Source organism: Streptomyces crystallinus (assembly GCF_039521265.1).
Taxonomy (GTDB): domain Bacteria; phylum Actinomycetota; class Actinomycetes; order Streptomycetales; family Streptomycetaceae; genus Streptomyces; species Streptomyces crystallinus.
The window spans coordinates 254,798-306,975 of sequence record NZ_BAAACA010000001.1; the positions used below are offsets into that span (position 1 = coordinate 254,798).

Genomic DNA, 52,178 nt, shown 5'->3' on the forward strand with positions numbered 1-52,178 from the left:
GTAGCCGAGGTCGGTCTCCGGCATCGACGGGAAGATCTTGTAGTCGAGCACGGTGTCCCGGCCGATCCGGGTGTCCACGTCGAAGATCTTGTTGTACGAGTAGGCCCGGCCGTCCGCCTTGTGCGTACCGGCGTAACGCAGGGCCCTCTTTCCGGTGAATCCGGCGTTGGCCTTGGCGGTGGGGGAGCCGCCGGGCCCGCGGTCCGCCAGCGTCCGCATGTCCGGCGGTACGGGGGTGCTGGTGTCCCCGTTCGAGAACTGCACATCGGCCAGCTGGGTGATGTCGGCTCCGCCGTTGCGGGTGATCTCCAGCCGGTAGTGCGCGTACGCGGTGGTGCCCGCGAAGTCGTACGTCTTCGTCTGGAAGCGCGAGGCGAACGTCTGGTCCGCGCGGCTGTCCAGCGTCGTCCAGGTGCTGCCGTCCGCCGAGCCCTTCAGCGTCCAGTCGCTGGGGTCGCGGGGAGCGGCGTCATTCGCCGAGGTCAGGGCGTAGGTGACCACCTTGACCGGGCTGTCCAGGTCGAACTCCAGCCAGGCCGTCGGCTGGAAGGCCAGCCACTTGGTGCTCGGCTGGCCGTCGACGAGGTTCTCCTTCACCTCGCCCGAGCCGTCGTTCTCGGCGCTCGCCCGTACGGCCGTCACCCGGTCGGTGACACCGCCCGGTATGCCGCTGGTGAAGCCGCCGTCGACGCCGGACGCGCGCTTGGCGCCGTCGGGGCCGGTGTCCACGGTGTCGCGCCAGTCGGGCTGCGGCTGACCGGTCTCGAAGGAGGTACGGAACTCCTGGCCGCCCGGGGCGGGTTCGGCCGAGGCCGGCGGGGCCGAGGCGGCCCACTGGGCCGTCACCATGAGCAGGAAGGAGGCCGCCGCGAGGGCGGCCGCGGGCCCTTGTCGGAGCCGGGATCTGGGCAGCATACGGGGCCTTTCCATTGGCGGGCGCATGACATAGCGGCGCCCGGGGTGTCCGGGTGTGCGCCGGTCATACGATCTGGACAACGTTGTCAGAGAGAAAATGCAGGATCCAGTAGGAAGGCAAGTCGCTGGTGGTGTCAAGGGTGTTGGGGGCGAATGGCGCGGGCGTTTCGGGACGCCGTGAGAGGGTCGCGGGGGTCCGGCCCACCGCGCTCCGCCATCAGATATCCAGGAGGTCTCAACTCGGGAAAGGATGCCGTCCAACCGTGCTTTCGATCTTGCTCAGTTGACGGAAAGTGGACTATACCTGTCGGCGTCCGCTCCGCCGGGAAACCGGCGGGCTCGGGGGACGGGGGACGTCGGGGAAGCAACGGCACGTCATCCTCCGCAATGTCCGACGTATCCGCTGCGTACCCTGCACTACCCAAGCTTCAGCACAACTGACCGCGGTGGCGGGGCCCTTCGCCTGCAGGCGATTCGGTACGGGCGACCGGTACACCGCCTGAGTCCTGGAGAAGGCGAGGACTTGAGCATGGGATCCACCTCCGCCCACGAGAGCAATGAGGGCCTGGGCCGCCGCGATCTGATCAAGCGGTCCGCGGCGCTCGGTCTGATCACCGTTCCGGCGATGGGCTTCCTGTCCGCCTGCGCGAGCGGTGACAGCGGCGGCGACAAGAAGGTCGACAAGGGCACCAAGTCCGACAAGAACCCGCTCGCGGTGAATGAGTCGGCCCCTCTCGACGTCGTGATCTTCGACGGCGGTTTCGGTACGAAGTACGCCACCGACGCCAATGCCGTCTACCAGAAGGCGTTCCCGAAGGCGAAGATCAGTTTCCACAAGACCCAGAAGATCCAGTCGGAGCTCCAGCCGAAGTTCAACGGCGGCACCCCGCCGGACCTGATCGACAACTCCGGCGCCGAGCAGATGGACATGGGCGTTCTGGTCGGAAAGAGCCAGCTCACCGATCTGACGCCGCTCCTGGACGCGCCCTCCATCGACGATCCCAGCAAGAAGGTCCGCGACACACTGCGGCCCGGCATCGTCGAGATGGGCCAGTTCGACGGCGAGCAGTGCTGGATCTTCTACTACGCGTACACCGTCTACGGCGTCTGGTACTCGCAGACCGCGCTCGACAAGCTCGACGCGAAGTACCCGGAGACCTGGGACGAGATGCTCGCCCTGTGCGAGAAGGCCAAGAAGCAGGGCATCGCGGGCTGGACCTACCCGGGCAAGTACCCGTACTACCTGCCGTTCTCGCTCTACCCCTTCATCGCCAAGATCGGCGGCCGCGAGGTCCTGGACGCCATCGACAACCTGGAGCCCAAGGCCTGGGAGCACCCGGCCGTCAAGGCCGCGTTCGAGGCGTACTACGAGCTCTTCAAGAAGGGCTACATCCTCCAGGGCACCCCGGGCATGACCCACATCCAGTCGCAGACCGCCTGGACCAAGGGGCAGGCGCTGTTCATCCCGAACGGCTCCTGGGTGGAGAACGAGGCCGCTCCCACCACGCCCAAGGCCTTCAAGATGATGGTGGGCGCGCCCTCCAGCCTGGACGGCAACGACAAGATGCCGTTCGGCACCATCTGGGCGTCCGGCGGCGAGCCCTTCATCGTCCCGGCCAAGGCGAAGAACCCGGTCGGCGGTATGGAGCAGCTGCGCATCATGCTCAGCGAGGCCTCCTCGAAGAACTTCACCACCCAGGTGAAGTCGCTCTCCGCCTTCAACGGCGGCACCGACGGCCTGGCCCTGTCGACCGCCCTGCAGTCCGGTGTCGACGCGCTGAAGAAGGCCGGCACGAATGTCGTCAACCCGCGCCTTCAGGACTGGTATGTGAAGCTCCAGAAGGAGCAGATCGGTGTCGCCGGTCTCGGTGAGATGATGGCGGGCCGCGCCACCCCGGCCGAGACCATCAAGAAGATCCAGGGGTACGCCGACAAGGCCGCCCAGGACCAGAACATCAAGCACTACAAGCACAAGAAGTAGCGGCAGTGGTCAGGCGTCACCAGCGGCGGCACCCGCTAGAAGATCGGGGTCGGTAACCATGCAACACGGCAAGTACCGGTTCATCGTGGGATTTCTGGTACTCCCACTGGCGTTGTACTCACTCTTCGTCATCTGGCCGTTCATCCAGTCCATCTACTACTCGTTCACGGACTGGACCGGTCTGAGCCCGGACTTCAAGATGGTCGGCTTCGACAACTACAAGCGGATGTTCGACGACGACATCTTCTGGAAGTCGTTGCAGCACAGTCTGCTCTTCGTCCTGCTGCTGCCGCTGGTGACGCTGGGTCTCGCGCTCTTCTTCGCCTTCATGCTCAATGTCGGCGGGCGGCGCCGAAAGGGCGCCGCCATCACCGGAGTGCGCGGCTCCGGCTTCTACAAAATCGCCTACTTCTTTCCTCAGGTGCTCTCGATCGCCATCGTCGCCCTGCTGTTCCAGTTCGCGTACAACCCCAACAACGGCGTCATCAACTCCGCGCTCAAGGGGGTCGGCCTGGGCAGCGTCCAGCCGAACTGGCTGGGCGACCCGGATCTGGCGCTGTACTGCGTGATGGCCGTGCTCGTCTGGTCCACGGTCGGATTCTTCGTCGTGCTGTTCTCGGCCGGAATGGCGTCGATCCCCAAGGACTTCTACGAGGCGGCGCTGCTCGACGGCGCCAGCCGCTTCACCACGTTCTTCCGGATCACCCTGCCGCTGCTCTGGGACACCGTGCAGTCCGGCTGGGTCTATATGGGCATCCTCGCCCTCGGCGCCGAGGCCTTCGCCTCCGTGCAGATCATGACGGTGGGCCCGGGCGGCCCCGACTACTCGACCACGGTCCTGCCGCTCTACGTCTATCAGTCGGCGTTCCGCGACGGTCAGGCCGGATACGCGACCACGATCGGTGTCGCGCTGCTCGTCGTCACGCTGCTGTTCGCGGCGGTCGTGATGCGACTGGGCCGGCGCGAGCGGCTGGAGTTCTCATGACCACTGACACCTCGACCGCCGACCTCGCCGAGGAGCGCCCGCCCGTGGCCAAGCAGGCGGCGCCCGCCGAGAAGGAGAAGAAGGGCGAGGGCGTCGTCCTCAACGTCTTCTCCCACGGCGTGCTCATCCTGTGGGCGTTCATGGTCGTCATCCCGCTGCTCTGGGCGGTCATGGCGTCCTTCAAGGACGACAACTCGATCCTGTCGACCCCCTGGGCGCTCCCGGACAAGCTGCACTTCGACAACTGGTCGCGGGCCTGGACCCAGGCCCATATGAGCGACTACTTCGTCAACACCATCCTGGTGGTGGGCGGCTCGCTCATCGGCACGCTGCTGCTGGGCTCGATGGCCGCGTATGTGCTGGCGCGCTTCGAGTTCCCGGGGAACCGGTTCATCTACTACCTGTTCATCGGCGGGATGAGCTTCCCGATCATGCTGGCGCTGGTGCCGCTGTTCTATGTGATGAACAACCTGAGCCTGCTGAACACCACCCACGGCCTGATCCTGGTGTACATCGCCTACTCGCTGCCGTTCACGGTCTTCTTCCTCACCTCGTTCTTCCGGACGCTGCCCACCTCGGTCGCCGAGGCGGCGATGATCGACGGCGCCTCCCACACCCGTACCTTCTTCCAGGTGATGCTGCCGATGGCCCGTCCGGGTCTGATCAGCGTGGGCATCTTCAACTTCCTGGGGCAGTGGAACCAGTACATGCTGCCGACGGTCCTCAACACGGACCCGGACAAGCGGGTGCTCTCCCAGGGCCTGGTCGAGCTCGCGACCAGCCAGGGGTACAAGGGCGACTGGTCCGGTCTGATGGCGGGGCTGGTGATGGCGATGCTGCCGGTGCTCGCCGCGTACATCGTCTTCCAGCGCCAGGTCGTCGCGGGCCTGACCGCGGGAGCGCTGAAATAGCGGGTACGTCACGCTCCGTATCCACCACGGGACCGCCCGTCGGCGACACGCCGACGGGCGGTCCCGTGCTATGTCCCACTGCTCAGGTCTTGACGGGAGACAACCCGAAAGGCTCAGCTTAGAGTTCACATGTTGGAGATAGGGCGAGGCCTCAAAGCTGCGGCCTCGTGCGAGGGCGGCCGTCGTGCCGCCCGCCTACGGCGGGAGTGGATGAGTCGATGGAGACTCCGGGGTCGCAGACGTCATTGCACCGGGCCAATCTGGAGCGGGTCGTACGCGCGGTGCGCATGGCGGGCTCGCTCACCCAGGCCGAGATCGCCAGGACCACGGGCCTGTCCGCGGCCACGGTCTCCAATATCGTTCGTGAACTGAAGGACGGCGGAACCGTCGAGGTCACCCCCACCTCGGCGGGCGGCCGGCGGGCCCGCAGCGTCTCGCTCAGCGGCTCCGCGGGCATCGTCATCGGCGTCGACTTCGGCCACACCCATCTGCGCGTGGCGGTCGGCAACCTGGCCCACCAGGTGCTCGCCGAGGAGTCCGAGCCGCTGGACGTCGACGCCTCCTCGGCGCAGGGCTTCGGCCGGGCGGAAGAGCTGGTCACCCGGCTGATCGCGGCCACCGGCATCGGCCAGGACAAGGTCATCGGAGTGGGCCTGGGCGTGCCCGGGCCCATCGACGTCGTGTCGGGCACGCTGGGCTCCACGGCCATCCTGCCGGGCTGGACCGGCATCAACCCCAGCGAGGAGCTCTCGGGCCGCCTGGGCGTGCCGGTGTACGTGGACAACGACGCCAACCTCGGCGCGCTGGGCGAGCTGGTGTGGGGCAGCGGGCGCGGGGTCAGGGACCTGGCGTACATCAAGGTGGCCAGCGGCGTCGGCGCCGGTCTGGTGATCGACGGGCAGATCTACCGGGGCCCGGGCGGCACGGCCGGCGAGATCGGGCACATCACCCTGGACGAGTCGGGGCCGGTCTGCCGCTGCGGCAACCGCGGCTGCCTGGAGACCTTCACCGCGGCGCGGTACGTGCTGCCGCTGCTCCAGTCCAGCCACGGGGCCGATCTGACCATGGAGCGCGTGGTCCAGCTGGCCCGCGAGGGCGACCCGGGGTGCCGCCGGGTGGTCGCCGACGTGGGCCGCCACATCGGCAGCGGTGTCGCCAACCTCTGCAATCTGCTCAACCCCAGCCGGGTGGTGCTCGGCGGCGATCTGGCGGAGGCCGGGGAACTGGTCCTGGGGCCCATCAGGGACTCCGTGTCGCGGTACGCCATCCCCAGTGCGGCGCGGCAGCTTTCGGTCCTTCCGGGTGCCCTGGGCGGGCGCGCCGAGGTGCTCGGCGCGCTGGCTCTGGTACTGAGTGAAATGGGCGATTCGACCCTGCTTGAGAGTGCCGTTCCGGCCGGGACTCCTGCCTTCACTTAGATAACGGATGGCACCGTTGTCATCTCGTTAAGGATTTACTCCTTGACGGTGGCCCTGCAGCCGAGTTGACTTCCAGCCACCTCGGCCGCAACGTCGCGGCCTCGTCAGGGAGGTTTCAGAATGAACACGCGTATGCGTCGTGCCGCCGTGGCCGTGGCCGCCACCGCGATGGCCGTCTCTCTCGCCGCCTGCGGAAGCGCCAAGGAGTCGGGCGACAAGACGAAGGAGTCGACCGGCTCCAAGAAGGGCGACGCGATCAAGATCGGTCTGCTCCTGCCGGAGAACCAGACCGCGCGTTACGAGAAGTTCGACAAGCCGCTCATCGAGAAGAAGGTCAGCGAGCTGACCAACGGCAAGGGCCAGGTCGTCTACGCCAACGCCAAGCAGGACGCGACGACGCAGACGCAGCAGGTCGACACGATGATCACCAACAAGGTCGACGCGTTGATCGTGGACGCGGTGGACTCGAAGGCGATCGCGGGTGCGGTGAAGAAGGCCAAGGACCGGGGTATCCCGGTCGTCGCCTTCGACCGGCTGGCCGAGGGTCCGATCGACGCGTACACCTCGTTCGACAACGAGCAGGTCGGCCATGTGCAGGGCAAGGCGCTGGTCGACGCGCTGGGCGCGAAGGCCAAGGACGGCCAGATCGTGATGATGAACGGCGCGATCACCGACCCCAACGCCGCGCTGTTCAAGAAGGGCGCGCACGCCGAGCTCGACGGCAAGGTGAACATCGGCAAGGAGTACGACACCAAGGAGTGGAAGCCGGAGAACGCCAACGCCAACATGGAGGGCGCGATCTCGGCCCTGGGCAAGGACAAGATCATCGGTGTCTACTCCGCCAACGACGGCATGGCGGGCGGCATCATCACGGCCCTCAAGGCCGCGGGCCTGCCCAAGCTCCCCCCGGTCACCGGCCAGGACGCCGAACTCGCCGGCGTGCAGCGCATCGTCGCGGGCGAGCAGTTCATGAGCGTCTACAAGCCGTACGTCCAGGAAGGCCCGATCGCGGCCGAGATGGCCGTCGCGCTGGCCAAGGGTGAGAAGCTGGACTCGATCGCGAAGTCCAAGGTCGACAGCCCGACCACCAAGGGCGTCCCGTCGGTGATCCTCCCGGTCGTGTCGCTGACCAAGGACAACATCAAGGACACCGTCATCAAGGACGGCATCTACAAGGTCGACGAGATCTGCACCTCGAACTACAAGGCCGCCTGCGACGCGCTCGGCCTGAAGTAGTCCTCCCGCCGGGACCGGCCGGGTACGAGGATCTCCTCCACGTACACCCGGCCGCCCGGCCCCCGAAGCCCCTCCGGCGCCCCGCCCTCCTTCTCAGCCCCCGCTATCGGGCGGGGCGCCGGACGGAACGCTTCTCCGCCCTCCTCAGTTGTTCTCTTCTGCTCAAACCTCCGCGCCCCCCTCCTCGGGCGCGGCATCCCCGCCGGTCAGGCGGCGAAGGAGATGGTTCACGTGTCCGCTACGCCCGTGCTGGCGTTGCGCGGGGTCTCCAAGCGGTTCGGTGCCGTTCAGGCGCTCACCGACGTAGAGCTTGAGGTCCACGCCGGTGAGGTGGTCGCCCTGGTGGGCGACAACGGTGCCGGAAAGTCCACGCTGGTCAAGACGATCGCCGGCGTCCACCCCATCGATGACGGCGTCATCGAGTGGGAGGGGAAGTCCGTCACGATCAACAAGCCGCACGACGCCCAGAGCCTGGGCATCGCGACCGTCTACCAGGACCTCGCGCTCTGCGACAACATCGACGTCGTCGGCAACCTCTACCTCGGCCGGGAGCTGCGCAAGCGCGGTGTCCTCGACGAGGTCGAGATGGAGCGCCGCTCGCGCGAGCTGCTCACCACGCTGTCGATCCGCATCCCCAGCGTCCGCATCCCGATCGCGTCGCTCTCCGGCGGCCAGCGCCAGACCGTCGCCATCGCGCGTTCGATGCTCGGCGAGCCCAAGCTCGTCATCCTCGACGAGCCGACCGCGGCCCTCGGCGTCGAGCAGACCGCGCAGGTCCTCGACCTGGTCGAGCGGCTGCGCGAGCGCGGTCACGCGGTCATCCTCATCAGCCACAACATGGCCGATGTGAAGGCCGTCGCGGACAAGGTCGCCGTGCTGCGCCTGGGCCGCAACAACGGCGTCTTCGAGGTCAAGACCACCTCGCAGGAAGAGATCATCTCCGCCATCACCGGCGCCACGGACAACGCCGTGACCCGCCGTGCGGCGCGTAACGCGGAGGTTCAGAAGTGAGCACCGACAAGACCTCCCCCGTGGACAGCGCGGCGGCCGACCCGACCGCGCCCATCCACCTCGACAAGCCGCACGAGGCCCCCGTGGACGCGCCGCCGGCCGCCGGCGAGGCGGTCACCGCCGTCGACCCGCGCCTGCTCGTGCGCGAGCAGGGCTTCGCGGGCTACCTGTCCGAGTTCAAGCGCAAGATGAAGGCGGGCGACCTCGGGTCGCTGCCGGTCGTCGTCGGTCTGATCGTCATCATGGCGATCTTCCAGAGCCTGAACTCGAACTTCCTGACCGCCGGCAACCTCTCCGACATCTCCGTCGCGATGGTCGGTACGGGCATGATCGCCACCGGCATCGTCTTCGTGCTGCTGCTCGGCGAGATCGACCTGTCGGTCGGCTCGGTCAGTGGTGTCGCGGGCGCCACCTTCGCGGTGCTCAACGTCACCCACGGCATGGCCGAGTGGCTGGCCCTGGTCCTGGCGATCCTCACCGGCACCGTCGCCGGCGCCATCCACGGCTTCGTCTTCGCCAAGATCGGCGTCCCCGCGTTCGCCGTGACCCTGGCCGGTCTGCTGTTCTGGAACGGCTTCATGCTCCAGATCCTCGGCAGCAACGGCACGATCAACCTGGACTCCGAGGGCCTGGTCGCCAAGCTGACCAGCTACTACTTCAGCGATGTGGCGGCCGCCTACGGCCTGGCCGTGATCGCGGTGGCGGCGTTCTTCCTCTCCTCGCTCATGGACAGCCGGCGCCGCGAGGCGGCCGGGGTGCCGTCCCGCCCGTTCAGCGAGATCGTGCTGCGCACGGTGCTCCTGGCGATCCCGGCGTTCGGCGTCGCCGCCGTCTACAACCAGTACAAGGGCCTCCCGCTCGCGGTGGTGCTCTTCCTGGCGGTCCTGGTCATCACCGACTTCGTGCTGCGCCGCACCGCGTACGGCCGCAAGGTCTTCGCGCTCGGCGGCTCCATCGAGGCCTCCCGCCGGGCCGGCATCAACGTGGTGATGATCCGCACCTCGATCTACGCGATCTCCGGCACCTTCGCCGCCATCGGCGGCCTCTTCCTCGCCTCGAAGATCACCGCGGCCAACCAGGGCGCCGGCAGCGGCGAGCTCCTGATGAACGCCATCGCGGCGGCCGTCATCGGCGGCACCAGCCTCTTCGGCGGCCGCGGCCGCACCTGGAACGCGCTGCTCGGTGTGCTGGTGATCACCTCGATCCAGTACGGCCTGGCCCTGCAGGGCATCGCCTCGCCGATCCAGTACATGATCACGGGTGGCGTACTGCTCGCGACCGTCGTGATCGACGCGGTCACCCGCAAGACCCAGAAGTCCGCAGGTCGCGCCTGACCCGCGGCCTCTGTCCCCCTCGCTCCCCTACGGGGCGAGGGGGACCCCCACGGATGGAGCACGAACGTGCCCGGTGCCCTTCGCGGCGCCGGGCACGTCCGTGCGTGGGCGCGGATGTCAGCCATTTGCGTGACCCGGAACGTACCGCCCGATGACCGCCGTCGCGGGCGGAACATTAGACTCGGCCAAATCGGCATGCTCGACCAGCACGGATGCAAGGAGGCACGGGTGCCGCTGCTTACCCGTATCAGGGGACCGCGCGATCTCGACCGGCTCAGCCCGGAGCAGCTGGACCAGCTGGCCGCTGAGATCCGGACCTTTCTCGTGGACGCGGTCTCCAAGACCGGCGGGCACCTCGGCCCCAACCTGGGTGTCGTGGAGCTCACCATCGCGCTGCACCGCGTCTTCGAGTCGCCCCGGGACAAGGTCCTGTGGGACACCGGCCACCAGAGCTATGTGCACAAGCTCCTCACTGGCCGTCAGGACTTCTCCAAGCTGAAGATGAAGGGCGGCCTCTCCGGCTACCCCTCGCAGGCCGAGTCCGACCACGACGTCATCGAGAACAGCCACGCCTCCACCGTGCTGGGCTGGGCCGACGGACTGGCCAAGGCCAACGAGGTGCTGAAGAAGGACGACCACGTCGTCGCGGTGATCGGCGACGGCGCGCTCACCGGCGGCATGGCCTGGGAGGCGCTGAACAACATCGCCGCCGCCAAGGACCGCCCGCTGGTCATCGTCGTCAACGACAACGAGCGCTCCTACGCGCCGACCATCGGCGGCCTCGCCAACCACCTGGCCACCCTGCGCACCACCGACGGCTACGAGCGCTTCCTGGCCAAGGGCAAGGACCTCCTGGAGCGCACCCCGGTCGTCGGCAAGCCGCTCTACGAGACGCTGCACGGCGCCAAGAAGGGCCTCAAGGACTTCATCGCCCCGCAGGGCATGTTCGAGGACCTGGGCCTGAAGTACGTCGGCCCCATCGACGGCCACGACATCGAGGCGCTGGAGTCCGCGCTGACCCGCGCCAAGCGCTTCGGCGGCCCGGTCATCGTGCACTGCCTCACCGAGAAGGGCCGCGGCTACCAGCCCGCCCTGGCGGACGAGGCCGACCGCTTCCACGCCGTCGGCAAGATCCACCCGGACACCGGTCTGCCGGTGTCGACCTCGGGCCTCGACTGGACCTCGGTCTTCGGCGAGGAGATGGTCAAGCTCGGCAAGGAGCGCGAGGACATCGTCGCGATCACCGCGGCCATGCTCCAGCCGGTCGGCCTCGACAAGTTCGCCAAGGCCTTCCCCGAGCGGGTCTACGACGTGGGCATCGCCGAGCAGCACGCCGCGGTCTCCGCGGCGGGCCTCGCCACCGGTGGGCTGCACCCCGTCTTCGCCGTCTACGCCACCTTCCTCAATCGTGCCTTCGACCAGGTCCTGATGGATGTCGCCCTCCACAAGTGCGGTGTGACGTTCGTACTGGACCGGGCCGGGGTCACCGGCACCGACGGTGCCTCGCACAACGGCATGTGGGACATGTCGATCCTCCAGGTCGTCCCCGACCTGCGGATCGCGGCCCCGCGCGACGCCGACCAGGTGCGCGCGCAGCTGCGCGAGGCGGTCGCGGTCGAGGACGCCCCGACCGTGGTGCGCTTCTCCAAGGGCGCGGTCGGCCCGGCGGTCCAGGCGGTCGGCCGGATCGGCGGCATGGACGTGCTGCGCGCGTCCGACGCGGACCGCCCGGACGTGCTCCTCGTCTCCGTCGGCGCGCTCGCCCCGATGTGCCTGGAGATCGCCGACCTGCTGGACGCCCAGGGCATCTCGACCACCGTGGTCGACCCGCGCTGGGTCAAGCCGGTCGACGAGGCGCTGGCGCCGCTCGCCGAGACCCACCGGGTCGTCGTCACCGTCGAGGACAACAGCCGCGTCGGCGGGGTCGGCTCGGCCGTCGCCCAGGCGCTGCGCGACGCGGGCGTGGACGTGCCGCTGCGCGACTTCGGCATCCCGCCGCGCTTCCTCGACCACGCCTCCCGCAAGGAGGTCATGGCCGAGATCGGGCTGACCGCGCCGGACATCGCGCGCCAGGTCACCGGCCTGGTCGCCAAGCTCGGCGGCCTGGAGAGCGCGAGCGCCGTGGAGCCCGCGCGCGACTGACACCTTTGACGCGCGGCCCCGGCGGGCTTGCGCACCGGTCAACGGGCCGGTTCGATCGCCCTGTACGGGTGGTTGGACCGGCCCGTTCGCGTGAATTCCGGCCGCCGCCCGCTACCCGTGACGCCACTCGTCCCGATCATGACGGGGACATGAGCTAGCGGAGGTGCACAAGGTGGCTGGTACCGGTCTGTTTCGGACCAAATCAATTGAGAAGTCCATCGCGGACACGGAGGAACCGGAGCACGCACTCAAGAAGTCGCTGTCGGTCCTCGATCTGACGGTCTTCGGGGTCGGTGTCATCATCGGCACCGGCATCTTCGTCCTCACCGGCAAGGTCGCCAAGGAGAACGCCGGACCCGCGGTCTCGCTGGCGTTCGTGGCGGCCGGCGTGGTCTGCGCCCTGGCGGCGCTCTGCTACGCCGAGTTCGCCTCCACGGTCCCGGTGGCCGGGTCCGCCTACACGTTCTCGTACGCCTCGCTCGGCGAGCTCCCCGCCTGGACCATCGGATGGGACCTGGTCCTGGAGTTCGCCCTGGGCACCGCGGTGGTCGCGGTCGGCTGGTCGGGCTATGTGCGCTCGCTGATGGACAACGCGGGCTGGCACCTGCCGGACTCGCTGTCCGGGCGCGAGGGCGCCGACGGCTTCGGCTTCGACATCCTGGCCGCCGCCCTCGTCCTGGTGCTGACCGCCATCCTGGTCTTCGGCATGAAGCTTTCCGCACGCGTCACCTCGGTCGTCGTGGCCATCAAGGTCACCGTCGTGCTGATCGTGATCGTCGCGGGCGCCTTCTTCATCAAGTCCGACAACTACAAGCCGTTCATCCCCAAGGCCCAGCCGCAGGAGGCGGGCGGCAACCTCCAGGCGCCGCTGATCGAGCTGATGTCGGGGTACGCGCCCACCAACTTCGGTGTGATGGGCATCTTCACCGCCGCCTCGGTCGTCTTCTTCGCCTTCATCGGCTTCGACATCGTGGCCACCGCCGCCGAGGAGACCAGGAACCCGCAGCGGGACATGCCGCGCGGCATCCTCGGCTCGCTCTTCATCTGCACCGCGCTCTATGTGGCCGTCTCGATCGTCGTCACCGGGATGCAGCACTACTCCCAGCTCTCCATCGACGCCCCGCTCGCCGACGCCTTCAAGGCCACCGGGCACCCGTTCTTCGCGGGTGTCATCAGCTTCGGCGCCGCCGTCGGCCTCACCACGGTCTGCATGATCCTGCTGCTCGGCCAGACCCGGGTGTTCTTCGCGATGAGCCGGGACGGCCTGCTGCCCCGCTTCTTCTCCCGGGTCCACCCCCGCTTCCGCACCCCGCACCGCCCGACCATCCTGCTCGGCGTGATCATCGCGATCCTCGCGGGCTTCACCAGCCTCAGCGAACTGGCCGAGCTGGTGAACATCGGCACCCTCTTCGCCTTCGTCGTCGTCGCGATCAGCGTGATCATCCTGCGGCGCACCCGGCCCGATCTGCACCGCGCCTTCCGCACCCCGCTGGTGCCCTGGGTGCCGATCCTGTCGGTGGCCGCCTCGCTGTGGCTGATGCTCAACCTGCCCGCCGAGACCTGGCTGCGGTTCGCGATCTGGATGGTGATCGGGTTCGTCGTGTACTTCCTGTACGGCCGCTCCCACAGCCGCATCGACGTGGAGTGACCACTCCCGGTTCCCGGAGTTGATCGCACGGCCCCGTATGTCCCGCTTCGGTGGGAACTGCGGGGCCGGATAGCGTGCACCCCGTGCACCGTACGCCCACCGGTTCCCTCGCCCCGTCACTCTCCGTACGTACGTCACGGGTGCCGCGGCCGCGTGCGGAGCCGGTGCCCGGGCGCGGCGCCGGATACTGGACGCGGCTGCTGCCGGCGCTCGCGGCCCTCGCCGTACTGACCCGGCTGCCCTCCTTCCGGCACTCCCTGTGGAACCCCGACGAGGGCTATCTCGCCGTCCAGGCCCGCCAGCTCGCCGCCGGGGGAGCGCTGTACGACACCGTGGTCGACCGCAAGCCGCCGCTGCTGCCCTGGCTGTACGAGGCCGCCTTCGCGGTGTTCGGCGACACCTCGCTCGGCCCGCTGCGCGTCGCGGCACTGGGGGCGCAGCTGCTCACCGCCGTGCTCCTCGCCTCCACCGCCCGCCGCCGCTGGGGCGACCGGGCCGGCCGGGTCGCGGGCGTGCTGCACCTGCTCGTCTCCATCGGCCTCAACCCCGAGGACACCCAGGCGGCGACCTTCGAGGTGTTCATGCTGCCGTTCACGGTGGCGGCCGTGCGCTGCGCCGACCGGGGCCAGTGGGCCCGCGCCGGGCTCGCCGTCGCCGGGGCCGTGCTCACCAAGCAGACCGGCGGCGCCGCCCTCGTCCCGGTGCTCTGGCTGCTGTGGCGCACGGCGGCGCCGCGCCGCGCCGCCCTGCTGCGCGCCGGCGCGGGCCTGTGCGGCCCGGTGCTGCTCGGGGCGCTGCTCACCGGCCCGGCCGGGTTCCTGTTCTGGACCGTCACCGGCTCCGGCGCCTACGCCTCCTTCACCGGCTCCGAACTCCACGTCCTGGCCCGGGGGTTGGCCAACACCGCGCTCCTCGCGCTCGCCTGCGCGGGGCTGGTCCCGCCGGTGGTGCGGGTGCTGCGGATCGCCAGGACCGGCGCCGCCGACGTGTGGCTGTGGCTCGCCTCATCGGCCGGAGCCGTCCTCACCGGCTTCCACTTCTTCGGCCACTACTACCTCCAGCTGGTCCCGCCGCTGGTGCTGCTCGCCGCCGCCGCGCTCCAGATCCTGCCGCCGCAGCGGCTCACCGCCGCGCTGCTCGCCTCCGCCTGCGCCTGCGCGCTCTTCCTCACTTGGGGCCTGCTCGCCCCGCGCCCCGAACTGGCCCACGCCGAGCGGCTGGCCGCGGCCGTACGGGAGCGCTCCGCGCCGCACGAGCCGGTCCTGGTGTGGGGGATACACCCCGAGACGTACTGGCTCTCCCACCGCGCCCCCGCCACCCGCTATCTGACCGCCGGGCTCCTCACCAACTACAGCGGCGGCCGCGACGGCCCCCAGGTGGGCGAGAAGTACGGCGTGGCGGGCTCCTGGCCGGTCTTCCGCACGGAGCTGGCCGAGCGCCCGCCGGCGCTGATCGTCGACGACTCCCGGGGCGAGCCGTACGGCCCCGAACGCCTCCCCAGCCTGCGCCGGCTGCTGGCCGCCCACTACGAGCCGCTGGCCGGGACCGTCGACGGGGCCGTGCTGTACGTACGCACTCAGTCCGCGTCCGCCGCCTCCCCGGCCGGATGACGCACCGCCCGCGGCCCCACGCACCGCGCCCCGTGGGCCTCCACCCGGCGGCGCAGCTCCCGGTCGGCCGTCACCACCAGGCACGTACTGCCCGGGGCGCGGGCGGCGGCCAGCTCCACGATCGTGTCGTCGCCGCTGCCGGGCGCCGACTCCACCCGTACGCCCGCCACCGGCTCCACGCCGCGGGCCGCGCCCTCGACCACCAGGACCAGGTCGACGGGGCCCGGACAGCCGGGCAGACCGGTCTCGGCGTACCCCGCCAGACGGTCGCGCAGCCGCTCCGCCGCGCCGCGCCGGTCCCGCCACCAGCCGTCCGGGACCGAGCCCACCACATTGGCCGCGTCCACGATCACCAGCGCGCTCGTCACCATCCCGGCAGCGTGTCACGGGAGGGGGGAAAATCGCACGTCGGGCCGGGGAAATCCCGCGAAATCCGGGCCCCGGGGCGAGTGTTATTGTCGCTGGGTCTCATGGTGTGTCGCATCCGGCCGCTCATCGCGGATCTGGTAGGGAAAGGTGGTCGGTGAGCCATGGCGTTCAAGCCTGCGCGTACCTCGAAGGGGCAGGCGGGCCAGGAGCCCGGGACCCCCACCGCCGCACCCGCCGCCGTCTTCGGCCCCGTCCCGGCCCCCGCGCTGCCCGACGGCTCCCCGGCGGTCACCGACTGGCTCCTGCGCGGCAAGGACGGCCGGCTGACCGCGTACGCGCCGACCGCCGGCGGGGTGCTCCGCTGGACCGAGACGCACCCCGGCGGCCCCGAGTGGACCGGCCCCGAGCTGGTCGCCCCGGCCCCCGGCCTGGACCCGCGCCTCACCCTCGCCCAGGGCGCCGACGGCTATGTGCACCTGGTCGCCCTGCGCCGCACCACGACGCCCGCCGGTGAGGCCAGGACCGACGTCGTCCACGCCATCCAGTACCAGCCGGGCCGCCCGGTCAAGGACTGGTACCCGCTCGGCACCCCCTACCGCGACCAGGAGAAGGCCGCCAAGGTCGGCCACCCGGCCGCCGTCGTGGACTCCGCCGACAACGTGTGGGTCTTCCTCCGCAACGCCGGGGGCGGGCTCTGCGCCCGCGGCCAGCTGTCCTCCGGCAAGTGGGGCAACTGGAAGGACCTCACGGGCTCCGGCTCGTACGGCGCGATCTGCGCGAGCACGGCCGAGGAGGGCCGCATCGACGTGCTGGCCCCGGCCAAGCGCGGGGTGATGCGCTGGACCAAGGCCGTGGGCGCCGACGAGTTCGCGCAGCTGCCCGACCTCAAGCTCCAGGTGGCCAACGGCTCGGTGAGCGCCCAGCACACCGGCGAGGGCCGGATCACCTTCTTCTGGCGCGAGGGCGAGAACGGCGATGTGCGGGCCTTCCGCGCGGACGACCCGGCCGTGTCGCTCGGCGGCGCCTCAAACGGCCCGGTCGCCGTGCTGCGTACGCCGGTGGACGGCCACGACTGCACCCTGCTGGCCCAGCGCGGCCCCGACGGCCGCCCGGCGCTCGCCGCCTACCCCACGGAGGCCGAGGAGGCGGGCGCGGTGTGGGCCTCCACGGGCGAGGTGTGCGCCGGTGTGCCGGCGCTGGCCACCGACGCCCGGGGGCGGGTCGTGCTGGCCGCCTTCGGCACCGACGGACGGCTGCGCGTCACCCGTCAGAAGACCACCGAGCCGGGCCTGGCCCTGGAGCCCTGGACGACCGTCTGACGGCCCGTCGGCCACTCGCCCGCCCCGAAATACGCCAGGAGGCCCCCCGCGTCGCGGGGGGCCTCCTGTGTGCTGTGCGGGGGCGTTACGCCGGGACGCTCGCCACGCCCTGCGCCAGGAACTTCTTCCCGTTCACCCGCTCCGAGACGCCCTCACGGTCCAGGTACGGCGTGATGCCGCCCAGGTGGAAGGGCCAGCCCGCGCCGGTGATGAGGCAGAGGTCGATGTCCTGGGCCTCGGCCACGACACCCTCCTGGAGCATCAGACCGATCTCCTGCGCCACCGCGTCCAGGACGCGGTCGCGGGTCTGCTCCTCGGTGAGGACCGAGTCGCCCTGCTTGAGCAGCGCCACGACCTCGGGGTCCAGCTCCGGCTTGCCGGAATCGTAGACGTAGAAGCCGCGCTTGCCCGCCTTGACGACCGCCGCGAGGTTCGGGGAGACCGTGAAGCGCTCCGGGAAGGAGCGGTTCAGCGTCTCCGAGACGTGCAGACCGATGGCCGGGCCGACCAGCTCCAGGAGCACCAGCGGCGACATCGGCAGACCCAGCGGCTCGACCGCCTTCTCGGCGACCTCGACCGGGGTGCCCTCGTCGATGACGTTCTGGATCTCGCCCATGAAGCGGGTCAGGATGCGGTTGACGACGAACGCCGGGGCGTCCTTCACCAGCACCGCGGTCTTCTTCAGCTTCTTGGCGACGCCGAACGCCGTGGCCAGCGCCGCGTCGTCGGTCTGCTCGCCGCGCACGATCTCCAGGAGCGGCAGGATCGCGACCGGGTTGAAGAAGTGGAAGCCGACGACCCGCTCGGGGTGCTTCAGCTTCGACGCCATCTCGGAGACCGACAGCGAGGAGGTGTTGGTGGCGAGGATCGCGTGCGCCGGGGCGACCGCCTCGACCTCCGCGAACACCTGCTGCTTGACGCCGATCTCCTCGAAGACCGCCTCGATGATGAAGTCGGCGTCCGAGAAGCCCTCGGCCTTGTCCAGCACACCGGAGACCAGGCCCTTGAGGCGGTTGGCCTTGTCCTGGTTGATACGGGACTTGGCGAGCAGCTTGTCGATCTCGGCGTGGACGTAGCCCACACCCTTGTCGACGCGCTCCTGGTCGATGTCGGTCAGCACGACCGGCACCTCCAGGCGGCGCAGGAACAGCAGCGCGAGCTGCGAGGCCATCAGGCCCGCGCCCACCACGCCGACCTTGGTGACCGGACGCGCCAGCGACTTGTCGGGCGCACCCGCCGGACGCTTGGCGCGCTTCTGCACCAGGTTGAAGGCGTAGATGCCGGAGCGGAGCTCGCCGCCCATGATCAGGTCGGCGAGCGCCTTGTCCTCGGCGTCGTAACCGGCCTGGAGGTCGCCGTCCTTGGCGGCCTCGATGATGTCGAGCGCGCGGTAGGCGGCCGGGGCCGCGCCGTGCACCTTGGAGTCGGCGATGAACCGGCCCTTGGCGACGGCCTGGTCCCAGGCCTCGCCGCGGTCGATCTCGGGGCGCTCGACCTTGATGTCGCCCTTGAGGACGTTCGCGGTCCAGATCAGCGACTGCTCCAGGAAGTCGGCGCCCTCGAAGATCGCGTCCGCGATGCCGAGGTCGAAGACCTGCTTGCCCTTGAGCTGGCGGTTCTGGTTGAGCGAGTTCTCGATGATCACCGTGACGGCGTTCTCGGCGCCGATCAGGTTGGGGAGCAGCGTGCAGCCGCCCCAGCCCGGGACCAGACCGAGGAAGACCTCGGGCAGCGAGAAGGCCGGCAGCGCCTTGGAGACGGTGCGGTAGGTGCAGTGCAGACCGACCTCGACACCGCCGCCCATGGCTGCGCCGTTGTAGTACGCGAAGGTCGGCACGGCCAGCGCGGCGAGGCGCTTGAAGACCTCGTGGCCGCCCTTGCCGATGGCCAGCGCGTCCTCGTGCTTCTTCAGCAGCTCGACGCCCTTGAGGTCGGCGCCGACCGCGAAGATGAAGGGCTTGCCGGTGACACCGGCGCCGACGATGGTGCCCTCGGCGGCCTCCTTCTCCACCTGGTCGATGGCGGCGTTGAGGTTCGCCAGCGAGCCGGGGCCGAAGGTGGTCGGCTTGGTGTGGTCGAAGCCGTTGTCCAGCGTGATCAGCGCGAACCGGCCCGCGCCGAACGGCAGGTCGAGGTGGCGCACGTGCGCCGAGGTGACGACCTCGTCCGGGAACAGCTCGGCCGCACCCTTCAAAAGCTCAGCGGTGGTGCTCACTTGCTGCCTCCGGCGTCCTTGTGGTGCGGGTTCTCCCAGATGACCGTGGCGCCCATGCCGAAGCCGACGCACATGGTGGTGAGGCCGTAGCGGACCTCCGGCTGCTCCTCGAACTGCCGCGCCAGCTGCGTCATCAGGCGTACGCCGGACGAGGCGAGCGGGTGGCCGAACGCGATGGCGCCGCCGTACTGGTTGACGCGGGCGTCGTCGTCGGCGATGCCGTAGTGGTCCAGGAACGCGAGGACCTGGACGGCGAATGCCTCGTTGACCTCGAAGAGGTTGATGTCCTCGATCGAGAGACCGGCCTTGGCCAGCGCCTTCTCGGTGGCCGGGATCGGGCCGTAGCCCATGACCTCCGGCTCGACGCCCGCGAAGGCGTACGAGACCAGGCGCATCTTGACCGGCAGGTTGTTCTCGCGCGCGAACTCCTCGGACGCGATGATCGACGCGGTGGCGCCGTCGTTGAGGCCGGCCGCGTTGCCCGCGGTGACGTTGCCGTGGACGCGGAACGGCGTCTTCAGGTTCGCCAGGCTCTCCAGCGTGGTGCCCGGGCGCATCGGCTCGTCGGCGGTGACCAGGCCCCAGCCGGTCTCGCCCACCTCGGCGTTGGTGTTGCGCACTGAGATCGGGACCAGGTCCTGCTGGATCTTCCCGTTCGCGTACGCCTTCGCCGCCTTCTCCTGCGAGCGCACGGCGTACTCGTCGGCGCGCTGCTTGGTGATGTGCGGGTAGCGGTCGTGCAGGTTCTCCGCGGTCATGCCCATGAACAGGGCCGACTCGTCGACGAGCTTCTCGCTCACGAACCGCGGGTTGGGGTCGACGCCCTCGCCCATCGGGTGGCGGCCCATGTGCTCGACGCCACCGGCGATCACCGCGTCGTACGCGCCGAACGCGATGGAACCGGCGACCGAGGTGACGGCGGTCAGCGCGCCGGCGCACATACGGTCGATGGAGTAGCCCGGCACGGACTGCGGCAGACCCGCGAGGATGCCGGCGGTACGGCCCAGGGTCAGGCCCTGGTCACCGATCTGCGTGGTCGCCGCGATGGCGACCTCGTCGATCTTCTTGGGGTCCAGGCCCGGGTTGCGGCGCAGCAGCTCCCGGATCGCCTTGACGACGAGATCGTCGGCCCGGGTCTCGTGGTAGATGCCCTTCGGGCCCGCCTTGCCGAACGGGGTGCGGACGCCGTCGACGAAGACGACGTCCCTGACGGTACGAGGCACGATGGCTCTCCTCCAGGGTGCGGGATGGCACTGCTGCGCGTGTCGCGTACGCCTGAGCGCGCGCTCACCCCGCCATGCTACTTGCGGGTAACCAAACTGCCCAGTCCCGGCGGCAGGAGCGGCGAAGGTCACACCGGCGCCGGGCCCCCGACATGGCCGTACCCCCTGACGACGGTGGTCGTCAGGGGGTACGCGGATGCCGTGCGGGTCAGCCGTTGGCGGCCAGCGCCGCCGCGAGCAGCGGTGTGACCTGCTCGATCTGCCAGCGCCGGGCGCCGTACGCCTCCAGCGCCTGGGCGATCGCCGCCTCGGAGCGGTCGCCCGGCGGCTCCCAGCACACCCGGCGGACCGTGTCCGGGGTGATCAGGTTCTCCTGCGGCATGTTCAGCCGCTCGGCCAGCTCCGACACCGCCGCGCGAGCGGCCGACAGCCGGGCCGCGGCGGCCGGGTCCTTGTCCGCCCAGGAGCGCGGCGGCGGCGGGCCCGCGACCGCCTGCCCGGGCTGCGGAAGCCCGGAGTCCGGCAGCGCCCGGGCCCGGTCGACGGCCGCCTGCCACTGCTCCAGCTGGCGCCGTCCCATCCGGTGGCCGTAGCCGGGCAGCGCCATCAGCGCCTGGACGTTCAGCGGCAGCGCCAGCGAGGCCTCGATGATCGCGGAGTCGCTGAGCACCTTGCCCGGCGAGACGTCACGCCGCTGGGCGACCTTGTCCCGGGCCGTCCACAGCTCGCGCACGGCGGCCATCTGGCGGCGCCGGCGGACCTTGTGCATCCCGGAGGTGCGCCGCCAGGGCTCCTTGCGCGGCGGCGCGGGCGGCGCCGAGGCGATCGCGTCGAACTCCTGGCGGGCCCAGTCCAGCTTGCCCTGCCGGTCGAGCTCCTTCTCCAGGGCGTCCCGCAGGTCGACGAGCAGCTCCACGTCCAGCGCCGCGTACCGCAGCCAGGGCTCGGGCAGCGGGCGGGTCGACCAGTCCACCGCGGAGTGGCCCTTTTCCAGGGCGTACCCGAGGACGCTCTCGACCATCGCGCCCAGGCCCACCCGCGGGAAGCCCGCGAGCCGCCCGGCGAGCTCGGTGTCGAACAGGCTGGAGGGGACCATGCCTATTTCCCGCAGGCACGGCAGGTCCTGGGTGGCGGCGTGCAGGATCCACTCGGTGTCGGCGAGGGCGTCGCCGAGCGAGGAGAGGTCGGGGCAGCCCACCGGGTCGACGAGCGCGGTGCCCGCGCCCTCCCGGCGGAGCTGGACGAGGTAGGCACGCTGGCCGTACCGGTAGCCGGAGGCGCGCTCGGCGTCCACGGCCACCGGGCCGGTGCCGGCCGCGAACGCGGCGACGACTTCGGCGAGCTCCTCGTCGGTGGCTACGACGGGCGGAATGCCGTCACGCGGCTCCAGCAGGGGAGTCGGCTGCCCATCGACCGGGACGTCGTCGTCCGGGGGGGCGCCCCCGGTGGTTCGCAGTGCTGTCTCTGCTGCGGTCTTTTGGGCGTCGGTCACCTGTCAAGGGTACTTGTGTATATGCCGCGCCCGTCGACGGAACGTTCCGTCGACGGGCGCGCGAGGGGCGCACGGCGCCTTGTGGGGGGAGCATGCCCCTCGGGACCTCTGGGTCAGTGGATGATTCCGGTACGCAGGGCGACGGCCACCATGCCGGCCCGGTCGCCCGTGCCGAGCTTGCGCGCGATCCGGGCGAGGTGGCTCTTCACGGTCAGCGCGGAGAGTCCCATGGACACCCCGATGGCCTTGTTGGACTGGCCCTCGGCCACGAGTCTCAGCACCTCGACCTCGCGCCCGGAGAGCTCGCGGTAGCCGCCCGGGTGGCTCGGGGCACCCGGGGGGCGGCGGTGCATACGGGCGGCCGCGGCGCCGATGGGGGCGGCGCCGGGGCGGCTGGGGTGGCCGATGTTGGTGCGGGTGCCGGTGACGACATAGCCCTTCACACCGCCCGCGAGGGCGTTGCGCACGGCGCCGATGTCGTCGGCGGCCGACAGGGCGAGACCGTTGGGCCAGCCCGCCGCTCGGGTCTCGGACAGCAGGGTGAGCCCGGAACCGTCGGGCAGATGGACGTCGGCAACGCAGATGTCGCGCGGGTTGCCGACGCGGGGACGTGCCTCCGCGATGGACGACGCCTCGATGACGTCCCGTACTCCGAGGGCCCACAGGTGGCGCGTGACGGTGGAGCGGACTCGGGGGTCGGCGACGACGACCATGGCCGTCGGCTTGTTCGGGCGGTAGGCGACCAGGCTTGCGGGCTGCTCAAGGAGAACGGACACCAGGCCTCCTGGGGGGAAGGTGCGGGACGGAGCCGGCTCGGGGATGAAGCCGGGGCGAACCGTGCAGATAGGGTCACAGACCTCTTCGGCAGCCTGCCCGTCCGCCTTTAGGGAATGATCACGATTTGGTGAGAAACATTTAGGGCAATTAGGACAGGTGGTCGACGGGGGAGTCACTGCCCGGTCTTTGTCCGCGGGTGTGTGGGTGGCTGGTCGCGCAGTTCCCCGCGCCCCTCAGGGGGTTCCCGGCAGCCGGAGAGTGCAGCTCAGCCACGGGCCTTCAGGGGCGCGGGGAACTGCGCGAGAAGAGGCCACGGCCCGCAGACGAACGAGGGTGTTCAGGGCCACGCACAACCGCCCGAACGGCCCGGACTACCTAGGGGCGCGGGGAACTGCGCGAGCAACCCACCACACACCCGCAGGCAAAAGCCGGACCCGCGCAGCGGTTAGCGAGGATCCCGTCGCTGCGGCAGCGAGACAACCCCCGCGTCCGGCCCCGCGACCGGCGGCAACCCGGCGACCTGGCACAACAGATCGCACCACGCCGCCAGATGCGCCCCCCCGTCCGGCACCCCGTCCCGCCCCTCCCGGGGCGTCCAGGACGCCCGGATCTCGATCTGCGTGGCGGGCAGCCGCTGCGAGAGCCCCCCGAAGTAGTACGAGCCCGCCCGCGTCACCGTCCCGCTGGCCTCCCCGTACGAGAGCCCCCGCGCCTCCAGCGCCCCCGTCAGCCAGGACCAGCAGACCTCCGGCAGCAGCGGGTCCGCCGCCATCTCCGGCTCCAGCTCCGCCCGTACGAGCGTGACCAGGCGGAACGTCCCCTGCCAGGCGTCGTGCCCGGCCGGGTCGTGCAGCAGCACGAGACGACCGTCCGCGAGGTCCTGGTCGTTCTCGACGACCGCCGCCTCCAGCGCGTACGCGTGCGGCGCCAGCCGCTGCGGCGGCCGGGTCGGGTCGACCTCGATCTCGGGGCGCAGCCGCGCGCCCCGCAGCCCGTCGACCGCCTGGCGGAAGACGAGCGGAACGGTCCTGCCGTCCGCACTGTCCGTGCCGCCGGCGCCATCCGAAGTTCGTCCCTGAGCGGCAGCCATGCGGGGAAGACTAGGCGGAACGGGCGCCCGGCGCCGGTAGGGACACCCGGGGCCCGCCGACGGCTTCGCGGCACGTGCGAAGATTCTGGGCGTGAACGCCAACGCACGCCCTTCGGGCCCGCCGACACAGACGTATGACTCCGCCTTCCTCAAGGCGTGCCGCCGTGAGCCGGTGCCGCACACGCCGGTCTGGTTCATGCGGCAGGCGGGGCGCTCGCTGCCCGAGTACCTGAAGGTCCGCGAGGGCATCCCCATGCTGGAGTCGTGCATGCGGCCCGAGCTGGTCACCGAGATCACGCTCCAGCCGGTGCGCCGCCACAAGGTGGACGCGGCCATCTACTTCAGCGACATCGTGGTGCCGCTCAAGGCCATCGGCGTCGACCTCGACATCAAGCCCGGCGTCGGCCCGGTCGTCGCCGAGCCGATCCGGACCCGCGCGGACCTCGACCGGCTGCGCGACCTCACCCCCGAGGACGTCCACTACGTCACCGAGGCCATCGGCATGCTGACCGCCGAGCTCGGCGAGACGCCGCTGATCGGCTTCGCGGGCGCGCCCTTCACCCTGGCGAGCTACCTCGTGGAGGGCGGCCCGTCGCGCAACCACGAGCACACCAAGGCGCTCATGTACGGCGACCCGCAGCTGTGGGCCGACCTGCTCGACCGCCTCGCCGAGATCACCGGCGCCTTCCTGAAGGTGCAGATCGAGGCGGGCGCCTCGGCCGTCCAGCTCTTCGACTCCTGGGTGGGCGCGCTGGCCCCCGCCGACTACCGCCGCTCGGTGATGCCCGCCTCCGCGAAGGTGTTCCGCGAGGTCGAGAAGTACGGCGTGCCGCGCATCCACTTCGGCGTCGGCACCGGCGAGCTGCTCGGCCTGATGGGCGAGGCCGGGGCGGACGTCGTCGGCGTCGACTGGCGCGTCCCGCTCGACGAGGCCGCCCGCCGCGTCGGCCCCGGCAAGGCGCTCCAGGGCAACCTGGACCCCGCGGTCCTCTTCTCCACGCCCGAGGCGGTCGAGGAGAAGACCCGCGAGGTCCTGGACGCGGCGGCGGGCCTGGAGGGCCACGTCTTCAACCTGGGCCACGGCGTGCTGCCGACGACGGACCCGGACGCGCTCACCCGCCTGGTGGACCACGTCCACACGCGGACCGCGCGCTGAACCGGAGCCGGCGGTCCGGTTCCCAGGCCTAGCTCCCCGCCGCCCGCACCGCCGACACGGCCTTGCGGGCGGCGACCAGGACCGGGTCCCAGACCGGTGAGAACGGCGGGGCGTAGCCCAGGTCCAGGGTGACCACCTGCTCCACGGTCATCCCCGCCGTCAGCGCGACCGCCGCGATGTCGACGCGCTTGGCGGCGCCCTCACGGCCGACGATCTGCACCCCGAGCAGCCGTCCCGTACGCCGCTCGGCGAGCATCTTCACCGCCATCACGGCCGCCCCGGGGTAGTACCCGGCGCTGTTGGTGGACTCGATGGTCGCGGTCACGAACTGGAGCCCCGCCTCGCGCGCCTCGTGCTCGCGCAGCCCCGTACGGGCGATCTCCAGGTCGCAGACCTTGCTCACCGCCGTACCGACGACGCCCGGGAAGGTCGCGTAGCCGCCGCCCACGCCCGAGCCGATGATCTGGCCGTGCTTGTTGGCGTGCGTGCCGAGCGCGATGTGCCGCTCGCGGCCCGAGACCAGGTCCAGGACCTCCACACAGTCGCCGCCCGCCCAGATGTCCTGGTGGCCGCGCACCCGCATCGCGCGGTCGGTGAGCAATCCGCCGTGCTCGCCCAGCGGCAGCCCGGCCGCCCGGGCGAGCTCCGTGCGCGGCTCGACGCCGATGCCGAGGACCACCACGTCCGCCGGGTACTCGGCGTCCGCCGTCGCCACCGCCCGCACCCGCCCGTCCTCACCGGTGAGGATCTTGGTGACCTCGGCGCCGGTGACCGTGGTGATGCCCATGGCGTCCATCGCCTCGTGGACGAGCCGGCCCATGTCCGGGTCGAGCGTGGACATCGGCTCCTCGCCCCGGGTCACCACCGTCACCTCGTAGTCGCGGCGCAGCAGCGCCTCGGCCATCTCCACGCCGATGTAACCCGCGCCGACGATCACCGCCCGGCGCCCGGACGTCGACGTCAAGGTGTCCAGGAGCGCCTGGCCGTCGTCGAGGGTCTGCACCCCGTGGACGCCCGGCGCGTCGATGCCCGGCAGCTCCGGCCGCACCGGCCGGGCCCCGGTGGCGACGACGAGCTTGTCGTACGCCGTCCAGGACTCCTCGCCGGACTCCAGGTCGCGGGCGCGCACCCGCCGCCCGTCCGTGTCGATCTCCAGCGCCTCCGTGCGCATCCGCAGGTCGATGTCGCGCTCGCGGTGCTCCTCGGGCGTGCGCGCGATCAGCTTGTCCCGCTCCGCCACCTCGCCGCCCACCCAGTAGGGGATGCCGCAGGCGGAGTACGAGGTGAAGTGGCCGCGCTCGAACACCACGATCTCCAGGTCGTCCGGCCCCCTCATCCTGCGGGCCTGCGACGCGGCGGACATCCCCGCCGCGTCGCCCCCGATGACCACCAGTCGCTCCGCCGCCATGGCGCACCCTCTCGCTCGGTCCGTCCTGCTCTCCCAGGGAAGATACGTGCGGGAGCGCCCGGGAATTCCCCTGGCGCGGCACTCGGCGCGGGGCTGTCGGCGGGGTCTGAGAGAGTGGGCGCATGGACAATTCGGCCGTCAGCGCACCGCACATCGTCGTCGTCGGAGGCGGTATCTCCGGGCTCGCCGCCGCGCACCGCCTGCTGGGGTCGGGCGCGCGGGTCACCGTCCTGGAGGCCACCGCCCGCCTCGGCGGCAAGCTGTACGCGGGCGAGATCGCGGGTGCGCGCGTGGACCTCGGCGCCGAGTCGATGCTGGCGCGCCGCCCCGAGGGCGTCGGCCTCGCGCGCGAGGTGGGCCTGGCGGACCGGCTGCGGCCGCCCGCCGCGACGGCGGCGATCTGGACCCGGGGCGCGCTGCGGCCGATGCCCAAGGGCCATCTGATGGGCGTCCCCGCCGACCCCGCCTCCCTCGCCGGGATCGTCTCCCCCGAGGGCCTGGCCCGGATCGCCCAGGACCGCGAACTGCCGCCGACCGAGGTCGGGGAGGACATCGGCGTCGGCGAGTTCGTCGCCGGCCGCCTCGGCCGCGAGGTCGTCGACCGGCTGGTGGAACCGCTCCTGGGCGGGGTGTACGCGGGCGACGCCTACCGGATCTCGATGCGCGCCGCCGTGCCCCAGCTCTACACCGCCGCGCGCGAGAACGCCTCGCTGCTCGACGGCGTGGCCCGGGCCCAGGCGAAGGCCGCCGCCGCGCCGCAACAGGACGGCCCGGTCTTCATGGGCCTGGACGGCGGCATGGGCACCCTGCCGCTCGCGGTCGCGGACGCCGTGCGGGCCGCGGGCGGCCGCATCCTCACGCAGGCGCCGGTGCTCGCCCTGACCCGTACGGCCAAGGGCTGGCTGGTGCGTACGGACGCGCCCGAGGCGCCCGCGATCGAGGCGGACGGCGTGGTCCTCGCCTCGCCCGCCCGGTCGGCGTCCGCGCTGCTCGCCGCCGAGTCGCCGTCCGCCGCCGCCGAGTTGGCCGGCGTCGAGTACGCGTCGATGGCCCTGGTCACCATGGCCTTCCGGCGCACCGACCTGGAGCGCCTGGAGCGCAGCTCGGGCTTCCTTGTGCCGTCGGTCGACGGCCGCGCGATCAAGGCGTCCACCTTCTCCTCGTACAAGTGGCAGTGGGTCACCGACCGGGCCCCCGACCTCTTCGTGCTCCGCACCTCGATCGGGCGGTACGGCGAGGAGCAGCACCTGGAGCGCGACGACGCCGACCTGGTGGACATGTCGCTGGGCGACCTCGGGGCGGCGGTGGGTCTCGCCGCGAAGCCCGTCGCCACCGAGGTGACGCGCTGGACCGGCGGGCTGCCGCAGTACCCGGTCGGCCACCTCGCGCGCGTGGCGCGGGTCCGCGCCGCCGTGGCGAAGCTGCCCGGACTGCGGGTCTGCGGCGCCGCGTACGACGGGGTGGGCATCCCCGCGTGCGTCGCCGGGGCCCGGCGCGCGGCGGACGAGATCATCGCCACGTCGACCCTGGCGCAGAACACTCAGCGTGACGCGGGACAATAGCCTCATGAGTGCACCGGAAAAGATCCCGAACGCAGGGAAGAAGGCGAAGGACCTCAACGAGGTCATCCGCTACACGCTGTGGTCCGTCTTCAAGCTGCGCGACGTGCTGCCCGAGGACCGCACCGGGTTCGCGGACGAGGTCCAGGAGCTGTTCGACCAGCTCGCCGCCAAGGACATCACCGTCCGCGGCACCTACGACCTGTCCGGGCTGCGGGCCGACGCCGACCTCATGATCTGGTGGCACGCGGAGACGGCGGACGAGCTCCAGACCGCCTACAACCTCTTCCGCCGCACCAAGCTGGGCCGCGCCCTTGAGCCGGTCTGGTCGAACATGGCGCTGCACCGCCCCGCCGAGTTCAACAAGTCGCACATCCCGGCGTTCCTCGCCGACGAGAACCCGCGCGACTACGTCTCGGTGTACCCCTTCGTGCGCAGCTACGACTGGTATCTGCTGCCCGACGAGGACCGCCGCCGGATGCTCGCCGACCACGGCAAGATGGCCCGCGGCTACCCCGACGTGCGCGCCAACACGGTCGCCTCGTTCTCGCTCGGCGACTACGAGTGGCTGCTGGCCTTCGAGGCCGACGAGCTGCACCGCATCGTCGACCTCATGCGTCATCTGCGCGCCTCCGAGGCCCGGATGCACGTCCGCGAGGAGGTCCCGTTCTACACGGGCCGCCGCAAGTCCGTCGCGGACCTGGTGGCGGGCCTGGCCTGACGGCCGCCCCCACCGCGTATGCCCGGTGACCGGGCCCGTCGACCGCGGGCCCGGACTCACCCCTGACCCGGAAGATCAGAGAGCGGACGGCCGCAGCCCAGCCCTGGGCGCCGACCGCTCGTCCAGCGACACCGGGTTCGGCTCCGGGTGCGGCGCGCACGCAGCGCGCCGCACCGGCGTCCGTCCGGTCAGCAGATAGTCCACCAGGTAGCCGTTGACGCACTTGTTGGGACCGCCCCCGATGCCGTGCGTACCGGCGTCCTTCTCGGTCACCAGGACCGACCCCGGCAGTCTGCGCTGGAGCTCCAGCGCCCCGGGGTACGGCGTCGCCGCGTCCCGCTCGGCCGCCAGGATCAGCGTCGGCGGCAGCTGCCCGCGGCGCGTCCCCACGTCCACCGGCCGCTGCCGGGGCGCCGGCCAGTAGGCGCACGGCAGGTTCATCCAGGCGTTGTCCCACGTCTCGAACGGCGCGATCCGCGCGAGCGCGCTGTTGTCGCGGTCCCAGGTGGCCCAGTCCGTCGGCCAGGGCGCGTCGTTGCACTCGACCGCCGTGTACACCGCGTTCCCGTTCTCCTCGTCCCACGCCGCCTCCGGGCGCGGCGCGGCCTGCGCGATCAGCGGCTTGGGGTCGCCCTTGAGGTACGCCGAGAGCGCGCTGGCCCGCATCGCCCAGTAGTCGTCGTAGTACCCGGCCTTCAGATACGCCGACTGGAGCTGCGCGGGGCCGACCTTGCCGCCCGCCGGCTCCTCGGCCAGCCGGGCGCGCACCTTCTCGAAGTTCTCCAGGACCTGCTCGGCCGTGCTGCCCAGGTGGTAGACGCGGTCGTGCCGGGCGACCCACGCCCGGAAGTCCTCCCAGCGGCTCTCGAACGCGAGCGACTGGTCGAGGTTGTTGCGGTACCAGATCTGGCGCGGATCCGGGTCGACCGCCGAGTCGAAGACCATCCGGCGCACATGGGAGGGGAAGAGCGTGGCGTACACGGCGCCGAAGTACGTGCCGTAGGAGGCGCCCACGAACGTCAGCCTGCGCTGGCGCAGCGCCGCCCGCAGCACGTCGAGGTCGCGCGCGTTGTTGAGGCTGGTGTAGTGCCGCAGCGCCGCGCCCGCGTTCCGCGCGCAGCCCTGCGCGTACGCCTTGGCCTGCGCGATCCGCTCTAGCTTGTACGAGGGCGAGGGGTCGGTCGGGGACGGGGTGGGGGCCTTGGTGAAGTCCTTGGGGTCCTGGCAGGACAGCGGCGCGGAGCGGCCCACCCCGCGCGGGGCGTAGCCGACCAGGTCGTACGCCCCCGCGATCCGCTTCCACTCGGGCAGGGCCCCGACCATCGGGAAGTACATGCTGGAGGCGCCCGGGCCGCCGGGGTTGTACACCAGCGCGCCCTGCCGCTCGTCCTTCTTGCCGGTGGCGCGCACCCGGCTGACCGTGAGGGCGATCTGACGGCCCTTCGGCTTGGCGTAGTCGAGCGGGACCCGGAGCGTGCCGCACTGGATGCTGTCGGGCAGCATCTCCGCCTTGGGGCAGCGGCCGAAGGCGATGCCGGTGGCCGCGGCGCGCCGCGCGGCGACCACCGTGCCGTGCGCCTCGGCGGTGAGCGGGTCCACCCCGCCCGCCGGGGCGGCGGCCAGGGTGGAAAGAACGACGGAACTGAGCGTTCCGTACAGTACTGCTGCTCTCATCGCACATCCCTCTTGCGGTCCATCCGGAACGACAGGCCCGGCGTGCCGGTCCGGCACGACAAATCCGGCGCTCGACGGTTCGGTATAAAAGGGATGATTAGCGGATGAATTGATGAAGTAAAGCACCGCAGTGCGGTGCGCCGGGAGCAAAGTCGCCCGTCAGGCGGCCCGTTTGCCGCGCAGGGCGGTCCGCAGCTCCGGGTCCTCCACCGCGCTCACGCCCCGGACCGCCACGGCGGTGAGCGGGTCGCCCGCCGGGTCGATCCGGCCGAGCAGGCGCTGGCCGTCGGGGGAGGCCCAGCGGGTGTGCGGGTGGACCTCGAAACGGGCGATGAAGAGACAGCCGAGGGTGAGGACCGTCGGCAGCGAGAACCAGGCCGCGATCTCCGTCTGGGTGGCGCGGTCCTGACCGGGCATCAGGAGCGCGATCGCGCCGAGGGTGACGGTGAGCGCCGCCGCGCCGCGTACGGCCCGCACGGAGGCCGTGACGCCCGTCCTGGTGGCGTCCGGGACGGCGAGCCCGGCCGCCGCGAGCCGGTCGGCCAGCGCGTGCACCGCGTCGGCGGCGGCCGCGGCCGACCGGATCGCCGCTATCCGGGCCTGTCCGCCGGGGCCGATCGCGCCTATCACCGACCGCTCCAGGTCGTCCCGGCCCTCCGGGTCGACGACCGTGGCCCAGCCGGTGTGCGCGAGCAGCAGCCGCCGGGCCCGGTGCATGGTGACCAGGGTCAGATCGGTGACCCGCAGCGGGCCGCCCGCGAGGAAGGCGGCCTCGTACAGCGAGAGGCCGAGTTCCGGGTCCCGGGTGACTGGGCCCTGGTCGGCCGCCGCGGACGCGGCGAGGCAGAGCCGCCCGCACGAGACGGCGGACGCGAGGCACGCGGCGACCAGGAAGAGAACCCAGAACATGGCCGAGTTGTATGTGAAGCGGTCAGCTCGGCGCCATGGCTTTCCCATGATGTGGACATGGAGTTATCGGTTCGTTACGGAGTGTCGGGGCTCGCGGCCGGGTCCTCGGCGGGGCCACCGGTCGGGTTGGCGCGGCTGGCGGCGGGCGGCAGCGGGAACGACGGGGTGACCGGGACGGGGGAGGCGGGAGTGGCGCCCGGGGTGGGCGGGGGAGGGCCGCTGGGGGAGGCGGTGGTGCCCGAGACGCTGTCCCGGGCCAGCGCGTCGAAGTCGACGAGACCGGTCGCCTCCAGCATCCGGATGTGGTCCAGGACGGTCGTGTTGGCGTCGTCGGCGAGGGCGCGCACCAGCGAGTTGCGGGTGTTGGCCCGGATCTGCGCGACCAGCGAGAACACCTTCCCGTGCGCCGAGCGCAGGATGTTGGCGAAGTCCTTCTCGTACGTGGTGCCGCTCTCCGAGGTCAACGTCCTCAGCCAGCCCCGCTGTTGCTCGTTGGGCTGGCTCGGCAGCTCCATCCCGAGCTGGGCCGCGACCTCGCGCACGCGCGCGTCGAGGAAGGCGTGCCCGTCGACGAGGTGGTGCCCGGCAGCCGTGACGGCGGCACTGGGCGCCCGCTCGACGGCCTGCTGCCCGGCGGGCAGCTCCCACAGCCCCGCGAGTCTGACCCGTACGACGAAGTCCCGGTCGGCGGCCGAGAGCGGCCCCCAGCGGGTGGGCACGGAACCGGCGTTGAGGTTGGCGAGTCCGGTGCCCGAGCGGTCGGCGTAGGACCAGACGGGGAAGAGCAGGGCGGCGATGGTCGCGGTCAGGGCGACAGCGACCAAGCCGGTACCGGAAAGGAATATCCGACGCATGAAAGCCTCCAAGTGCGGTGCGCACGGTAATGCGGAGGCGGGTGATCCGGGGAGTGTTTTGAGGAAAACGGTGACGGGACGGTGTGGGAGGCATCACGAGTCGGCCGAGCCCCGGGTGCGCTCCGGGGACCGGTGGTACCGTGCCCGCCCGCGCCCGGCGGGGTCTAGGCGGCCCTGACGAGCCCGCGCAGGACGCGGGCCGCGCGGCCCTGCCGCCTCGGGCCGGAGCGCTCCTTCTGCCAGCGCCCCAGCTGCCGTGCGACGCCGTCGTCGAGGCCGCCCCGCTCGATCAGCGCCGCCACGAAGTCGAGGGCGTCGCGGCGGTAGCCGTCCCGCAGGGGTCGCGCCTTGGCGTACGCGAGGTACGCCGGCCGGTAGGCGTCCTTGAGGATCCGGGGCAGCTCGGGCGCCACCTTGGCCACGACGTCCGCCCGCTTGGCGGCGAGGGCCCGCGCCTGGACGCGCAGACGCGCGGGGTCGAAGCCGGGGGGCACGGGGGTGCCGGCGACCAGGGCGGAGAGGAGAGAGGTCTGGGCGACCGCGAGCCGCGTACGGCGGGCTTCTTCTTCCCCACCCCGCCCCTTCCCGAAGTCCCTTGGCCGGGCGGCCGGCGCTACGTCTGCGGGCCGCGGGTGGCTGGTCGCGCAGTTCCCCGCGCCCCTGGGGGGTGCTGCCTCGGCGGTGTTCGAGGGGCGGAGCCCCGAGGTTGAGGGGCGCGGGGAACTGCGCGACCAGCCCCCACCGGCCCGCAGGTCACCGCGGCGCCCGGGGCGCAGCCCCGAAGCGGGGTCCTGGGGCGCAGCCCCCGGGCCCGGTGACGCCCCCGCCACCACGGCGCGGATGGCCGACAGTTCCCCGGCCAGCTCCGCCTCCGGCGGAAACGCGTCGTCGCGCTCCAGCAGCACCCCCGGCGGCGACACCCGCCCCACCAGCTCCGCGAGTACCTCCAGCACCTCCGCCCCCACCGGATGCGCATGCGTGTCGTGCCACACGCCGTCCTTCTCCACGCCCCCGGCGACATGCACGTACGCGATCGCCTCCACCGGCAGCTCCGCGAGCGCCTTCGCCGGGTCCTCACCCCGGTTCACCCGGTTGGTGTGGAGGTTCGCCACGTCGATCAGCAGCCGCACCCCCGTACGGTCGACCAGCTCCGCCAGGAACTGGCCCTCCGTCATGTCCTCGTCCGGCCAGTTCACCAGCGCCGCGATGTTCTCCAGCGCCAGCGGCACCGGCAGGTGGTCCTGCGCGATGCGGACGTTCTCGCAGAGCACCTCCAGCGCGTCCCAGGTGCGCGGCACCGGCAGCAGATGCCCCGCCTCCAGCCGCGGCGACGCGGTCAGCGCACCCCCGGCCCGTACGAACGCGATGTGCTCGGTGACCAGCGGCGACGACAGCGCCTCGGCCCGCGCCGCCAGCTCGGCCAGCCGCCCGGCGTCGGGCCGGTCCGCGCCGCCGAGGCCCAGCGAGACGCCGTGCGGCACCACCGTGACCCCGCGCGCCCGCAGCCGTACCAGCGACTCGGGAAGGCGGCCGGGGCAGAGGTTCTCGGCCACCACCTCCACCCAGTCGACGCCCGGCAGCCGCTCGACCGCGTCGGCGATCTCCGGCCGCCAGCCGATGCCCGTCCCCAGCTTGAGCTCCATGGTGGGCCTCCCCCGGCCGCGGATGTCCTGGCGGTCATGGCGCGCGGAGCGGCCATGACGTGTGGAGTGGTCATGACCCCGCCAGGCCCGCGCCAACCCGCAGACCCCCACGTTCAGAGCTTCATTTGAGGTTGCCGCTCACCTCGTGCGGGCGCGTACCTCACACCCACCGGCTCACTTCTGCGTGGCCAGCGCGTCGTAGTCCACCAGCCCCGTCGCCTCCAGCATGTTGATGTGGTCGAGGACCGTCTGGTTCGCGTCCTGCGCCAGATCGCGCACCAGGGAGTTGCGGGTGTTGGCCCGGACCTGGGCGACCAGGCTGAACACCTTGCCGTGGGCGCGCCGCAGCAGATTGGCGAACTTGGTCTCGTAGTCGCGGCCCTGCGCCGCCGAGAGTTCCTTGAGCCAGCCCTGCTGCTGCTCGTTGGGCTGGTTGGGCAGCTCCATGCCGAGCTGCGCGGCGACATCGCGCACGTGCTTGTCCAGCGAGGTGTGCCCCATCACCAGGTGGTCCCCGGTCGCCTTGATCGCCGCGCTGGGTGCCCGCTCCTGCGCCTGCTGCCCGGCGGGCAGCTCCCACAACCCGGCCAGCCGGACCTTGGTCACGAACTCGCGGTCGGTGGGCGAGAGCGGCCCCCACTTGGTCGCCACGGACGCCGAGTCGAGGTTCGACTTGTCCGTCCCCAGCCGGTCGGCGTACGACCAGACGGGGAAGGCGAGCGCGCCGATGGTGGCGGCCAGCGCCACGATGATCAAGGCCGTTCCGTTGAAGCGGCTGAGTGTGCCGATCCCCTCGGTCCGGTCCGTCCGTCCGATGCGTCGCATCAACATGCCTCCCGTGCAGGCAACTTGGCAGTACCGGGAGGTACGGACGGGACGGGAGTTGCGTTCAGATCGTCTGGGGGGACGCGACCGGGGCCGTCAGCCGAGCCGCGGCCGCAGCCGCGCCCGCAGCGCCGGGTGGTCCGCCACCACCGTGCACGACCCCGGCGCGATCTCCGTGAAGCCCGCGTCCCTGACCACCGGCAGCCCGCTCGACGTCAGCGCGGTCCAGCGCTCACGCGGCGCGACCCGTACCGACAGGGCGAAGTCCGCCTCGCGCCACGCCGTGCGCTCCGCGTCCGTCAGTTCCCACCAGGCGAGCTGGGCGCCATGGCCGGCCTGGGCCATCGTCTTGCCCGCCGACATGTCGAGCTCCGGGTTGAGCCACAGCACCGGCGCCAGCGGGTCGGCGGCGGGCGGCTCGGCCGGATCGTCCAGGTCCGTGCCCGAGACCTGGAGCTTGAGCAGCTCCTTGGGCCAGCCGTCCAGCGGCACCGGCGGGAAGACCCGCACCTCCGCGGACTTCCCGGTGACCGTGATGCCCGGCAGCGCGGACGCCTTGCGCCACTCCGCGCCGCGCGCCCGCCGCACCACCTTGCGGATCCTCGCGTCCTGCCAGTCCCGCACGGCCCGCGCCCACTCGCCCTCGCCCAGCGACCGCTCGTCGGCGAGCATCACCAGAACGGCCCGGGCGGCGGTCTCCAGCGCGTCCGTACGGGCCGGCGGCTCGGCCTTCTCTATGCGGACGACCAGCGGGAGGACGTACTGGGGGGCCTCGTCGCGTACGTTCGGCTGCTCCTCGAACGGGCTCTCGGCGGGTGTCACGGGGGTCTCTTCGCTGCTCACCCGACCAGTCTGCCAGCCCCCGGTTCCCGGGTTCTTGGCGGAACGAACCCTTCCGGGACAGGATGCCTCGCATGAAGAGCGATCTTTTTACATCGGAGCACATGGCGCAGCCGGCCACCGAGGCCGGAATGACCCTGCAGAACGCCAAGTCCATCAAGTACGCGGTCAACGGCGAGATGCTCGCGCGCCAGGGGGCGATGATCGCTTACCGCGGCAACCTCCAGTTCGAGCGCCGGGGCCAGGGCATAGGGGGCATGCTCAAGCGTGCCGTCACCGGCGAGGGCCTGCCGCTGATGGCGGTCAAGGGCCAGGGCGAGGCGTGGTTCGCGCACGAGGCGCAGAACTGCTTCGTCGTCGACATCGAGCAGGGCGACGTGCTGACCGTCAACGGCCGCAACGTCCTCTGCTTCGACGCCTCCCTCTCGTACGAGATCAAGACCGTCAAGGGCTCCGGGATCGCCGGTGGCGGCCTCTTCAACAGCGTCTTCACCGGCTGGGGCCGACTCGGCCTGGTGTGCGAGGGCAACCCGCTGGTCATCCCGGTCAGCGCGCAGCAGCCGGTGTACGTCGACACGGACGCGGTGGTGGGCTGGACCGCCAACCTGAGCACCTCGCTGCACCGCTCGCAGTCCATCGGCTCGATGATCCGCGGCGGCTCCGGCGAGGCGGTGCAGCTGATGCTCCAGGGCGAGGGCTACGTGATCGTCCGGCCGAGCGAGGTGACACCGAAGAAGGCGGAGCAGCACTGATCGCTGCGCTGTGCTGCCCGGACTTTGTCTGCGGGTGAGCGGTGGGTTGCTCGCGCAGTTCCCCGCGCCCCTGGGTAGGACGGCCAGTTCGGGCGGTTTTTCCGCGCCCTCGGGGGCCCGCTTTCGTCTGCGGGTGAGTGGTGGGCTGGTCGCGCAGTTCCCCGCGCCCCTAGGCAGGACGGCCAGTTCGGGCGGTTCTCCGTGTCCCCGGACCCGTCGTCGTCTGCGGGTTGTGGCCGCTTCTCGCGCAGTTCCCCGCGCCCCTAAAAGCCTGCGGCTGAGGCGGGTGCTTCGGCCGCCCCCCCGGGGGCCTTGGGCTGGCCTGCGTTCCCGGCTGCGGCCAACCCCCTGAGGGGCGCGGGGAACTGCGCGAGAAGCGGCCACCGGCTCGCAGCCGACGAACGACCCAGGGGCGCGGGGAACTGCGCGACCAGCCCACCACTCAGCCGCAGACAAAGACCGGGCACAAAAGGGGCGCGGGGAACTGCGCGACCAGCCCACCACTCAGCCGCACACAAAGACCGGGCTCACCGCCCCGCGGACGCGCCGATCAGCTCGGACACCTTCACGAAGCGGTACCCGCGCCCCCGCAACTCCGGCACGATCCGCCGAACCGCCCGCTCCGTGACCGGCGCCGCGCTGCGCGTGCAGTGCATGACCACCAGCGACCCCGGCTTCACCCCCGCCAGCACCTGCTCCGCCACCGCGTCCGCGTCGTGCGCGAACGCGTCCCCGCTCACCACGTCCCACTGCACCGCGGTCATCTTCAGCGGCGCCAGCGCCCGCAGCACCTCGTCGTCGTAGCAGCCGCCGGGGAAGCGGAAGTACGGCACCGCGTCACGCACCCCCGCCTTCTTGAAGGAGGCGGTCGCCTTCTCGACGTCGGCGCGCATCCGCTCCCGGCCGACGACGGGCAGCCCGTAGCAGGGGGACTTGAAGGCGTAGTGGCTGTACGAGTGGTTGGCGACCTCGAAGTTCGGGTCGGTCCCGATGGCGCGGGCCTGGGCCGGGTACTCGTCGGCCCACCGGCCCGTCATGAAGATGGTGGCCGGCACCTTGAGCCGCCGCAGGTCGGCGATGAGCGCGGGGTTGTCGAAGCGCTCGCCGCCCGCCGCGCGCGCCCCCTGGTCGGCGGTCATGTCGGCGTCGAAGGTGAGCGCGACGATCTTCTGGCCGCCCTGGGGAGCGCGGCTGAACACCGGGGTGAGGCCGCCGGGCCCGGGCGCGAGCGTGGGTACCTGCCGGGGAGCCCGCGCGGGGGCGGAGGCGGACGCGGAGGGCGCGGCCGGGGCCGTGGAAGGCCGACCGGCCCCCGGCGCCGCCTTCGCGCCACGGTCGACGGGAGCGGGATCGGAGCCGCAGCCCGCCAGCGCGGCACCGAGAACGGCAATCGCCAGCAGCTTTCGTACAGAAATGGTCACGGGCGGAAGTTATCCGATCATGCGCTTAACGGCGGCGTACACGGCCGTGGGACCCCATACGTTTCCGGCCAATGAGTGAACCGGAAGGAACCGGTCCGATAACCCGGCGCCCGGGAGCGCGCAGGGGCCCGCGAGCGCGCCTCGGCAGAGCTCGCGGGCTCGGTCGCGCGCCGGACACCCGGACGGTCGCGCGCCGGTTCCCGTTCGCCGCAGGAAAGCCGCATATGCGGGACGGGCTGCGCGATCGGCCGTGTTCGGCCGGGGTGTTCGCCGCCGCGAAGCGAGGAGGGCGGCTGCGGCCGGTGCCACCGCACCCGGGGGAGGCGGACATTCCCCTTTCGCCGTACGGGAGCCGGTAAGCGCCTTCCCCGGCGGCCGCGTCCGTACAGAGCAATCGGTTTCTTTGCCGAGCGCTTACGGAGTCCAATTCCAGCCTCGGCGACACGGCTCTTGTCGCTCCGGCGGACCCGTGGTTAGGCTCCCGCTCGTTTCGAATCCTGCACACTTTCTTCGCAACCTGACCAACTGTGGGGTGGCTGTGCGTGAACCAGGGTTATCGGCCTTGGCAGAGGTGCGGCCGCAGCGGCCGCAGTGGCTGAAGTCCAAGCCATGGCGGCGTGCTTCGTCACCAGTGGGGCGCTAGTGGGATCCGCCACCGCGGCCGTCGGCAAGACGGCCGTCCGCGGGCCGCTGCCCCGGGACGTCCGGCTGTTCTGGTGCGCGAGCGCCGCCGACGCGCTCGGCAGCCAGGCCTCCGGCGTCGTCCTGCCGCTGCTGCTCCTGGGCCTCGGGTACTCCGCCGCGACCGTAGGGCTCGTCGCGGGCGTGTCGACCGCGGCCGGGCTGCTCCTCGCCCCGCTCGCCGCCGTGCCCGCCGACCGGGGCGCGCGCAAAACGGTGATGCTCTGGTCCGCCATGGTCTCCGCGCTCGCCATGGGCGGGGTCGCCGTGGCCGCCGCCGCGGGCCGTCCGCCGCTCACGCTGCTGCTGGGCGCGGTCCTGGTGGAACGTTTCTCCACGGCCGTGTACGAGGCGGCCGCGGCCGGCACCGTGGCGCTGATCGCGCCGCCCGCCGACAGCCCCCGGGTGGTCGCCGGACTCACGGCCGCAGACCAGGGCGCGCTGGTCGTCGGCCCGGCCCTGGGCGGCGCCCTCTACCAGGCCTCCCGCGCCCTGCCCTTCGTCGCGGACGCGCTCTCGTACACGGTCGCGGCGGTGTGCGTGGGCGCGCTGAAGTCGGACCTGCGGCCGGGGGAGCAAGCGCTGCGGGAGACTCCGGGACCGCCCCCGGGGAAGGCCCCGCAGGCCTCGGGGCACGCCGCTTCCCCCGCCGCCCCGAGTCCGGCGGACCCTCGCCGAAGCCGCCCGCGCGGGGCCGCCCTGCGCGCCGAGCTGGGCGCCGGGCTCGCCCTCGTCCGCACCTCGCCCTTCCTCCGGCTCGTCCTGATCTGGACGGCCACCGTCAACGGCGTGATCGTCGCGCTCTACTACGGCGCCGTCTTCACCCTCCAGAAGAGCGGCGACGGCGGCACCCCGATGGGCCTGGTCCTCGCGCTCTCCGGCGCCGCCGGGCTGGTCGGGTCGCTGGCCGCCCCCCGGGTCGTGGGCCGGATCGGCGCGGCCCGCCTCCTGGTCACCGTCTCGTGGCTGCTCGTGCCGCTCGCCGCCGCGCTGGCGAGCGCCGAGGGCCCCTGGGCGTACGGCGCCCTGTTCGGGGTGTTCTGCCTGCTGATGCCGCTGGTCACCGTGGTGCTCCAGTCCCGGGCGATCCAGGAGACCCCGCCCGCGCTCCAGGCCCGGACCGGCGCGGTCCTCGCCACCGCCGTCGGCGGCTCCGCCGCCCTCGCGCCCGTCCTCGCGGGCGTGTGCGCCGCGCGCGCCGGCACGGCGGCGCCCGCCGTCGCGAGCGCGGCGGTGCTGACCCTGCTCGCCTGCTGGACGACGTACGTACGGATCCCGGCGCGGGGAGCCGCCGTATGACCGGCCGCTACCAGGTCTACCGGGCCGCGCTGCCCGAGGTGTGCGCCGCCGACCCGGCGCGGATGACGTTCACCGGCGACGCCGAGGGCCGCTGCGAGGTGTTCACCTGGGACGCCCGGACCGAACGGATCCGGCAGGTCACCGACCGGCCGCAGGGCACCTTCCACCACGCCCTCGACCCCGACGGCCACGTCTGGTGGTTCGACGAGGACGAGCACGGCGCCGGGCACTGGCGGTTCCAGCCCTTCGGCGGCGGCGCCGACCGCCCCGGTCTGACCGGAACGGCCGCGGGCGAGCCGCGCGGCCTCGCCGTCAGCGACAGCGGCACCGTCGCGATGGGCCTCGGGGACGCGCTGACCACCGCCGTCCACATCGGCGTACGCGGCGGCCCGGCCCGCGAGGTGACGCGCGTCGACGGCCACGCCACCCTCGGCGGCCTCACCCCCGACGGCCGCCTCCTCGCCGTCAGCGGCGCGGCGGGCTCGGCGCGGGCCGTGACCGTCCTGGCCGACGACGGCGCCACGCGCGCGGTGCTGCCCGGCGACGGCCCGCACGGCAGACTCTGGTCGCTCGGTTTCGCCCCCGCCGGCGACCGCGCCGAACTGCTCCTCGTACGCGAGGCCGACGACCGGTATCTGCTGGCTGGGTGGCGGCCGGGGGACGCGGCGGTGACCATCCACTCCTGGTGCGCCTTCGACACCGAGTTCACCGCCCTCTGGCACCCCGACGGCCGCTCGGTCCTGGTCCGCCAGGACCGCCACGGCCGCAGCTCCCTGCACCGCGTCGACCTGCGCGCCCGTACCGTCGAGCCCGTGCCGACCCCGCGCGGCACCCTCTTGGACGCCGCCCCCCGCGCCGGAAGCGACGTCCACTACCTCTGGACGGACACCGCCCACCCGCCCAGGATGGCCTCCACCGCCGGGACCCCGCTGCCGCCCACGCACGGCATCCCCGCCCCGGTGCCCGGCGAGCACCGCGACTTGTGGACGCCCGGCCCCGACGGTCCGGTGCACAGCCTGCTCAGCCTGCCCGAGGGGCGTAAGGGCCCGGTGCCCGCGGTGTTCCTCGTGCACGGCGGGCCCGCCGACCACGACCGGGACGCCTACGACGGCGTGGTCCACTCCCTGGTCGCCTCCGGCTTCGCCGTCGTCCGCGTCAACTACCGCGGCTCCACCGGCTACGGACCGCGCTGGCGCCGGGCGTTCGGCCAAGGCGTCGGCCTCACCCAGGTCGAGGACCTGGCCGCGGTACGCGCCGACCTCGTCGCGCGCGGTGTCGTACGCGCCGGCGCGGCCGGGCTGTGGGGCACCTCCTGGGGCGGCTACCTCGTCCTGCTCGCCCTCGGACTGCGCCCAGGCCTGTGGCAGGCGGGCGTCGCGGTCAAGCCGGTGGCCGACTGCGCCGCCGCCTACCGCACCAGCACCCCGGCCCTGCGCGCCCTGGACGAGCGGCTGTTCGGCGGCACCCCCGACGAGGTGCCCGAGCGGTACGCGCGCAGCTCGCCCCTGCGGTACGCGGCCGCCGTGCGCGACCCGCTCCTGGTCGTCGCCGCGACCCGGGACGCCAAGTGCCCGCCCGGCCAGGTCCGCGACTACCTCGCCGCCCTGCGCCACGCGCGCGTGCCCCACGAGTCGATGTGGCTGGAGACCGGCCACGACGGCTACCAGGCGGACGACCACGTGGCGGTGCTGCGCCGCGCCGTGGTCTTCCTCGACCGCGAGCTGCGCGGCCCCCGCCGCGCGGCCGCCCCCAAGACTCCCCGCTCGGACCGGAGCGGGGATTCCGGACGGGTCCGCACCAAGGCCCCCGCCGGAACAGGCACCACCCGACACGATGAGAGGAGTTCCCATGCAGAAGGACATCATCCAGAACGACCCGCTCGCGGGTGACGAGGAGAACCGCAAGCCCAGCGTCGGCGTGACCATCAAGGTTCCGTTCCGTAACGCCGAGGACGGCGAAGAGGACTGATCCTCGCCGGCCGGCCCGGCGGTCTCGACCGCCGGGCCGGCCGGTGCCGGCCCCCGGGGCCCGGCCCCTTTTTCCTTACGTCCGTGCACCCCGCGAGGAGTCGACATGCGTGTTCTGCTGGTCAATATGCCCTGGTCGCCGATCGACCTGCCGTCACTGGCCCTGGGAATCCTCAAGCGCAGCGTCGACGAACGCGTGCCGGGCGGCAAGGCGGAGGTGCTGCACGCCAACCTCGAATTCACCGACTGGATCACCCGGCGCACCGAATTCACCGCCGACGACTACGAGTACTACGCGCTCTCCTCCTATTTCATGGGCTGCGGCGACTGGGTCTTCTCCTCCGCCCTTTACGACGACCCCGCCTGGCGCGACCAGGAGTTCGCGGACGCGATGAAGGGCAAGCTGCGCAAGTCCCGGCTGCGTATGTCACAGGAACTGCACCGCGCCGTGCCGGAGTTCGTCGAGATGATCGCCGAGCGGATCGTCGCGTACGCGCCCGACGTCGTCGGCTTCACCTCCACCTTCCAGCAGAACACCGCGGCCCTCGCCGCCGCCAAGCACGTCAAGCGGCTCGCCCCGCACATCGTGACCGTCATGGGCGGCGCCAACTGCGACGGCGAGCAGGGCGAGGCCGTCCACCGCAACTTCCCCTTCGTGGACCACGTCATCCGAGGCGAGGGCGAGACCGCCTTCCCGCAGCTGCTCACCGCCATCGGCGAGGGCTCCGACCCCGGCGTGCTCGCCAAGGTGCCGGGCCTGTGCCACCGCGGCGCCGACGGCACGAGCGTGGCCAACCCGATGGCCACCAGCCCGATCCCGCCCGCGGCGATCCTGCCGCCGGACTACAGCGGCTACTTCGAGCGCCTGGGCACCTCGGTCGCCCGCAACTGGGTCGAGCCGAAGCTGGTGGTCGAGGGCGCCCGGGGCTGCTGGTGGGGCGAGAAGCACCACTGCACCTTCTGCGGGCTCAACGGCTCGTTCATGCAGTACCGCTCCAAGACCCCGGAGACCTTCTACTCGGAGATCATGGAGCTGGCCCGGCAGCACCGGGTCCTCGACATGTACCTCGTCGACAACATCCTCGACATGGGCTACCTCTCCACGGTCCTGCCCCGCATCATCGAGAGCGGCTACGACCTGCGCATGCACATCGAGATCAAGGCCAATATGCGCCGCAGCCAGCTCCGTACGCTCGCCGACGCCGGACTGATCTACGTCCAGCCGGGCATCGAGAGCCTCAACAACCGCGTGCTCGACCTCATGGACAAGGGCGTCAGCGGCTGCCAGAACGTCCGGATGCTCCGCGACGGCGCCGAGACCGGCCTCTCGGTCGCCTGGAACTACCTCCACGGCTTCCCGGGCGAGACCGCCGAGGACTACGACCCGGTGATCGCCCAGATACCGGCACTCGAACACCTCAACCCGCCGGTCGACCTGTCCGCGCGCATCGCCATCGAACGCTTCAGCCCCTACTTCAACCGCCCCGAGCTCGGCTTCGACGGCCTGCGCCCCGAGGAGCACTACCGCTTCACCTACGACCTGCCCGAGTCCGAGCTCTACGACCTCGCGTACGTCTTCGAGGCCCCGCAGCGCGGCATCGGCGAGCCCACGGTGACCGCCCTCAACGACGCGCTCGACGCCTGGAAGAAGAACCACGCCGACGCCCGCCTCACCCACGCCGACCTCGGCGACCGCATCGTCCTGGTCAGCCGGCGGCGGATGTTCTCCTGGCGCGCGATGGAGCTCACCGACCCGTACGAGCTGGTCGCCTTCCGCCTCCTGGACCAGCCGCACACGGCCGCCGCCCTCACCCGCAAGGCAGCCGCCCGGGCCAAGGACGCCGCCCGCGACGAGGGCGAGGTGCAGCGGCTGCTCGACCGCTGGGTGGAGCTCGGCCTGGTCTTCACCGACGGCGGCCAGTACGTCCACATCGCGCCCTCCGCCGTCAACGAGGACCTGCTGCGCCTGGACTTCATGCGCCACGCCCACGCGGCGCTCGACGCGGCCGGGCAGCCCGCGAGCCCGGAGCCCGCCCGCCCCGAGCCCGCCCACGTATGACCCGACCGCAGACCGCGAAGACCGTACGAGCCGGAGGACCAGCCCGATGAGCACCGCCCTGACCCCGCGCACCGCGGCCCTCACCGTCGCCGCCTGGCGCGACTACGACCCCGACGCCTGCGCCCTGCCCGGCATGGCCCTGGGCGACCTCGAACTGACCGGCCCCGCGGGGGAGGAGGCCGACCGGCTGTGGGAGGCCGGCGTGCGCCGTGTCCGGCTCGCGGAGCCGGTCGACCTCGCCGACCTGAGCGCCCCGGGCGCCGCCCGGCAGGCCGTGCGCGCCCTGAGCCTGGCGCGGGACCTGACCGCCCGCGCCGTCCTGGTCGAGTGGAGGCTGCGGCTCGACCCGGCGGCCGACGCCGACACCTGGAAGGTCCTCAGCCATATCCAGCCACCGCAGCGCATCGACGGGCCGGCCGGCGCGGCCGAGGCGCTGCGCCAGTGGCGCGAGGGCCACTACCTCTGCAAGTGCCTGTGGCGGCAGGGCCCCGGCTTCGTCCAGATCCGCGACCGCCGCTGGGGCGACCTGCGCCGCTTCACCGCGGACGAGCCCGAGTACCACGAGGTCATCAAGGCGCTGGTCTACGGCGCCCCGGCGGACTCGGTCCCGCCCGCCGTCCTCGCCGACTTCCGCTCCGAGAAGCTGGTCCTCGAGGTCGGCGAGCTGGCGTGGTGGCTGCCGTACCGGGTGAACCGGTGGATCCAGGAGGCGATGGCCATCTGACCGGCCGGGGCCGCGGTCAGCCGAGGAGCCGCTCGCGGCACTCCTCGACGTCGAAGTCGCCCTTGGGATACTGCGGGTCGAGCGCCCGCAGATGCTCCAGGAGGAGCCGGCTGACCGCCCAGTTGCGGTACCACTTGCGGTCGGCCGGCACCAGGTACCAGGGGGCGGCGTCCGTCGAGCACCGCTCCAGGGCCTTCTCGTACGCCTTCTGGTAGTCCAGCCACAGCGCCCGCTCGTCGATGTCGCCCGGGTCGAACTTCCAGTGCTTGTCCGGGTCGTCGAGCCGCTCCAGCAGCCGGCGCCGCTGCTGCTCGTGGCCGATGTGCAGGAAGACCTTGACCACGCTCACCCCGTCGTCGGCCAGCGACTGCTCGAACCGGTTGATCTGGCCGTAGCGACGGCCCAGCTGCCGGCGCGGCACCAGCTCGTGGACCCGGGCGATCAGTACGTCCTCGTAGTGGCTGCGGTCGAAGATGCCGATCTCGCCCGGCTGCGGCAGCGCCCGCATGATCCGCCACAGGAAGGGGTGGTTCAGCTCCTCCCGGGTGGGCGTCTTGAACGACCTGATCCGGCAGCCGGACGGGTTGAAGAAGCCGATGACGTGCTTGACCGTGCCGCCCTTGCCGCTGGTGTCCATGCCCTGGAGCACCAGCAGCAGCCGGCGCCGGTCGCCCGCCGTGCTCGCCGCGTACAGCCGCTCCTGGAGCTCGGCGAGCTCGTCGCCCATCCCGGCGGTCGCGGCCAGCCCCTCCGCCTTCGTCCGCGGCCCGCCCGGGGTGGCATCGGGCGCGTACGAGGAGAGGTCGACGCGTGCACCGCCGGGGACACGCAGCAGCCGGCGCAGATCCCGCCGCTCGGGCTTCTTGCCGTCGCCCTTGCCGCTCTTGCCGCCTTTGCTGGCCACTGCGCACCCCTCACGGTCGGTTCCCTCGATCGTGCGACGGAACGCGGCGCGGCGCGAGCGCTACCGGGCGAAGGGGCCCGTCACCGCGAAGGTCGTCCCCGGTGTGTAGCAGTTGACGTACATCGTGTGCCCGTCCGGAGCGAAGGTGACCCCGGCGAACTCGCCCCACTCGGGGCTGCCGGGCTTGCCGATGTCCTGCCGCCCGCGCGCCATCGGGTACACCCGGCCGCGCCGGGTCAGCCCGAAGACGTGCTGGGCGCCGTTGCCGTCCTCGCACACCATCAGCCCGCCGTCCGGGGCCAGACAGATGTTGTCCGGGGACTCACCGGGCAGCTGGACGTCGGTGGCCGGGCCGAAGACCACGATCAGGGTGAGGCGGCGGCGCCTCGGCTCGTACCGCCACACCTGGCCGAAGTGGTCGGCGCCGGAGCCCTCCGCCACGCGCGCGTAGCTGGAGACGAAGTAGACGCAGTCGCCGCTCCAGTAGCAGCCCTCCAGCTTCTGCGCGTGCGTGATGCCGGGCGGTCCGAAGTCCTGGAGCCGTACGGGGGTGTGCCGGGCCGACGGGTCGGGCACCCGCACCCACTCGATCCCCTCGAAGCAGGCTCCCGGCTCCTGGACCACGGAGAGGTCGGGCACGTCCGGGACGCGCATCGCCTCCAGCGTGCCGCCCGCGCGCAGCGAGCCCGTACCGCCCAGCGGCCGGTTCGGCAGGAAGCGGTAGAAGAGCCCGAAGGGCCGGTCGAAGGCGTCCTCGGTCTCGTACACGACACCGCGGTGCGGATCGACGGCGATGGCCTCGTGCTGGAAGCGGCCCATCGCGGTGAGCGGTACGGCCCCGGTGCGGCGCGGGTCGGCGCCGTCGACCTCGAAGACGAAGCCGTGGTCCTTGGTGTAGCCGTTGGTGCCGGCCCGGTCCTCGGTCTCCTCGCAGCTCAGCCAGGTGTTCCAAGGGGTGCGGCCGCCCGCGCAGTTGACGGCTGTGCCGCTGAGGGCGACCCGTTCGGACAGCACCCGGTTGTCGCAGTCCAGCTCCAGGGCGGTACACCCGCCCTTGCCCATCGGGTCGTACACCAGCCCCTCGACCCGGGGGACCGGGATCGCGGCGGTCACCCGGTTCTCGTGGTTGCGGACCAGCCGGACGCCGCCGTGGCGCCCGGCGAACGCGGCCATGCCGTCGTGGTTGCTCGGCACCCGCCCCTCGCCGGAGCGCAGCGGGTCGCCCTCCCGGGAGAGCACCCGGTAGCGGAATCCTTTCGGCAGGTCCAGCAGCCCGGCCGGGTCGGGCACCAGCGGCCCGTAGCCGCGCCGGCTGGGGGCGGCTGCCGCCGGGCCCCCGCTGAAGAGTTCGGCTACCGCGCCCGTGAAGGCGACCGCGGCGGCCGAGGCGCCGGTGCGGGCGAGGATCTGACGTCGTGTTGCTCGCGCTTCGGACATGAGGCAACTCCCCTGTTGGCGGACAGGAAGACGTGACCCGCATGATCTATCACGCGTTCGGGTGATGCGTGAACCATGCGGGCCGTGTCGCCTCGGGTGGCCGAAAGAGGCCGCCGGATCAGGCCAGTTCGGCCGTCAGCGTGATGGTCGTGCCGGTCAGCGCCTGGCTGACGGGGCAGTTCTTCTTGGCGTCCTCGGCGGCGGCCACGAAGCCCTGCTCGTCCAGACCCGGCACCTCGCCGCGCACGGTGAGGTGGATTCCGGTGATGCCCTCACCCGGCTGGAAGGTCACGTCCGCCTTGGTCTCAAGGCGGGTGGGCGGGTTGCCCGCGCCGGTCAGCCCGTGCGAGAGGGCCATGGAGAAGCAGCTGGAGTGGGCCGCCGCGATGAGCTCCTCCGGGCTGGTCTTGCCGTTGGCCTGCTCGGCGCGCGAGGGCCAGCTGACCTGCTGCGAACCGATGCCGGAGGAGTCGAAGGTGACGGTGCCCGAGCCCTTGAGGAGCTCGCCCTCCCAGACCGTGTGCGCCGTACGCGTGGTGGCCATGATGTTTCCCTTCTGGTGGCTCAGGGGGTTTACGGCCCCCGGTACGCCAAACCTACTGCTCCACCAGCCCCTTCGCGTCGCGCGCGAGGGCGGTGAGCCGGGAGATGGCCCGGAAGTACTTCTTCCGGTAGCCGCCGTTCAGCATCTCGTCACTGAACAGCCGGTCGAAGGGGACCCCGGACGCCAGCACCGGCACCTCGCGGTCGTAGAGCCGGTCGGCCAGCACCACGAGCCGCAGCGCCGTCGACTGGTCGGGGACCGGCCGCACATCGGTCAGGCACACGGCCTTCACCCCGTCGGTGAGCGCCCCGTACCGGCTGGGGTGGACCCGCGACAGATGGCCGAGGAGCCCCGGGAAGTCGTCGAGCGCCGCGCCCTCCGTCGCGTACGCGGCCTTGGCCACCTGCTCGTCCGAGTACGGCGCCGGGGCCTCGGGCAGCCCCCGGTGGCGGTAGTCCTCGCCGTCGATCCGCAGCGGGCGGAAGTGCGCCGACAGGCCCTGGATCTCGCGCAGGAAGTCCACGGCCGCGAACCGGCCCTCGCCCAGCTTGCCGGGCAGCGTGTTGGAGGTCGCCGCCAGCGCCACGCCCTGCTCCACCAGCTTGCCGAGCAGCGACGACACCAGGACCGTGTCGCCCGGGTCGTCCAGCTCGAACTCGTCGATGCAGAGCAGCCGGTGCCCGCTCAGGGTGCGCACGGTCTGCTGGAAGCCCAGCGCGCCGACCAGGTTGGTGAGCTCCACGAAGGTGCCGAAGGCCTTCAGCGCGGGCTCGGCCGGGGTGGCGTGCCACAGCGAGGCCAGCAGATGGGTCTTGCCGACGCCGTACCCGCCGTCCAGATAGACCCCGCGTGGCCCAACGGGCGCGGACGGCTTCCTGGCGAACCACTTGCGGCGCCCGCCACCGCTGGCGTGCGCCCCGCCCAGACCGGCCGCGAAGGAGGCGAGCACCGTGACGGCCTCGCGCTGGCTGGGCTGGTTCGGGTCCGGTACGTACGTCTCGAAGCGGACCGAGTCGAACCGCGGCGGCGGCACCATCTCGGCGACCAGACGGTCGGCGGGGACATGGGGCTCGCGCGCGCAGAGCGACAGCGGGGCCGCTTCGGTTATGGGGCTGGTCGACACAGTTCCCCACTGTAAGCGCCATGTAAGACTGCACGGATGCGACGCCTGTTCCCTGTGACCGACCAGACATCCGCCCGCGACGACGGCGAGTGGTCGTTCGACGCACTGGCCGACGCCTACGCGTACCCCGAGACGGAGGGCCCCTGGCTGCGGGCCAACATGGTCTCCTCGCTGGACGGCGCGGGCCAGCACGAGGGCCGCTCCCAGCCGCTCTCCTCCGAGACCGACATGCGGATCTTCGGCACCCTGCGGGCGCTGGCCGACGTGGTCGTCGTCGGCGCGGAAACGGTACGCCAGGAGGGTTACCGCCCGGCCCGGTCGCGGGAGGTCTTCGCGGCCCGGCGCGCGGCCGCGGGCCAGGGCCCGGCGCCGGCGATCGCGGTGGTGTCGGCCGGCCTCGGCCTCGACTTCAGCCTGCCCCTGTTCACCTCGCCGCTGGTGCCCACGATCATCCTGACCGGCGCGTCCGCGCCCCCGGACCGGGTCCACGAGGCGGAGGTGGCGGGCGCCGAGATCGTGATCGCGGGCGACGGGCCGGGCGTGGAGCCCGCCAGGGCCGTCGAGGCGCTGGCCGAGCGCGGGCTGCACCGGATGCTCACCGAGGGCGGGCCGCGCCTCCTCGGCCAGTTCGTGGCCGCCGGAGTGCTCGACGAGCTCTGTCTGACGGTCTCGCCGCTGCTCACCGCGGGGAGCGCGCAGCGGATCGCCGGAGGGCCCCCGGTGAGTGCGCCGGAGCACTTCCGGCTGGAGTCGCTGCTGGAGGAGGCCGGGTTCCTCTATACGCGTTACCGTCGGATCTGACAATCAGCGGAATTTGCCGTTCCGGTTAGCTTCCGACGGGCACACTTACTCACGCAGACCCCGTGCGGGCACGGGGAAGGATGGTTTCCGCAGGGGCGGGTAACCACGTCGAGGCCCCGCCGCCTCGCGGGGCACCGGCCGGAGTGAAGAGAAGGGCGTTTGTCGTGTTCACAAGCGTATTGATGATCGAGAAGCCCCTGACCTCCGTAGACGTGGAATTCGTCACCACCCTGCACGGCGACGAGCCCGTTTCCTTCGTCGTGCTCATGCAGCCCCGGGGCGACCAGGACCGGCTGCTGCGCGCCATCGACGACGTGGCCCTCGGCGAACTCGAAGAAGCCGTCCACGAGGCCGGCGAACCCGCGGGCCCGGCCGCCAAGGCCCCCGCCGAGCGCGCCCTGGAGCACTCGCTCCAGTCCCTGCGCGGCACCGGCAGCGCCGCCGTCGGCCGGCTCGTCGAGGACCACCCCCTCGACCTGCTGAAATCCGTCGTCGACGAGGTGAACGCCGACGAGGTCATCGTGCTGACGGCGCCGCACTACGTGGAGGAGTTCTTCCACCGCGACTGGGCCTCCCGGGCCCGCCACAAGGTCGGCGTCCCGGTCCTCAAGCTCTTCGCGCACAGCGAGGAGGCGCACAGCGAATAGGGTGATGGCTCACCTGCCCGCTCAGCCGGGCAGGTGGCGTCAGCCCGCACCGGCTGACCACACCCCGTACGCAGCGCACCCCCGGGAGACACACGCAAATGGCACCCGCGATCCCCACCGCCATGGAACGGCCGCACTTCATCGGCATCGGTGGTGCCGGAATGTCGGGGATCGCGAAGATCCTGGCCCAGCGCGGCGCGAAGGTCGCGGGCAGCGACGCCAAGGAGTCCGCCGCCGCGGAGGCGCTGCGCGCGCTCGGCGCGACCGTCCACATCGGGCACGCCGCCGAGCACCTCGCCTCCGACGCCAGCAGCGTCGTCGTCTCCAGCGCCATCCGCGCCGACAACCCCGAGCTCGCCCGCGCGGCCGCGCTCTCCATCCCCGTGGTCCACCGCTCCGACGCGCTCGCCGCACTCATGGGCGGCCTGCGCGCCATCGCCGTCGCCGGCACCCACGGCAAGACGACCACCACCTCGATGCTGGCCGTCGCCCTCACCGAGCTGGGCCTCGACCCCTCGTACGCCATCGGCGGCGACCTCGCGGAACCCGGCACCAACGCCCGCCACGGCGAGGGCGACATCTTCGTCGCCGAGGCGGACGAGAGCGACCGCAGCTTCCAGAAGTACGACCCCGAGGTCGCCATCGTCCTCAACGTCGAACTCGACCACCACGCCAACTACGCCTCGATGGACGAGATCTACGACTCCTTCGAGACCTTCGTCGGCAAGGTCGTCCCCGGCGGCACCCTCGTCGTCTCCGCCGACCAGGACGGCGCCGTCGAGCTCACCCGCCGGGTCCGCGACCTCTCCTCGCTCAAGGTCGTCACGTACGGCGAGGACGAGCACGCCGACGTACGCGTCCACAAGATCACCCCGCGCGGTCTGACCAGCGAGGTCACCGTCCTGCTCGGCGGCAAGTACCTGACCTTCACGGTCTCGGTCCCCGGCCGCCACTACGCCCTCAACGCGGTGGCCGCGCTCGCCGCCGGGGTCGCCCTCGGCATCCCGGCGCACAACCTGGCCTCCGCCCTCGGCAAGTACACCGGCGTCAAGCGCCGCCTCCAGCTCAAGGGCGAGGCCGCCGGCGTCCAGGTCATCGACTCGTACGCGCACCACCCGACCGAGATGACGGCCGACCTGGAGGCGATGCGCGGAGCCGCCGCCGACTCGCGGCTGCTCGTCGTCTTCCAGCCGCACCTCTTCTCCCGCACCCAGGAGCTGGGCACCGAGATGGGCCGCGCGCTCGCGCTGGCCGACGCCTCGGTGGTCCTGGACATCTACCCCGCGCGCGAGGACCCGATCCCGGGCATCACCAGCGAGCTGATCATCGACGCGGCCCGAGCGGGCGGCGCCGATGTCACGGCGGTCCACGACAAGACGACGGTGCCGGACGTGATCGCGGGAATGGCCAGGCCCGGCGACCTCGTTCTCACCATGGGCGCGGGCGACGTGACGGACCTGGGCCCCCAGATCCTGGCCCGCCTGTCGAACTGAGGGAGTCCCTGCCATGTCGTACGAGGTCGAGAAGCCGGACGAGCAGTGGCGGGCGGAGCTGAGCCCGGCGGAGTACGCGGTACTGCGCCAGGCCGGCACCGAGCCCGCGTTCGTGGGTGAGTACACGGACACCAAGACGAAGGGCGTCTACTCCTGCCGGGCGTGCGGCGCGGAGCTCTTCACCTCGGAGACGAAGTTCGAGTCGCACTGCGGCTGGCCGTCCTTCTTCGACCCGAAGGACACGGACGCGGTGGAGCTCATCGCCGACCGCTCGCACGGCATGGTCCGCACGGAGGTGCGCTGCGCCCGCTGCGGCTCGCACCTGGGCCATGTCTTCGAGGGCGAGGGCTACCCGACCCCGACGGACCAGCGGTACTGCATCAACTCGATCTCGCTGCGGCTGACGGCGGACGAGGCCTGAGAGACGGGTCCGGCGCGGGCCCGGACCGGGTCCGGACCGGACCCGCGCCGGGTCGGCCTCCGGATCAGGTCGGCGGCAGTTGACTCCGGACCCGGAAGTGCGTACAGTTCTTCGAGTTGTCGCGGAGCCGGTACGGTTCTGCCACAGCCCTCCGCCGCAGACTTGCGGCAACCCAACTCAGCACAACCTCCTCACCGGGATGAATTTCGGCATGCCGAATTTTATTTCGAATGGAGTGGATGGTTCGAACGGCCCCGATTAGGAGCCGCCCGGGAAATCCGCTAGAGTCTGGGACGTCGGAACGGCCCAACAGCCGGAAAGACAAAACGACTTGACCTGGGAGACCGGGAATCGGACACGAAAGAGTCTGATAGAGTCGGAAACGAAGGAAGCGCCCGGAGGGCCCGGTAACGGGAACAAAGGAAGCGTCCGTACCTTGAGAACTCAACAGCGTGCCAAAAGTCAACGCCAGATTGACAACCCCGGCCCACCGCTTGTCGGTTGGGTTGGAGGTTCCTTTGAAAAGTCCATCCGCTTGCGGGTGGCAACAACACAGCGAGGACGCTGAGGACGACTGGTCATATTCCGACCTGGTCGTCCCGCTCTTTCGTGGTGTGGACCCGATTACGGGTAAACATTC

The 52,178-nt window shown here is 71.7% G+C and carries 41 protein-coding genes and 1 pseudogene (1 of these 42 cut by a window edge); 23 read left to right on the forward strand and 19 right to left on the reverse strand.

From position 1 onward, the window contains the following. Nucleotides 1–915, reverse strand: the beginning of a protein-coding gene (locus tag ABD236_RS01045; RefSeq protein ID WP_344068604.1) for a GH92 family glycosyl hydrolase. Its footprint begins 2,937 nt before the window's first position; 915 of the gene's 3,852 nt are visible here — the first part of the coding sequence; its start codon is at nt 913–915; the stop codon falls past the left edge of the window. Nucleotides 916–1,444: 529 nt separating this feature from the next. Between ABD236_RS01045 and ngcE the strand changes: the two genes are divergently transcribed. The 10 genes from ngcE (at nt 1,445) to ABD236_RS01095 (ending at nt 15,191) form a co-directional block, all read left to right on the forward strand. Then, nucleotides 1,445–2,896, forward strand: a complete 1,452-nt coding sequence (gene ngcE, locus ABD236_RS01050; protein WP_344068607.1) for an N-acetylglucosamine/diacetylchitobiose ABC transporter substrate-binding protein — start codon at nt 1,445–1,447, stop codon at nt 2,894–2,896. A 58-nt stretch (nt 2,897–2,954) separates the two neighbouring features. Then, nucleotides 2,955–3,881, forward strand: coding sequence for a carbohydrate ABC transporter permease (locus tag ABD236_RS01055; protein ID WP_344068610.1), 927 nt, complete (start codon nt 2,955–2,957; stop codon nt 3,879–3,881). Continuing rightward, nucleotides 3,878–4,792 carry a carbohydrate ABC transporter permease gene (locus ABD236_RS01060; RefSeq protein ID WP_344068613.1) on the forward strand — a complete coding sequence of 305 codons (915 nt, stop codon included), beginning with the start codon at nt 3,878–3,880 and terminating at the stop codon, nt 4,790–4,792. Before ABD236_RS01055 ends, ABD236_RS01060 begins: the two co-directional genes overlap by 4 nt. Nucleotides 4,793–5,010: 218 nt before the next feature. Further along, on the forward strand, nt 5,011–6,210 hold the full coding sequence (locus tag ABD236_RS01065; RefSeq protein WP_344068616.1) for an ROK family transcriptional regulator: 1,200 nt from the start codon (nt 5,011–5,013) through the stop codon (nt 6,208–6,210). Between the two features lie 120 nt (nt 6,211–6,330). After that, the gene (locus ABD236_RS01070) at nt 6,331–7,446 is read left to right on the forward strand and encodes a sugar ABC transporter substrate-binding protein (RefSeq protein WP_344068619.1); all 1,116 of its coding nucleotides are present in this window, start codon (nt 6,331–6,333) and stop codon (nt 7,444–7,446) included. Nucleotides 7,447–7,668: 222 nt separating this feature from the next. Beyond that, a complete protein-coding gene (locus ABD236_RS01075) occupies nt 7,669–8,457 on the forward strand; it encodes an ATP-binding cassette domain-containing protein (protein ID WP_344068622.1) in 789 nt (262 codons plus the stop codon). Then, a complete protein-coding gene (locus ABD236_RS01080) occupies nt 8,454–9,791 on the forward strand; it encodes a sugar ABC transporter permease (protein WP_425543795.1) in 1,338 nt (445 codons plus the stop codon). The genes ABD236_RS01075 and ABD236_RS01080 overlap by 4 nt, the downstream gene beginning before the upstream one ends. Before the next feature lie 228 nt (nt 9,792–10,019). Then, nucleotides 10,020–11,933: a 1-deoxy-D-xylulose-5-phosphate synthase gene (gene dxs / locus ABD236_RS01085; RefSeq protein ID WP_344068756.1), complete on the forward strand. Its 1,914-nt coding sequence runs from the start codon at nt 10,020–10,022 to the stop codon at nt 11,931–11,933. A 172-nt stretch (nt 11,934–12,105) separates the two neighbouring features. Continuing rightward, nucleotides 12,106–13,581: an amino acid permease gene (locus ABD236_RS01090; RefSeq protein WP_344068625.1), complete on the forward strand. Its 1,476-nt coding sequence runs from the start codon at nt 12,106–12,108 to the stop codon at nt 13,579–13,581. An 83-nt stretch (nt 13,582–13,664) separates the two neighbouring features. Continuing rightward, nucleotides 13,665–15,191: an ArnT family glycosyltransferase gene (locus tag ABD236_RS01095; RefSeq protein WP_425543796.1), complete on the forward strand. Its 1,527-nt coding sequence runs from the start codon at nt 13,665–13,667 to the stop codon at nt 15,189–15,191. On the opposite strand, the gene ABD236_RS01100 is transcribed toward ABD236_RS01095, so the two are convergent. Further along, entirely contained in the window at nt 15,158–15,562 is a 405-nt protein-coding gene (locus tag ABD236_RS01100) for a PIN domain-containing protein (protein ID WP_344068628.1), read from the reverse strand. The genes ABD236_RS01095 and ABD236_RS01100 overlap by 34 nt on opposite strands. A 159-nt stretch (nt 15,563–15,721) precedes the next feature. Between ABD236_RS01100 and ABD236_RS01105 the strand changes: the two genes are divergently transcribed. Next, nucleotides 15,722–16,879 (forward strand): PLL family lectin, encoded by a 1,158-nt coding sequence (locus tag ABD236_RS01105; RefSeq protein WP_344068631.1) that lies wholly within the window; start codon nt 15,722–15,724, stop codon nt 16,877–16,879. Between the two features lie 85 nt (nt 16,880–16,964). On the opposite strand, the gene ABD236_RS01110 is transcribed toward ABD236_RS01105, so the two are convergent. The 5 genes from ABD236_RS01110 to ABD236_RS01130 all read right to left on the reverse strand — a co-directional run bounded on the left by ABD236_RS01110 (nt 16,965) and on the right by ABD236_RS01130 (nt 23,676). Then, a complete protein-coding gene (locus tag ABD236_RS01110; RefSeq protein ID WP_344068634.1) occupies nt 16,965–19,094 on the reverse strand; it encodes a 3-hydroxyacyl-CoA dehydrogenase NAD-binding domain-containing protein in 2,130 nt (709 codons plus the stop codon). Further along, the gene (locus ABD236_RS01115; protein ID WP_344068637.1) at nt 19,091–20,317 is read right to left on the reverse strand and encodes a thiolase family protein; all 1,227 of its coding nucleotides are present in this window, start codon (nt 20,315–20,317) and stop codon (nt 19,091–19,093) included. Before ABD236_RS01115 ends, ABD236_RS01110 begins: the two co-directional genes overlap by 4 nt. A 208-nt stretch (nt 20,318–20,525) precedes the next feature. Beyond that, entirely contained in the window at nt 20,526–21,809 is a 1,284-nt protein-coding gene (locus tag ABD236_RS01120; RefSeq protein ID WP_344068640.1) for an HRDC domain-containing protein, read from the reverse strand. Nucleotides 21,810–21,922: 113 nt separating this feature from the next. Then, nucleotides 21,923–22,585, reverse strand: a complete 663-nt coding sequence (locus ABD236_RS01125) for a helix-turn-helix transcriptional regulator (RefSeq protein ID WP_019890177.1) — start codon at nt 22,583–22,585, stop codon at nt 21,923–21,925. Nucleotides 22,586–23,031: 446 nt separating this feature from the next. Next, the gene (locus ABD236_RS01130; protein WP_344068651.1) at nt 23,032–23,676 is read right to left on the reverse strand and encodes a DUF3000 domain-containing protein; all 645 of its coding nucleotides are present in this window, start codon (nt 23,674–23,676) and stop codon (nt 23,032–23,034) included. Between the two features lie 91 nt (nt 23,677–23,767). Between ABD236_RS01130 and hemE the strand changes: the two genes are divergently transcribed. Beyond that, the gene (gene hemE / locus ABD236_RS01135) at nt 23,768–24,832 is read left to right on the forward strand and encodes a uroporphyrinogen decarboxylase (RefSeq protein WP_344068654.1); all 1,065 of its coding nucleotides are present in this window, start codon (nt 23,768–23,770) and stop codon (nt 24,830–24,832) included. 28 nt (nt 24,833–24,860) lie between these two features. Here the strand turns inward: hemE and ABD236_RS01140 are convergent, their stop codons facing one another. Then, nucleotides 24,861–26,240, reverse strand: a complete 1,380-nt coding sequence (locus ABD236_RS01140; protein WP_344068657.1) for an FAD-dependent oxidoreductase — start codon at nt 26,238–26,240, stop codon at nt 24,861–24,863. Between the two features lie 122 nt (nt 26,241–26,362). Here ABD236_RS01140 and hemG point away from each other — a divergent pair, with 122 nt between their 5' ends. Further along, the gene (gene hemG / locus ABD236_RS01145; RefSeq protein ID WP_344068659.1) at nt 26,363–27,802 is read left to right on the forward strand and encodes a protoporphyrinogen oxidase; all 1,440 of its coding nucleotides are present in this window, start codon (nt 26,363–26,365) and stop codon (nt 27,800–27,802) included. 4 nt (nt 27,803–27,806) lie between these two features. After that, entirely contained in the window at nt 27,807–28,520 is a 714-nt protein-coding gene (hemQ, locus tag ABD236_RS01150; protein WP_344068662.1) for a hydrogen peroxide-dependent heme synthase, read from the forward strand. Nucleotides 28,521–28,595: 75 nt separating this feature from the next. Here the strand turns inward: hemQ and ABD236_RS01155 are convergent, their stop codons facing one another. The 6 genes and pseudogenes from ABD236_RS01155 to ABD236_RS01180 all read right to left on the reverse strand — a co-directional run bounded on the left by ABD236_RS01155 (nt 28,596) and on the right by ABD236_RS01180 (nt 35,268). Further along, nucleotides 28,596–30,194, reverse strand: a complete 1,599-nt coding sequence (locus tag ABD236_RS01155; RefSeq protein ID WP_344068665.1) for an alpha/beta hydrolase — start codon at nt 30,192–30,194, stop codon at nt 28,596–28,598. A gap of 159 nt (nt 30,195–30,353) precedes the next feature. Further along, complete coding sequence (locus tag ABD236_RS01160) at nt 30,354–31,103, reverse strand: TIGR04222 domain-containing membrane protein (RefSeq protein ID WP_344068668.1); 750 nt, start codon at nt 31,101–31,103, stop codon at nt 30,354–30,356. 74 nt (nt 31,104–31,177) lie between these two features. After that, nucleotides 31,178–31,957: a DUF4142 domain-containing protein gene (locus ABD236_RS01165; RefSeq protein WP_344068671.1), complete on the reverse strand. Its 780-nt coding sequence runs from the start codon at nt 31,955–31,957 to the stop codon at nt 31,178–31,180. Nucleotides 31,958–32,121: 164 nt separating this feature from the next. Further along, complete coding sequence (locus ABD236_RS01170) at nt 32,122–33,600, reverse strand: MbnB/TglH/ChrH family RiPP precursor modification enzyme (RefSeq protein WP_344068674.1); 1,479 nt, start codon at nt 33,598–33,600, stop codon at nt 32,122–32,124. Between the two features lie 180 nt (nt 33,601–33,780). Further along, nucleotides 33,781–34,425: pseudogene (locus ABD236_RS01175) on the reverse strand (DUF4142 domain-containing protein); the annotation flags it as partial. A 96-nt stretch (nt 34,426–34,521) separates the two neighbouring features. Continuing rightward, nucleotides 34,522–35,268, reverse strand: a complete 747-nt coding sequence (locus tag ABD236_RS01180) for a peptidyl-tRNA hydrolase (protein ID WP_344068677.1) — start codon at nt 35,266–35,268, stop codon at nt 34,522–34,524. A gap of 71 nt (nt 35,269–35,339) precedes the next feature. Here ABD236_RS01180 and ABD236_RS01185 point away from each other — a divergent pair, with 71 nt between their 5' ends. Then, complete coding sequence (locus ABD236_RS01185; protein WP_344068680.1) at nt 35,340–36,017, forward strand: AIM24 family protein; 678 nt, start codon at nt 35,340–35,342, stop codon at nt 36,015–36,017. Nucleotides 36,018–36,544: 527 nt separating this feature from the next. On the opposite strand, the gene ABD236_RS01190 is transcribed toward ABD236_RS01185, so the two are convergent. Further along, the gene (locus ABD236_RS01190) at nt 36,545–37,438 is read right to left on the reverse strand and encodes a polysaccharide deacetylase family protein (RefSeq protein WP_344068683.1); all 894 of its coding nucleotides are present in this window, start codon (nt 37,436–37,438) and stop codon (nt 36,545–36,547) included. A gap of 642 nt (nt 37,439–38,080) precedes the next feature. Between ABD236_RS01190 and ABD236_RS01195 the strand changes: the two genes are divergently transcribed. The 4 genes from ABD236_RS01195 to ABD236_RS01210 all read left to right on the forward strand — a co-directional run bounded on the left by ABD236_RS01195 (nt 38,081) and on the right by ABD236_RS01210 (nt 44,168). Beyond that, a complete protein-coding gene (locus ABD236_RS01195; protein ID WP_344068687.1) occupies nt 38,081–39,418 on the forward strand; it encodes an MFS transporter in 1,338 nt (445 codons plus the stop codon). Next, complete coding sequence (locus ABD236_RS01200; protein WP_344068690.1) at nt 39,415–41,307, forward strand: S9 family peptidase; 1,893 nt, start codon at nt 39,415–39,417, stop codon at nt 41,305–41,307. The genes ABD236_RS01195 and ABD236_RS01200 overlap by 4 nt, the downstream gene beginning before the upstream one ends. A gap of 184 nt (nt 41,308–41,491) precedes the next feature. Further along, a complete protein-coding gene (locus ABD236_RS01205; RefSeq protein WP_344068693.1) occupies nt 41,492–43,444 on the forward strand; it encodes a RiPP maturation radical SAM C-methyltransferase in 1,953 nt (650 codons plus the stop codon). Nucleotides 43,445–43,490: 46 nt separating this feature from the next. After that, nucleotides 43,491–44,168 (forward strand): DUF5825 family protein, encoded by a 678-nt coding sequence (locus ABD236_RS01210; RefSeq protein ID WP_344068696.1) that lies wholly within the window; start codon nt 43,491–43,493, stop codon nt 44,166–44,168. Nucleotides 44,169–44,184: 16 nt separating this feature from the next. Here the strand turns inward: ABD236_RS01210 and ABD236_RS01215 are convergent, their stop codons facing one another. The 4 genes from ABD236_RS01215 to zapE form a co-directional block, all read right to left on the reverse strand. Beyond that, the gene (locus tag ABD236_RS01215; protein ID WP_425543797.1) at nt 44,185–45,072 is read right to left on the reverse strand and encodes a PPK2 family polyphosphate kinase; all 888 of its coding nucleotides are present in this window, start codon (nt 45,070–45,072) and stop codon (nt 44,185–44,187) included. Nucleotides 45,073–45,132: 60 nt separating this feature from the next. Continuing rightward, on the reverse strand, nt 45,133–46,509 hold the full coding sequence (locus tag ABD236_RS01220; RefSeq protein WP_344068699.1) for an alkaline phosphatase PhoX: 1,377 nt from the start codon (nt 46,507–46,509) through the stop codon (nt 45,133–45,135). A 118-nt stretch (nt 46,510–46,627) separates the two neighbouring features. After that, nucleotides 46,628–47,053, reverse strand: coding sequence for an OsmC family protein (locus ABD236_RS01225; RefSeq protein ID WP_344068702.1), 426 nt, complete (start codon nt 47,051–47,053; stop codon nt 46,628–46,630). A 52-nt stretch (nt 47,054–47,105) separates the two neighbouring features. Then, complete coding sequence (gene zapE, locus ABD236_RS01230; RefSeq protein WP_344068705.1) at nt 47,106–48,176, reverse strand: cell division protein ZapE; 1,071 nt, start codon at nt 48,174–48,176, stop codon at nt 47,106–47,108. A 36-nt stretch (nt 48,177–48,212) separates the two neighbouring features. Here zapE and ABD236_RS01235 point away from each other — a divergent pair, with 36 nt between their 5' ends. From ABD236_RS01235 to msrB, 4 genes are all read left to right on the forward strand, one after another. Next, nucleotides 48,213–48,977, forward strand: a complete 765-nt coding sequence (locus ABD236_RS01235; RefSeq protein ID WP_344068708.1) for a pyrimidine reductase family protein — start codon at nt 48,213–48,215, stop codon at nt 48,975–48,977. A gap of 182 nt (nt 48,978–49,159) precedes the next feature. Beyond that, nucleotides 49,160–49,624 carry an indole-3-glycerol phosphate synthase gene (locus tag ABD236_RS01240; protein ID WP_344068711.1) on the forward strand — a complete coding sequence of 155 codons (465 nt, stop codon included), beginning with the start codon at nt 49,160–49,162 and terminating at the stop codon, nt 49,622–49,624. 98 nt (nt 49,625–49,722) lie between these two features. Continuing rightward, nucleotides 49,723–51,117: a UDP-N-acetylmuramate--L-alanine ligase gene (gene murC / locus ABD236_RS01245; RefSeq protein ID WP_344068714.1), complete on the forward strand. Its 1,395-nt coding sequence runs from the start codon at nt 49,723–49,725 to the stop codon at nt 51,115–51,117. A gap of 13 nt (nt 51,118–51,130) precedes the next feature. Further along, entirely contained in the window at nt 51,131–51,538 is a 408-nt protein-coding gene (gene msrB / locus ABD236_RS01250) for a peptide-methionine (R)-S-oxide reductase MsrB (RefSeq protein WP_344068717.1), read from the forward strand. Nucleotides 51,539–52,178 lie beyond the last annotated feature (640 nt).

Bases quoted from the DNA above. Each gene is read 5' to 3' on its own strand.
- ABD236_RS01205 (WP_344068693.1), top strand. From the start codon at position 41,492: ATGCGTGTTCTGCTGGTCAATATGCCCTGGTCGCCGATCGACCTGCCG.
- ABD236_RS01210 (WP_344068696.1), top strand. From the start codon at position 43,491: ATGAGCACCGCCCTGACCCCGCGCACCGCGGCCCTCACCGTCGCCGCC.
- ngcE (WP_344068607.1), top strand. From the start codon at position 1,445: ATGGGATCCACCTCCGCCCACGAGAGCAATGAGGGCCTGGGCCGCCGC.
- ABD236_RS01220 (WP_344068699.1), bottom strand. From the start codon at position 46,509: ATGTCCGAAGCGCGAGCAACACGACGTCAGATCCTCGCCCGCACCGGC.
- ABD236_RS01240 (WP_344068711.1), top strand. From the start codon at position 49,160: ATGATCGAGAAGCCCCTGACCTCCGTAGACGTGGAATTCGTCACCACC.
- msrB (WP_344068717.1), top strand. From the start codon at position 51,131: ATGTCGTACGAGGTCGAGAAGCCGGACGAGCAGTGGCGGGCGGAGCTG.
- ABD236_RS01065 (WP_344068616.1), top strand. From the start codon at position 5,011: ATGGAGACTCCGGGGTCGCAGACGTCATTGCACCGGGCCAATCTGGAG.
- ABD236_RS01055 (WP_344068610.1), top strand. From the start codon at position 2,955: ATGCAACACGGCAAGTACCGGTTCATCGTGGGATTTCTGGTACTCCCA.
- ABD236_RS01160 (WP_344068668.1), bottom strand. From the start codon at position 31,103: ATGTTCTGGGTTCTCTTCCTGGTCGCCGCGTGCCTCGCGTCCGCCGTC.
- ABD236_RS01140 (WP_344068657.1), bottom strand. From the start codon at position 26,240: ATGGCGGCGGAGCGACTGGTGGTCATCGGGGGCGACGCGGCGGGGATG.
- hemG (WP_344068659.1), top strand. From the start codon at position 26,363: ATGGACAATTCGGCCGTCAGCGCACCGCACATCGTCGTCGTCGGAGGC.
- ABD236_RS01105 (WP_344068631.1), top strand. From the start codon at position 15,722: ATGGCGTTCAAGCCTGCGCGTACCTCGAAGGGGCAGGCGGGCCAGGAG.
- ABD236_RS01100 (WP_344068628.1), bottom strand. From the start codon at position 15,562: ATGGTGACGAGCGCGCTGGTGATCGTGGACGCGGCCAATGTGGTGGGC.
- ABD236_RS01155 (WP_344068665.1), bottom strand. From the start codon at position 30,194: ATGAGAGCAGCAGTACTGTACGGAACGCTCAGTTCCGTCGTTCTTTCC.
- ABD236_RS01075 (WP_344068622.1), top strand. From the start codon at position 7,669: ATGGTTCACGTGTCCGCTACGCCCGTGCTGGCGTTGCGCGGGGTCTCC.
- ABD236_RS01130 (WP_344068651.1), bottom strand. From the start codon at position 23,676: ATGGCTGCCGCTCAGGGACGAACTTCGGATGGCGCCGGCGGCACGGAC.
- ABD236_RS01170 (WP_344068674.1), bottom strand. From the start codon at position 33,600: ATGGAGCTCAAGCTGGGGACGGGCATCGGCTGGCGGCCGGAGATCGCC.
- ABD236_RS01200 (WP_344068690.1), top strand. From the start codon at position 39,415: ATGACCGGCCGCTACCAGGTCTACCGGGCCGCGCTGCCCGAGGTGTGC.
- murC (WP_344068714.1), top strand. From the start codon at position 49,723: ATGGCACCCGCGATCCCCACCGCCATGGAACGGCCGCACTTCATCGGC.
- hemQ (WP_344068662.1), top strand. From the start codon at position 27,807: ATGAGTGCACCGGAAAAGATCCCGAACGCAGGGAAGAAGGCGAAGGAC.
- ABD236_RS01225 (WP_344068702.1), bottom strand. From the start codon at position 47,053: ATGGCCACCACGCGTACGGCGCACACGGTCTGGGAGGGCGAGCTCCTC.
- ABD236_RS01060 (WP_344068613.1), top strand. From the start codon at position 3,878: ATGACCACTGACACCTCGACCGCCGACCTCGCCGAGGAGCGCCCGCCC.
- ABD236_RS01235 (WP_344068708.1), top strand. From the start codon at position 48,213: ATGCGACGCCTGTTCCCTGTGACCGACCAGACATCCGCCCGCGACGAC.
- ABD236_RS01070 (WP_344068619.1), top strand. From the start codon at position 6,331: ATGAACACGCGTATGCGTCGTGCCGCCGTGGCCGTGGCCGCCACCGCG.
- ABD236_RS01185 (WP_344068680.1), top strand. From the start codon at position 35,340: ATGAAGAGCGATCTTTTTACATCGGAGCACATGGCGCAGCCGGCCACC.
- ABD236_RS01165 (WP_344068671.1), bottom strand. From the start codon at position 31,957: ATGCGTCGGATATTCCTTTCCGGTACCGGCTTGGTCGCTGTCGCCCTG.